This window comes from Amycolatopsis sp. NPDC004747 (assembly GCF_053601335.1).
The window spans coordinates 170484-226194 of record NZ_JBSGBQ010000002.1 but is presented as its reverse complement, the minus strand read 5'-3'; the positions used below and the strand labels follow the sequence as shown (position 1 = coordinate 226194).

General features: G+C 70.5%; 55 protein-coding genes and 4 tRNA genes (2 of these 59 only partly in view). 37 read left to right on the top strand and 22 right to left on the bottom strand.

Annotated features, from left to right (window positions below; translation table 11 throughout):
• The 8 genes in view from ACWEGE_RS03415 to ACWEGE_RS03380 are tightly spaced (at most 7 nt apart) and all read right to left on the bottom strand, a layout consistent with a single transcriptional unit that may run on beyond the window.
• Positions 1 to 929, bottom strand: the 5' portion of a protein-coding gene (locus ACWEGE_RS03415; protein ID WP_449658824.1) for a polysaccharide pyruvyl transferase family protein. Its footprint begins 256 nt before the window's first position; only the first 929 of its 1185 coding nucleotides appear in the window; the start codon lies at positions 927 to 929; its stop codon lies beyond the left edge, outside the window.
• Entirely contained in the window at positions 926 to 1870 is a 945-nt protein-coding gene (locus ACWEGE_RS03410) for a glycosyltransferase family 2 protein (RefSeq protein WP_449658823.1), read from the bottom strand. Before ACWEGE_RS03410 ends, ACWEGE_RS03415 begins: the two co-directional genes overlap by 4 nt.
• Positions 1871 to 1877: 7 nt before the next feature.
• Positions 1878 to 3203 (bottom strand): hypothetical protein, encoded by a 1326-nt coding sequence (locus ACWEGE_RS03405; RefSeq protein ID WP_449658822.1) that lies wholly within the window; start codon positions 3201 to 3203, stop codon positions 1878 to 1880.
• 5 nt (positions 3204 to 3208) lie between these two features.
• Entirely contained in the window at positions 3209 to 4489 is a 1281-nt protein-coding gene (locus tag ACWEGE_RS03400; RefSeq protein WP_449658821.1) for a DUF4910 domain-containing protein, read from the bottom strand.
• Positions 4489 to 5508: an NAD-dependent epimerase/dehydratase family protein gene (locus tag ACWEGE_RS03395; RefSeq protein ID WP_449658820.1), complete on the bottom strand. Its 1020-nt coding sequence runs from the start codon at positions 5506 to 5508 to the stop codon at positions 4489 to 4491. Before ACWEGE_RS03395 ends, ACWEGE_RS03400 begins: the two co-directional genes overlap by 1 nt.
• A 5-nt stretch (positions 5509 to 5513) precedes the next feature.
• Positions 5514 to 6161: a PIG-L deacetylase family protein gene (locus tag ACWEGE_RS03390; RefSeq protein WP_449658819.1), complete on the bottom strand. Its 648-nt coding sequence runs from the start codon at positions 6159 to 6161 to the stop codon at positions 5514 to 5516.
• Positions 6158 to 6949 (bottom strand): glucose-1-phosphate cytidylyltransferase, encoded by a 792-nt coding sequence (locus ACWEGE_RS03385; RefSeq protein ID WP_449658818.1) that lies wholly within the window; start codon positions 6947 to 6949, stop codon positions 6158 to 6160. The genes ACWEGE_RS03390 and ACWEGE_RS03385 overlap by 4 nt, the downstream gene beginning before the upstream one ends.
• A gap of 1 nt (position 6950) precedes the next feature.
• Positions 6951 to 8183, bottom strand: coding sequence for a class I SAM-dependent methyltransferase (locus tag ACWEGE_RS03380; RefSeq protein ID WP_449658817.1), 1233 nt, complete (start codon positions 8181 to 8183; stop codon positions 6951 to 6953).
• A gap of 198 nt (positions 8184 to 8381) precedes the next feature.
• Here ACWEGE_RS03380 and ACWEGE_RS03375 point away from each other — a divergent pair, with 198 nt between their 5' ends.
• The gene (locus ACWEGE_RS03375; protein WP_449658816.1) at positions 8382 to 8750 is read left to right on the top strand and encodes a YrdB family protein; all 369 of its coding nucleotides are present in this window, start codon (positions 8382 to 8384) and stop codon (positions 8748 to 8750) included.
• Position 8751: 1 nt separating this feature from the next.
• On the opposite strand, the gene ACWEGE_RS03370 is transcribed toward ACWEGE_RS03375, so the two are convergent.
• The gene (locus ACWEGE_RS03370; protein WP_449658815.1) at positions 8752 to 9720 is read right to left on the bottom strand and encodes a YncE family protein; all 969 of its coding nucleotides are present in this window, start codon (positions 9718 to 9720) and stop codon (positions 8752 to 8754) included.
• Positions 9721 to 9856: 136 nt separating this feature from the next.
• Between ACWEGE_RS03370 and htpX the strand changes: the two genes are divergently transcribed.
• The 3 genes from htpX to ACWEGE_RS03355 are packed head-to-tail and all read left to right on the top strand — an operon-like array spanning position 9857 to position 13158.
• Positions 9857 to 10708 (top strand): zinc metalloprotease HtpX, encoded by an 852-nt coding sequence (gene htpX / locus ACWEGE_RS03365; protein ID WP_449658814.1) that lies wholly within the window; start codon positions 9857 to 9859, stop codon positions 10706 to 10708.
• A gap of 52 nt (positions 10709 to 10760) precedes the next feature.
• Complete coding sequence (locus tag ACWEGE_RS03360; RefSeq protein WP_449658813.1) at positions 10761 to 11846, top strand: LLM class flavin-dependent oxidoreductase; 1086 nt, start codon at positions 10761 to 10763, stop codon at positions 11844 to 11846.
• Between the two features lies 1 nt (position 11847).
• A complete protein-coding gene (locus tag ACWEGE_RS03355) occupies positions 11848 to 13158 on the top strand; it encodes an NtaA/DmoA family FMN-dependent monooxygenase (RefSeq protein ID WP_449658812.1) in 1311 nt (436 codons plus the stop codon).
• On the opposite strand, the gene rfbA is transcribed toward ACWEGE_RS03355, so the two are convergent.
• Complete coding sequence (gene rfbA / locus ACWEGE_RS03350) at positions 13155 to 14036, bottom strand: glucose-1-phosphate thymidylyltransferase RfbA (protein ID WP_449658811.1); 882 nt, start codon at positions 14034 to 14036, stop codon at positions 13155 to 13157. The two genes, ACWEGE_RS03355 and rfbA, sit on opposite strands and share 4 nt — an antisense overlap.
• 34 nt (positions 14037 to 14070) lie before the next feature.
• On the bottom strand, positions 14071 to 15225 hold the full coding sequence (locus tag ACWEGE_RS03345) for a sialidase family protein (RefSeq protein WP_449658810.1): 1155 nt from the start codon (positions 15223 to 15225) through the stop codon (positions 14071 to 14073).
• Between the two features lie 141 nt (positions 15226 to 15366).
• On the opposite strand from ACWEGE_RS03345, the gene ACWEGE_RS03340 reads away from it, so the two are divergent.
• Entirely contained in the window at positions 15367 to 16041 is a 675-nt protein-coding gene (locus ACWEGE_RS03340; RefSeq protein ID WP_449658809.1) for a hypothetical protein, read from the top strand.
• A 34-nt stretch (positions 16042 to 16075) separates the two neighbouring features.
• Here ACWEGE_RS03340 and ACWEGE_RS03335 read toward each other — a convergent pair whose 3' ends face one another.
• Positions 16076 to 16567, bottom strand: a complete 492-nt coding sequence (locus tag ACWEGE_RS03335) for a YajQ family cyclic di-GMP-binding protein (RefSeq protein WP_043783765.1) — start codon at positions 16565 to 16567, stop codon at positions 16076 to 16078.
• A gap of 129 nt (positions 16568 to 16696) precedes the next feature.
• Between ACWEGE_RS03335 and ACWEGE_RS03330 the strand changes: the two genes are divergently transcribed.
• Together ACWEGE_RS03330 and ACWEGE_RS03325 are read left to right on the top strand one after the other, a co-directional pair.
• A tRNA-Tyr gene (locus ACWEGE_RS03330) sits at positions 16697 to 16778 on the top strand.
• Between the two features lie 384 nt (positions 16779 to 17162).
• On the top strand, positions 17163 to 17993 hold the full coding sequence (locus ACWEGE_RS03325) for a class I SAM-dependent methyltransferase (RefSeq protein ID WP_449658808.1): 831 nt from the start codon (positions 17163 to 17165) through the stop codon (positions 17991 to 17993).
• Between the two features lie 62 nt (positions 17994 to 18055).
• Here the strand turns inward: ACWEGE_RS03325 and lon are convergent, their stop codons facing one another.
• The 4 genes from lon to ACWEGE_RS03305 form a co-directional block, all read right to left on the bottom strand.
• Positions 18056 to 20458, bottom strand: a complete 2403-nt coding sequence (lon, locus tag ACWEGE_RS03320) for an endopeptidase La (RefSeq protein ID WP_449658807.1) — start codon at positions 20456 to 20458, stop codon at positions 18056 to 18058.
• A gap of 100 nt (positions 20459 to 20558) precedes the next feature.
• Positions 20559 to 21404, bottom strand: a complete 846-nt coding sequence (locus tag ACWEGE_RS03315) for an SAM-dependent methyltransferase (protein ID WP_449658806.1) — start codon at positions 21402 to 21404, stop codon at positions 20559 to 20561.
• A 53-nt stretch (positions 21405 to 21457) separates the two neighbouring features.
• Entirely contained in the window at positions 21458 to 22312 is an 855-nt protein-coding gene (locus ACWEGE_RS03310; protein WP_449658805.1) for an SAM-dependent methyltransferase, read from the bottom strand.
• Positions 22313 to 22383: 71 nt separating this feature from the next.
• Positions 22384 to 23322: a GNAT family N-acetyltransferase gene (locus ACWEGE_RS03305; RefSeq protein ID WP_449658804.1), complete on the bottom strand. Its 939-nt coding sequence runs from the start codon at positions 23320 to 23322 to the stop codon at positions 22384 to 22386.
• A gap of 236 nt (positions 23323 to 23558) precedes the next feature.
• On the opposite strand from ACWEGE_RS03305, the gene ACWEGE_RS03300 reads away from it, so the two are divergent.
• From ACWEGE_RS03300 to ACWEGE_RS03275, 6 genes are all read left to right on the top strand, one after another.
• Positions 23559 to 26198, top strand: a complete 2640-nt coding sequence (locus ACWEGE_RS03300) for a putative bifunctional diguanylate cyclase/phosphodiesterase (RefSeq protein ID WP_449658803.1) — start codon at positions 23559 to 23561, stop codon at positions 26196 to 26198.
• 80 nt (positions 26199 to 26278) lie between these two features.
• Positions 26279 to 26351: transfer RNA gene (locus ACWEGE_RS03295), tRNA-Thr, on the top strand.
• 50 nt (positions 26352 to 26401) lie between these two features.
• A tRNA-Met gene (locus ACWEGE_RS03290) sits at positions 26402 to 26474 on the top strand.
• A 49-nt stretch (positions 26475 to 26523) separates the two neighbouring features.
• A complete protein-coding gene (gene rpmG / locus ACWEGE_RS03285; RefSeq protein ID WP_005152047.1) occupies positions 26524 to 26688 on the top strand; it encodes a 50S ribosomal protein L33 in 165 nt (54 codons plus the stop codon).
• 77 nt (positions 26689 to 26765) lie between these two features.
• Positions 26766 to 27215, top strand: a complete 450-nt coding sequence (locus tag ACWEGE_RS03280; protein ID WP_449658802.1) for a MaoC family dehydratase N-terminal domain-containing protein — start codon at positions 26766 to 26768, stop codon at positions 27213 to 27215.
• Positions 27212 to 27610 carry a MaoC family dehydratase gene (locus ACWEGE_RS03275; RefSeq protein ID WP_449658801.1) on the top strand — a complete coding sequence of 133 codons (399 nt, stop codon included), beginning with the start codon at positions 27212 to 27214 and terminating at the stop codon, positions 27608 to 27610. The genes ACWEGE_RS03280 and ACWEGE_RS03275 overlap by 4 nt, the downstream gene beginning before the upstream one ends.
• 11 nt (positions 27611 to 27621) lie before the next feature.
• Here ACWEGE_RS03275 and ACWEGE_RS03270 read toward each other — a convergent pair whose 3' ends face one another.
• The 4 genes from ACWEGE_RS03270 to ACWEGE_RS03255 all read right to left on the bottom strand — a co-directional run bounded on the left by ACWEGE_RS03270 (position 27622) and on the right by ACWEGE_RS03255 (position 30847).
• Positions 27622 to 28494 (bottom strand): SGNH/GDSL hydrolase family protein, encoded by an 873-nt coding sequence (locus ACWEGE_RS03270; RefSeq protein WP_449658800.1) that lies wholly within the window; start codon positions 28492 to 28494, stop codon positions 27622 to 27624.
• A gap of 67 nt (positions 28495 to 28561) precedes the next feature.
• Positions 28562 to 29518, bottom strand: coding sequence for a hypothetical protein (locus ACWEGE_RS03265; RefSeq protein WP_449658799.1), 957 nt, complete (start codon positions 29516 to 29518; stop codon positions 28562 to 28564).
• Positions 29515 to 29865 carry a GntR family transcriptional regulator gene (locus tag ACWEGE_RS03260; protein ID WP_103342377.1) on the bottom strand — a complete coding sequence of 117 codons (351 nt, stop codon included), beginning with the start codon at positions 29863 to 29865 and terminating at the stop codon, positions 29515 to 29517. Before ACWEGE_RS03260 ends, ACWEGE_RS03265 begins: the two co-directional genes overlap by 4 nt.
• 61 nt (positions 29866 to 29926) lie before the next feature.
• Positions 29927 to 30847 carry a TIGR03619 family F420-dependent LLM class oxidoreductase gene (locus ACWEGE_RS03255; RefSeq protein ID WP_449658798.1) on the bottom strand — a complete coding sequence of 307 codons (921 nt, stop codon included), beginning with the start codon at positions 30845 to 30847 and terminating at the stop codon, positions 29927 to 29929.
• Positions 30848 to 31053: 206 nt separating this feature from the next.
• On the opposite strand from ACWEGE_RS03255, the gene ACWEGE_RS03250 reads away from it, so the two are divergent.
• The 6 genes from ACWEGE_RS03250 to ACWEGE_RS03225 all read left to right on the top strand — a co-directional run bounded on the left by ACWEGE_RS03250 (position 31054) and on the right by ACWEGE_RS03225 (position 34642).
• Positions 31054 to 31126 (top strand) — tRNA-Trp (locus ACWEGE_RS03250).
• 26 nt (positions 31127 to 31152) lie between these two features.
• A complete protein-coding gene (gene secE, locus ACWEGE_RS03245; RefSeq protein ID WP_449658797.1) occupies positions 31153 to 31593 on the top strand; it encodes a preprotein translocase subunit SecE in 441 nt (146 codons plus the stop codon).
• A 71-nt stretch (positions 31594 to 31664) separates the two neighbouring features.
• Positions 31665 to 32492 (top strand): transcription termination/antitermination protein NusG, encoded by an 828-nt coding sequence (gene nusG, locus ACWEGE_RS03240; RefSeq protein ID WP_449658796.1) that lies wholly within the window; start codon positions 31665 to 31667, stop codon positions 32490 to 32492.
• A 74-nt stretch (positions 32493 to 32566) separates the two neighbouring features.
• The gene (gene rplK, locus ACWEGE_RS03235; RefSeq protein WP_043781763.1) at positions 32567 to 33004 is read left to right on the top strand and encodes a 50S ribosomal protein L11; all 438 of its coding nucleotides are present in this window, start codon (positions 32567 to 32569) and stop codon (positions 33002 to 33004) included.
• A gap of 74 nt (positions 33005 to 33078) precedes the next feature.
• Complete coding sequence (gene rplA, locus ACWEGE_RS03230; protein WP_003079259.1) at positions 33079 to 33798, top strand: 50S ribosomal protein L1; 720 nt, start codon at positions 33079 to 33081, stop codon at positions 33796 to 33798.
• Positions 33799 to 33868: 70 nt separating this feature from the next.
• Positions 33869 to 34642, top strand: a complete 774-nt coding sequence (locus ACWEGE_RS03225; RefSeq protein ID WP_449658795.1) for an alpha/beta fold hydrolase — start codon at positions 33869 to 33871, stop codon at positions 34640 to 34642.
• Here the strand turns inward: ACWEGE_RS03225 and ACWEGE_RS03220 are convergent.
• A complete protein-coding gene (locus ACWEGE_RS03220; protein ID WP_449658794.1) occupies positions 34639 to 35571 on the bottom strand; it encodes a hypothetical protein in 933 nt (310 codons plus the stop codon). The two genes, ACWEGE_RS03225 and ACWEGE_RS03220, sit on opposite strands and share 4 nt — an antisense overlap.
• Before the next feature lie 303 nt (positions 35572 to 35874).
• Here ACWEGE_RS03220 and rplJ point away from each other — a divergent pair, with 303 nt between their 5' ends.
• The 13 genes from rplJ to ACWEGE_RS03155 all read left to right on the top strand — a co-directional run bounded on the left by rplJ (position 35875) and on the right by ACWEGE_RS03155 (position 48674).
• Positions 35875 to 36429, top strand: coding sequence for a 50S ribosomal protein L10 (rplJ, locus tag ACWEGE_RS03215; protein WP_176173328.1), 555 nt, complete (start codon positions 35875 to 35877; stop codon positions 36427 to 36429).
• A gap of 49 nt (positions 36430 to 36478) precedes the next feature.
• Entirely contained in the window at positions 36479 to 36865 is a 387-nt protein-coding gene (rplL, locus tag ACWEGE_RS03210) for a 50S ribosomal protein L7/L12 (RefSeq protein ID WP_043781774.1), read from the top strand.
• Between the two features lie 405 nt (positions 36866 to 37270).
• Positions 37271 to 38449 (top strand): ABC transporter ATP-binding protein, encoded by a 1179-nt coding sequence (locus ACWEGE_RS03205; protein ID WP_449658793.1) that lies wholly within the window; start codon positions 37271 to 37273, stop codon positions 38447 to 38449.
• Positions 38450 to 38487: 38 nt separating this feature from the next.
• A complete protein-coding gene (locus ACWEGE_RS03200) occupies positions 38488 to 39240 on the top strand; it encodes an MlaE family ABC transporter permease (RefSeq protein ID WP_003060268.1) in 753 nt (250 codons plus the stop codon).
• Positions 39241 to 39244: 4 nt separating this feature from the next.
• The gene (locus ACWEGE_RS03195) at positions 39245 to 40081 is read left to right on the top strand and encodes an MlaE family ABC transporter permease (protein WP_091303985.1); all 837 of its coding nucleotides are present in this window, start codon (positions 39245 to 39247) and stop codon (positions 40079 to 40081) included.
• Positions 40078 to 41415: an MCE family protein gene (locus ACWEGE_RS03190; protein WP_449658792.1), complete on the top strand. Its 1338-nt coding sequence runs from the start codon at positions 40078 to 40080 to the stop codon at positions 41413 to 41415. Before ACWEGE_RS03195 ends, ACWEGE_RS03190 begins: the two co-directional genes overlap by 4 nt.
• Positions 41412 to 42440 carry an MCE family protein gene (locus ACWEGE_RS03185; RefSeq protein ID WP_449658791.1) on the top strand — a complete coding sequence of 343 codons (1029 nt, stop codon included), beginning with the start codon at positions 41412 to 41414 and terminating at the stop codon, positions 42438 to 42440. Before ACWEGE_RS03190 ends, ACWEGE_RS03185 begins: the two co-directional genes overlap by 4 nt.
• Complete coding sequence (locus ACWEGE_RS03180; protein ID WP_449658790.1) at positions 42437 to 43423, top strand: MCE family protein; 987 nt, start codon at positions 42437 to 42439, stop codon at positions 43421 to 43423. The genes ACWEGE_RS03185 and ACWEGE_RS03180 overlap by 4 nt, the downstream gene beginning before the upstream one ends.
• Positions 43420 to 44604: an MCE family protein gene (locus ACWEGE_RS03175; RefSeq protein ID WP_449658789.1), complete on the top strand. Its 1185-nt coding sequence runs from the start codon at positions 43420 to 43422 to the stop codon at positions 44602 to 44604. The genes ACWEGE_RS03180 and ACWEGE_RS03175 overlap by 4 nt, the downstream gene beginning before the upstream one ends.
• Positions 44601 to 45773 carry an MCE family protein gene (locus ACWEGE_RS03170; protein ID WP_449658788.1) on the top strand — a complete coding sequence of 391 codons (1173 nt, stop codon included), beginning with the start codon at positions 44601 to 44603 and terminating at the stop codon, positions 45771 to 45773. The genes ACWEGE_RS03175 and ACWEGE_RS03170 overlap by 4 nt, the downstream gene beginning before the upstream one ends.
• The gene (locus tag ACWEGE_RS03165; protein WP_449658787.1) at positions 45773 to 47038 is read left to right on the top strand and encodes an MCE family protein; all 1266 of its coding nucleotides are present in this window, start codon (positions 45773 to 45775) and stop codon (positions 47036 to 47038) included. The genes ACWEGE_RS03170 and ACWEGE_RS03165 overlap by 1 nt, the downstream gene beginning before the upstream one ends.
• Before the next feature lie 36 nt (positions 47039 to 47074).
• Positions 47075 to 47650 carry a hypothetical protein gene (locus ACWEGE_RS03160; RefSeq protein ID WP_449658786.1) on the top strand — a complete coding sequence of 192 codons (576 nt, stop codon included), beginning with the start codon at positions 47075 to 47077 and terminating at the stop codon, positions 47648 to 47650.
• Between the two features lie 82 nt (positions 47651 to 47732).
• Complete coding sequence (locus tag ACWEGE_RS03155) at positions 47733 to 48674, top strand: hypothetical protein (protein WP_449659074.1); 942 nt, start codon at positions 47733 to 47735, stop codon at positions 48672 to 48674.
• A 43-nt stretch (positions 48675 to 48717) separates the two neighbouring features.
• On the opposite strand, the gene ACWEGE_RS03150 is transcribed toward ACWEGE_RS03155, so the two are convergent.
• A complete protein-coding gene (locus tag ACWEGE_RS03150) occupies positions 48718 to 49167 on the bottom strand; it encodes a hypothetical protein (protein WP_449658785.1) in 450 nt (149 codons plus the stop codon).
• Positions 49168 to 49241: 74 nt separating this feature from the next.
• Here ACWEGE_RS03150 and ACWEGE_RS03145 point away from each other — a divergent pair, with 74 nt between their 5' ends.
• The 5 genes from ACWEGE_RS03145 to ACWEGE_RS03125 form a co-directional block, all read left to right on the top strand.
• Positions 49242 to 50234 carry a Gfo/Idh/MocA family protein gene (locus tag ACWEGE_RS03145; RefSeq protein WP_449658784.1) on the top strand — a complete coding sequence of 331 codons (993 nt, stop codon included), beginning with the start codon at positions 49242 to 49244 and terminating at the stop codon, positions 50232 to 50234.
• Positions 50231 to 51007 carry a Gfo/Idh/MocA family protein gene (locus ACWEGE_RS03140; protein ID WP_449658783.1) on the top strand — a complete coding sequence of 259 codons (777 nt, stop codon included), beginning with the start codon at positions 50231 to 50233 and terminating at the stop codon, positions 51005 to 51007. Before ACWEGE_RS03145 ends, ACWEGE_RS03140 begins: the two co-directional genes overlap by 4 nt.
• A gap of 188 nt (positions 51008 to 51195) precedes the next feature.
• Positions 51196 to 51402, top strand: coding sequence for a DUF5988 family protein (locus ACWEGE_RS03135; RefSeq protein WP_449658782.1), 207 nt, complete (start codon positions 51196 to 51198; stop codon positions 51400 to 51402).
• Between the two features lie 32 nt (positions 51403 to 51434).
• Positions 51435 to 52625, top strand: a complete 1191-nt coding sequence (locus tag ACWEGE_RS03130; protein WP_449658781.1) for a cytochrome P450 — start codon at positions 51435 to 51437, stop codon at positions 52623 to 52625.
• A gap of 39 nt (positions 52626 to 52664) precedes the next feature.
• A protein-coding gene (locus tag ACWEGE_RS03125; RefSeq protein ID WP_449658780.1) for a type I polyketide synthase crosses the window boundary here: on the top strand, positions 52665 to 55711 show its start. It continues 11128 nt past the right edge of the window; only the first 3047 of its 14175 coding nucleotides appear in the window; its start codon is at positions 52665 to 52667; the stop codon falls past the right edge of the window.

Sequence of the window (55711 nt, the reverse complement as noted above, 5' to 3'; positions counted from 1 at the left end):
AGGGCGCAGAGCACGTTGTGGTAGCGCGTGGCCACCACGCTGTCCACCGCGGCCATCTCGTGCATCAGCTCGTCCAGTGTCTCCGCCGAAGCCGCCGTCACCAGCGGCGAAGCGGTCTTTTCGATGATCTCGTCGACGACCTGCCGGTCGATCTGGTCACCGATGAACAGCCGGACGGGTCTGCCCTGGTCAACGAGCCACGCGACGAAACGGTTCATCGTGTCCACGTAGTGGCGGTAGATGCGGTCGGCCTCGGCGCGGTCGTCGTTGCCGCCGTAGTACGCCATCACACCGACACCGACGGTGCCCGGCTTGCCGCCGGCCGCCGGGGTGGGGAGGGAGAACGCGAGGTCGGGGTAGACCTGGTCGGCGCTGGTGTCGACGCCCATGGCGCGCATGGCGTCGCGGGAGATGTCGTCGCGGTAGGAGCGGTAGGCGGCCAGCCGGCCGGACCAGCGGACCAGCGTCCGGGTCGCCCGCGCGCTGATGTGGTTCGCGCCCACGCACACGAGGGCCACCTTGGTGCCGAACAGGCGCCCGGTGGCGGACAGGAGGAAGAGCGAATACGGGAAACCCCACGGACGCAGCGGAAGCGTCGCTTCGAGGACACCCATGCCGGGCACGATCACGACGTCCTGCTTGCGGACCCAGGCGGCCGTGCGGCCGATGTCGACCAGCTTGCCGAGTCCCTTCAGGACGATCGAACGGAAGCCGGACGCCGTCTCGTACTCGGCCTGGTTCCAGTGCAGCGGCGTGGTGTCGACGCCGTACCGCGCGCGGACGATGTCCGGGCCGCCCACCAGGCCGGTCAGGACCGCGTCCGGGTACTCGGCGCGCAGGTAGCCGAGCACGGCTTCGAGGGAACCGTCGTTGCCCAGGTTCCCCGAGCCGAGCAGGCCGAACACGCCGACGCGTGGCGGACGCTTCACGCGAGCCTGCCTTCCCGGCCGGCCACGATCTCGTTGACCGTGGCGACGTCCGAGGCGGTCGGCGCGCGGTCCTCGACGCGCTCGCCGTGGCCGGAGCGGGCCCGGTTGGTCAGCCAGGCGCCGAGGTGGCCGAAGCACTCGCGCTTGTCGGCGGCCGAGATCGGCGCGCGGCGGATCAGGTCCGCGAACCCGTACACGTACTCGCCGAGCAGGCGGACGGTGGGGTTCCGGAGCCGGTTCGCGCGCCGCGGGTCCAGATTCGCGCACCGGCTCCGGATGGTCGGGTTGGCCCGCTCCGCGCGGCCCGGGTGGTCGCGGCGGAAGTAGAGCAGCTCGGGCACCTGGTGGAACGGGCCGTGCAGGGCCATCTCGGCCGAGTACGTCCGGTCGGCGTGGTGGTAGCTGTCGAGCGGCTTGACGCGGCGGAGGACGTCGGCGCGGATGACGCCGTAGAAGTCGTCGCCGCCGGGCTCGAACAGGATGCTGCGGAAGCGGTCCGGCGCGTGGCGGGACGCGGTGTTCAGCGTGTACTGCAGCGGCTGGACGATGCGGCCGTCGCCGTCGATGATCGCCTGGTCGCAGTGGGCGAGAATGATGTCCGGCTGCTCGTCGAGGGCTTCGACACAGCGCTTGAGCAGGTCGCGGGCGTACAGGTCGTCGTGGGAGACCCACTTGAACAGCTCGGTGCGGGAGACGTCGAACACGAAGTTGTGGTTCGGCGTCGCGCCGATGTTCTTCGGCTGGCGGACGTAGCGGATCCGCGAGTCCTTCTCGGCGTAGCGGCGGCAGATCTCGTCGGTGCCGTCGGTGGAGGCGTTGTCCGAGATGATCAGCTCGAAGTCTTCGTAGGTCTGGCCGAGCAGGGCGTCCAGCGACTCGGCGAGGTACTCCTCGCCGTTGTACACCGGGAGGCCGAGGCTCAGCCGCGGGACGGTGGTCATGGAGTCCTCATTCCTTGATCGGCTCTTTGATCGGCTCGAACACCACGGTGGGCTCGTCGGCTCCCGGGGGCACGTACTCGCGCAGTCCGGCCCGCAGCTGGAACCACCAGACGACCGACCCGCTGAGGGTGGCCGTCGCGACGCCCCACGCGGACCCGGCCGCGCCGCCGAGGAACGCGCCGGTGATGCCGAAGGTGACGTAGAACAGGGACGCGACCAGCTGCGAGCGCAGGCTCCGCTTGGCCGCGCCGAGCGCGCGCAGGCCGGCCGCCGCGCCCGTGGCGAAGCTCGCGCCGACCACGGCGAGGGTGACCGGGAGGATCAGCGGGGACGACGAGTCCCACACCGAGCCCATCACCCAGCGGCCGGCGCGGTCGGGCACCAGCAGCAGCAGGCCGAGGCCCCAGCACAGCGCCGCGCCGGCCTGCCCGCCGCCGAGGAGCATGCAGAAGTGCTTCAGCCGGTGCGGTGCCCGCTGGAGCACCCGCGCGCCTTCGGCGACGGTCACCAGGGACAGCCCCATGAGTAGGGCCAGGAACGGGCCGAGGAGCTGCTCGGCCCCGCGGACCGCGCCGACCGCGGTGATCCCGGCGATGGCGCCGAGGCCGTACGCGCGCAGCTGCGACGCGCCGCTGTTGCTGACGTTCTCGACGAGGTACCGGACGCTGAGGTCGCGTTGCGTCCGGAGCCAGCCGAGCATCTCGCGCGGGTGCGGGAGGATCCGCGTCTGGAACCCGCCGTAGAGGGCCGCGACCGCCCCCGACAGGCCCCAGGCCAGCACGAACGCGACCACCGTGTGGATCTGCGCGGCGATGTACAGCGCCGGGATCAGGGCCACGCCCCACACGCAGTCGTTGACGAACGCCTTCTTGCCCGCGCCGCGCGCGAAGAACGCGAAGCGCCAGGCGTCCTGCAGGAGCAGGCCCGGCAACACCACGGCGAGCGCGACGAACGCGTTGCCGAGCGGGCCGCCCGCGGCCAGGCCGGCCACCAGGCTGACCAGCCCGGTTGCGCAGCCGACGCCGATCGCGGTGCCGGACGCGCTCGCCACGCCCACCCGCCACCGGTCCTCCGGGACGGCACTGAAGCGCACCATCAGCGGGTCGGTGGCGAGGCCGCGGGAGACGTTGAGCACCACGCCGTAGGTGACCCAGGCGAGGCTGAAGATGCCGAAGGCGAACGTGCCGAGCGAGCGAGCCACGTACAGCCCGACGGCGAAGTTGGTCAGGCTGGACACGGCCTGGTCGCCGAGGCCCCAGCTCAACCGTCCGGCCATCGCGCGAACCGCGCCCGACCGGAAGATCGAGCGCGGTGCACGGCGATGGTTGGCCACGTCGCTCACTCCTTGACCAGGCCGGCGTCGTGGAGCGCACGCGCCGCGACGTCGACGATCTCGAACGGCAGCCCGGCGCGCTCGGCGATGTCGAGCAGGCTGTGCGAACCGTCGGAGAGGTTGAGCACCCACAGCATCGCCATCTGGGCCTGCTTGGCGTCGCTGCGGCCGCCGAGCGAGTCGTACAGCCCGCGCTTGCCGAGCTGCGGCTCGCCGTACGGGCTGAGGTTGACGTACCGGCGGTTGCGGTCCAGGACGCCGAAGGCATCCTTCAACGCCCCGAGGGTGTCCTCCATGGCGGCGGGGGACACGAAGCCCGGGTTGTCGGCCGAGGTGTGGTACTCCGGGTAGCCCGCGTACGGCGTGCGCGTCAGCGAGCCGACGCCCAGGTTGAAGCCCGGCGAGCAGAACTGGCGCTCGTCGTAGCCGTACGGCGAGAAGTCGACGACGCGGTGCTCGCGCGACTTCAACACGTGCTGCATGACGCGGTCGATCTCGGCGTCGTCGCGGCGGGACTTCTTGTACGTCAACGGACCCGGGTCGCCCGCACAAGCGAGCACGAGTCCATGACGAACCTTCTCGATCCGAGAGGCGTTGCGGGCCAGCCAGGTGATCGAACCGATCGTGCCCGGCATGAACAGGAACCGGTACGTGTAGTGCGGCTGGGCGAGAGCCAGCTGCTGGGCCAGCGAGATCGCCACCGCGATGCCGGCGAGGTTGTCGTTCGCCAGCGACGGGTGGCACACGTGGCAGGACACGATGACCTCGTCGGTGACGCGCCCCGGGACGACGTGCTCGGCGTAGGTCAGCGAGCCGTCGGCCAGGGTCGAGTCGATGACGACGTCGTACTCGCCGTCGGGCAGCGCGTCGAGCTTCTCCTGCGCGAGGCAGAAGCCCCAGGCCGGAGCGTAGTAGCTGGTCCGGTAGGGCACCCACGACGGCTGGTCCGGCAGCGTGTGCAGGTGCTCCCGCAGCTCGCTCAGCGGCATCCGCCGCCGCACCGGGACGCTGTACCCGACGACGTGCAGGTTCAGCTCCTGGAAGTCGATCACGCGTTCCCCGGAAGGAGAAGCGACGTAGGCGTCCCGGATGTTCCACTCCTGCGGGATCGTCCAGTCCAGCACCGCGGTGCCGGTCGGGACCTCGTGCCGCTCCAGGGCGATGTGCTCGCCGATGATGTCCAGGGTCTGCCGCACACCGTCGCCGGTGATGCTGCGGCAGATCGGGTACAGCCGCTCGACCAGGGCGTGCAGTTCCGCCCCGGTCCGCAGCTGCGGGGCCGCCACTACTTCCGCCGCAGGGTGGTGTCGACGTGGCCGGCTTCGCCCTCGCTCTTCAGCCAGGCCAGCCGGGTGAACAGCTGCTCGAACGACTCCCGGGTGAGGCCGAACTTGCGGTAGGCCTCGATGAGCTCGACGGCGCCGTCCTTGACCGACCAGTCGCAGGCGAAGCCGGGGATCGCCGCGCGGAAGCGCGAGAAGTCGACCCGGTACGAGCGCGGGTCGGAGCCTGCCTCGCCGGTGATGTTCAGCGTCGAGCCCGGCACGGCCTCGACGACCTCCTGGGCGATCTCGGCGACCGTGACGTTGTTCTCCTCGGTGCCGATGTTGAACGCCTTGTTGTGCACGGCCTCCTTGGGCGCGGTCAGGGCCGCGGTGAACGCGCGCGCGATGTCCTGGGCGTGCACCAGCGGCCGCCACGGCGTGCCGTCCGACAGCACCAGCACCTCGCCGGACAGGTGGGCGTGCGCGGTCAGGTTGTTCAGCACGATGTCGCCACGCAGGCGCGGCGAGTAGCCGAACGCCGTCGCGTTGCGCATGTACACCGGCGTGAAGTCGTCGTCGGCGAGCTCGTGGACGTCGGCCTCGACACGCACCTTCGACTCCGCGTACGGCGTCACCGGCCGCAGCGGCGCGTCCTCGTCGACCAGGTTGTCGCCGCCCGCGCCGTACACCGAGCACGTCGACGCGTAGAGGTACCGCTGGACGCCGGCTTCCTTCGCCAGCTTCGCGAGCTTCACCGACGCGTGGTGGTTGATGTCGTAGGTCAGCTCCGGGGCGAGCGAGCCCAGCGGGTCGTTCGACAGCGCGGCCAGGTGGATCACCGCGTCGAACCCGGTGACGTGCTCGAGCGTGACGTCCCGCAGGTCGACGACGTGCCCGGCCGGGTCGGCGGGGGCGGGCCCGAGCAGGCAGTCCTCGAACAGCCCGGAGTCCAGGCCGGTGACTTCGTGGCCGGCGGCGGCGAGCACCGGGGCCATCACCGTCCCCAGGTAGCCCTTGTGCCCCGTCAGCAACACCCGCATCGGATTCAGCCCTTCAGATCGAGAGTGAGTTTCTTGACGAAAAACGCTTCGGCGTACTTCGCGGCGGCTTCGATCCCGCGGATGCGGGCCAGCCCGAGGAAGGCTTCACGGTCGTACCAGGGCCGGTGCCGCTGCGACGCGTAGTGCTCCTGCAGCAGCCGGACCTTCTCCTCCGCGAGCTCGTCGGAGAGCGGCTGGTACACCGACGGGCTGCCGAGGTCGCCGTCCCACTTGACGATCTCGTAGCCGAGCGCCAGGTGGTCGCGGAACGTCGTGGGCACCAGCTTGGCCAGCCCGCGGTGGTCCTGGTGCGCGTCGTCGGTGCGCGGGGCCAGCACGACGTCCGGGTCGGTCCGCCGCCGCAGCTCTTCCAGGGCGTTCTTGGCCTCTTCCCAGTGGGCCGGGAAGCGCCCGTCCGGCAGCTTGAGCACCGTGACGTCGACGTCCGCGCCCGGGCAGAACGCCGCCAGGGCCGCCCGCTCCTCGTCCTCGCGGGGCGTGCCGCCGCCGGAGAGGACGAGGGCGTCGACCCGCAGGCCCGGCCGGGACGCGCACATCGTCAGCAGCGTGCCGCCGGCGCCGATCGCGATGTCGTCGCAGTGGGCGCCGAGGGCGACGACCCGGCCGAGCCGTTCCGGTCGGAGCCCGATCACGCGGTGCTCACGGCCGCGCGCTCCCACAGCGCCCAGGGGCGGTCGCCGTGGCTGTAGGCGTAGTCCAGCGCCGCCCGCTCCTTGACCGTGTCGGTCGGCTTCCAGAAGCCGCGGTACGGGTAGGCGAGCAGGCGGCCCTGCTTGGCCAGCTCGGCGCAGCCGTCGGCGACCAGGTCGCCGTTCTCCGGGATGTGGTCGAACACGTCCTGGCGCAGCACGAAGTAGCCGCCGTTCTCCCACAGCGGCATTTCGCTCACCGCGGTGATCGAGCCGACCATGCCGCCTTCGTCCATTTCGACGCAGTGGAACGACGACTGCGGCGGCACGACCATCATCGACGCGCCCGCGTCCGACTTCTCGAACCGCTCGATCATTTCGGGCAGCGGGACGTCGGACAGGACGTCGGCGTAGTTCGCGAGGAACATCTCGTCGCCGTCGAGGTGCTCGCGGACGCGGCGGAGGCGCTCGCCGATCGGCGACTCGATCCCGGTCTGCACGAACGTGATCGTCCAGTCCGCGATGTCGGTCGAGAGCAGCTCGGCCTTGCCGCCCCGGAGGACGAAGTCGTTCGAAATGGTTTCTTCGTACGACAGGAAGAAGTTCTTGATGTGCGCCGCGCCGTAGCCGAGGCACAGGATGAATTCGGTGTGGCCGAAATGCGCGTAGTAGCGCATCACGTGCCAGATGAGCGGTCTCGGACCGACCATCGCCATCGGCTTGGGGACGTCGTCGGCCGCGCCGTTGCGCATCCGCATCCCGTAGCCACCGCAGAAGAGGACGACCTTCACTTCACTGCACCTCGACGATTTCCAGGTGGGGGATCGGGAACACGAGCTTTCCGCCCCAGTTCCCGATGTGGGAGAGCTGTTCGGTGAGTTCCTCCCGGAGGTTCCACGGGAGGACGAGCACGTAGTCGGGCCGGTCCGCGTCGATCCGCTCCGGGGGCAGCACCGGGATGCGCGTGCCCGGGGTGAACCGGCCGTGTTTGTACGGGTTGCGGTCGACCGTGTACTGCAGCAGGTCCGTCCGGATGCCGCAGTGGTTCAGCAGGGTGTTGCCCTTGCCCGGGGCGCCGTAGCCGACGACGGTCTTGCCGTCGTTGCGCGCCTCGATCAGGAACTTCAGCAGGTCCAGCCGCACGCGGGTGACACGCTCGGCGAACTCGGTGTACCCGGACAGCTCGTGCAGCCCGGCGGCCTTTTCGCGCTCCAGCACGTCGGTCATCCGCTCGCTGGGCTCGCCCGCCACCTCGGCCGGGCGCGCCCACAGCCGGATCGACCCGCCGTGCGTCGGCACCAGCTCGACGTCGACGACGGTCAGGCCGCCGGTCGCGAGGGCGCGGCGGGCGGATTCGACCGTGTAGTACTGGAAGTGCTCGTGGTAGATCGTGTCGTACTGGTTCTTTTCGATCAGCGTGAGCAGGTGCTGGACCTCGATGGAGACCCAGCCGTCGTCGGCGACCAGGGCGCGCAGGCCCTTCGTGAAGCCGAGGACGTCGGGGATGTGCGCGTAGACGTTGTTCGCGGCGACGAGGTCGGCCGGCCCGTGCTCCTCGCGCACTTTCCGGCCCGTTTCCTCGGAGAGGAAGGCCGTCAGGGTGGGCACGCCGGCGTCGCGCGCCGCCTGCCCGACGTTCACCGAAGGTTCCACACCCAGACACCGGATCCCGTGCCCGACGACGTGCTTGAGCAGGTACCCGTCGTTGCTCGCCACCTCGACGACGAACGACTTCTCGCCCAGCCCGAGCCGCTCGACCGCGCCGTCGACGAACCGCTTCGCGTGCTCGACCCACGACGTCGAGAAGGACGAAAAGTACGCGTACTCGGTGAAAGTTTCGCCGGGATCGATCAGCGGCGGGATCTGGGCGAGCCAGCAGTCGGTGCAGACCTTCAGGTGGAGCGGGAAGGTGGCTTCCGGTTCGTCGAGCTGCTCCGCCGCCAAAAATCGCTCACACGGGGGAGTCGCGCCGAGGTCGACGACACTGGCTGTGTTTGTCGAACCGCAGAGTCGACATGTGGTCATCTACCAGGCTCCTTGGCTCGCGGTCGCGATGTGCATCCAACACGTCGACCGGCGCCGGGAGGTCGTTACAGCGACGCGGGAGCCGCTGGTGGACCGATTCGGAACCGCAACCTGAATGGCCTAACTGTGGCGGGAATCACCAACGGTACTCATCCGGACCCGTAACGTCCACAGTGGACCTGCTCCTAGGCTGGCCGGATGACTTCGGAGCCGACTCCGCGCTTGAGCGGGTTCACGGGCGTGGTGCTGACGGTCCGCTTCCTCACCGAGCTGGCGCTCCTGGGCGGCCTCGCACTGGCCGGCACCCAGCTCGGCAGCGGCGTGGCACTGGCGGTCGTCGACGCGGTCCTGCTGCCGGTGGCGGCCGCCGCGCTCTGGGGCCTGTTCGTCGCGCCGCGGGCGCGCCGCCGGCTCCCGGAACCGGCTCGCTTCCTGCTGGAATTCGCCCTCTTCGCGGTCACCGGCGTGGTGCTCGCGCTGGTGGGCTGGTTGGTCGCGGGCATCGCGGTGGCCGTCGTGGGAATCGGCGTAGCGGCACTGACCCGGGTGGTGGCCAAGGACGGCTGAGTCAGAAATCGCGGACCAGGAAGACCCGCCCGTGCAGGGGGTCGGTGACCCACACCGTGCGCGTCCGCTGGTCGACGGCGACGTCGCCGGGGTTCACGCCCAGCGACAGCTCGCCGCTCAGCGTGCCCGCCGTGCCGTCGACGCGGCTGAGCCCGTTCTGCCCGCCGTTGGTGTACACCGTGTTGGTGCCCTGGTGCACGGCCAGCGCGGAGGCTTCGCTGCGCAGCAACACGGTCTTGCGCTCGGTGCGGGTCACGGCGTCCACAATGGACATGTGGTGGATGCCGGAGTTGGCGACGTAGACCGTGCCGCTCGCCTGGTGCACCGCGACGCCGGTGGGGTTGCGCCCGACCTTCACCGAGGCGACGAACTTCCCGCTGTCGATCGAGAAGACCTCGATCGAATCGGTGGCGGTGCTCGCGCAGTAGGCCAGCTTGCGGCCGGGGTCGACGCCGATCCCGGCGAGCCCCGGCTTCGGGCCCGGCACGAGCGCCGCCAGCGTGCAGCTCACGCCGTCGAGCACCGCGAGCGTCCCGGTGCTGCCGCTCACCGCGTAGACGCGGTTGGCCGCCTCGTCGACCGCCAGCGCCGAGGCCCCGGCGCCCGCGCCGACGACGCTCACCAGGTCGTGGGTGCGGCCGTCCAGCACCACCACGGTGCCCCCCGGCGGGTTCGCGACGTAGATCCGGCCGGCCTTCGGGTCGACCGCCACGTCGCCGGGCGCGCCGCCGACGTCGACCACGTCGACGACCGACGCGCCGCGCGGATCGACCGCGCAGACCGTCCCGGCCTGGGCGTCGACGACGTACCCGAGGCCGGTGACCGGGTTCACCGCGACCGCGGCCGGTGCCCCGCCGAGCTCCAGCGACCGGACGTCCTCCGCGCGCGCCGCCCCGGGCAGGACGAGGGCACCCGCACCCGCGGTGACCAGGGCGAACAGGGTCCGCCGTGGTAGCCGGCCACCGCGCATGGGCGCCTCCGCTCCTGATCATCTCGCGGTCCGAGGGTAACCCGCGCCATCTTCACGTGAAGGAACTTCGCGTCCCCCGATCGCGTTGTTTTCACTGGGTAAACCCACTCGGGACAGCGGACGGAGGCGAGCGCGCGTGCACGGGCACCAGAACGGACTCAAGACGGCATTGCTGCTCGGCCTGCTGTCGGCGATCATCGTCGCGCTCAGCGGGCTCTTCGGCCGGGGCGCACTGGTCATCGGGCTGGTCGTCGCCCTCGGGATGAACGCCTTCGCCTACTTCAGCTCCGACAAGCTGGCGCTGCGCGCGATGCGGGCGCGGCCGGTGTCGGAGGTCGAGCAGCCCGCGATGTACCGGATCGTGCGCGAGCTCGCGCAGGTCGCCCGGCAGCCGATGCCGCAGCTCTACATCAGCCCGACGGCCGCGCCGAACGCGTTCGCGACCGGCCGCAACCCGCGGCACGCGGCGGTCTGCTGCACCACCGGCATCCTCGCCCTGCTCGACGAGCGCGAGCTGCGCGCCGTGCTCGGCCACGAGCTGTCGCACGTCTACAACCGCGACATCCTGATCTCTTGCGTGGCCGGCGCGCTGGCCAGCGTGATCAGCGTGCTGGCGAACATCGCGCTGTTCTTCGGCGGCAACAACCGCGACGGCAACCCCCTGCTCAGCCTGCTGCTGATCTTCGTCGGGCCGATCGCGGCGGCCGTCATCCGGATGGCCGTGAGCCGCTCGCGGGAGTACCAGGCCGACGCGTCCGGGGCCGAGCTGACCGGCGACCCGCTGGGCCTGGCCTCCGCCCTGCGGAAGCTGGACGCCGGGACCCGGGCGAAGCCGCTGGTCGCCGAGCCGCAGCTGGTGTCGCAGTCGCACCTGATGATCGCGAACCCGTTCCGCCCCGGCGAGGGCCTGAGCAAGCTGTTCTCGACCCACCCGCCGATCTCCGACCGCATCGCCCGGCTCGAAGAGATGGCGCGCCGCCCGTTCTGATCCCAGCAGGTGGGAGCGGGAATCCCGGGCCCGCGGCCGGAGTTGCGCAGGCATGGTTTCCGCACAGCTGCACCTGGGCGTCGCCATCGACGGGGCCGGGTACCACCCGGCCGCGTGGCGGATCTCCGCGGTCGAGCCCGCCGCCCTGTTCACCGCCGGCCACTACCTGAAGTACGCGAAGCTCGCCGAGGCCGCTTCGCTCGACTTCGTCACCCTCGACGACTCGCTGGCGCTGCAGCCGGGCGGCGAAGGGGTCGTTCGCGGACGGCTCGACGCGCTGCTCACGCTGTCCGCGATCGCGCCGGTGACCAGCCGGATCGGGCTCGTCCCGACGGTCACCACCACGCACACCGAGCCGTTCCACGTCTCGACCTCGGTCGCGACGCTGGACTACGCGAGCCGGGGCCGCGCCGGCGTCCTCGCGGTACCGTCGCTGACGGCCGCCGAGGCCGCGCACTTCGGCCGCCGCCCGGCGCCTTCGCCGGAGGACGGCGACGCCGAGACGGCCGAGGTCCTCGACGTCAGCGCCCGGCTGTGGGACAGCTGGGAGGACGACGCGATCGTCCGCGACGCGGCGACCGGCCGGTTCATCGACCGCGAGAAGCTGCACTACGTCGACTTTCAAGGCCGGTTCTTCAGCGTGAAGGGCCCGTCGATCACGCCGCGGCCGCCGCAGGGCCACCCGGTGACCGCGGTCTACGGCGATTCGCCGCACGCGAGCACCGCCGACGTGGTCGTGACCAGGGCGGACCACCTCGACGCGGTGCGTGCCGCGGCTGCCCGGCAGCCGGGCGCGAAGGTGCTCGCGACGGTGTCGATCGTGCTCGCCGAGACCGAGCAGGGCGCCCGCGACCGGCAGCGCGAGCTGGACGCCCTGGTCCCGTTCGAGCCCGCGGGCCTGTCGTTCGCCGGCACCCCCGCGCAGCTGGCCGCCGAGCTGCCGCGCTGGGCGGCCGAGACCGGGGTCGCCGGGTTCCACCTGCGGCCCGCCGTCCTGCCCGACGACCTCGACCTGCTCGCCGGCGAGGTGGTGCCCGCCCTGCGCGCCGCGGGCGCGTTCCGGAGCGGGTACACCGGGACCACCCTGCGTGCGCACCTCGGCCTCGGTGTCGCCGTCAACCAATATCAGGGGGCCTGAGATGACCAAGCAGATCAAGCTGGCCGCGCACTTCCCCGGCGTCAACAACACCACGGTGTGGAGCGACCCGGCGTCGGGCAGCCAGATCGACTTCGCCTCGTTCGAGCACCTGGCCCGCACGGCCGAGCGCGGCAAGTTCGACTTCCTCTTCCTCGCCGAAGGCCTGCGGCTGCGCGAGCACGCGGGCAAGATCCTCGACTCCGACGTCGTCGGACGGCCCAACACGACCACCGTGCTGGCCGCGCTGTCCGCCGTCACGACCCACCTCGGCCTGGCCGGGACGCTGTCGTCGACGTTCAACGAGCCCTACGAGGTGGCCCGGCAAGTCGCGACCATCGACCACCTGTCCGGCGGGCGCGCGGCGTGGAACGTCGTGACGTCGCCGGACGCCTTCACCGGGCAGAACTTCCGGCGCGGCGGCTTCCTCAAGCGGGAGGACCGGTACGCGCGCGCCGAAGAGTTCCTGGCCACCGTGCGCGAGCTGTGGGACAGCTGGCAGCCCGGAACCCTGTTGGGGGACAAGGAGAACGGCGTCTTCGCGCGCGACCCCGGCAAGTTCGTCCACAATGGACCGCAGTTCGACATCGCCGGCGAGTTCACCCTGCCGCGGACGCCGCAGGGCCGTCCGATCGTCATCCAGGCCGGCGACTCCGACGAGGGCCGCGAGTTCGCCGCGAAGGCCGCGGACGTCATCTTCAGCAGGCACGGCACGCTCGAGGACGGCCAGGCGTTCTACCACGACGTCAAGCGCCGGCTGGCCGCGTACGGCCGCGAGCGCGGCGAGCTGCTGATCATGCCGGCCGCGACGTTCGTCCTCGGCGACACCGACGCCGAAGCCGAGGAGAACGCCCGCGAAATCCGGCTCCAGCAGGTGCGCCCGGCCACCGCGATCCAGTTCCTGGAGCAGGTGTGGAGCCGCGACCTGTCGGCCTACGACGTCGACGGGCCGCTGCCGGAGGTCGACCCCGACCCGGACGCCGAGCCGCTCACCTGGGGCCGCGTCCGCCACGAGAAGGACCTGCTCGAGACGGCCCGCCGGTGGCGGGCGATCGCGGAGGAGAAGAAGCTCTCGATCCGCGAGCTGGTGATCGAGGTCACCGCGCGCCAGCAGTTCGTCGGCACGCCCTCGACCGTGGCCGCGACGATCGACGACTACGTCCAGTCGGACGCGGCCGACGGGTTCGTGCTCGTGCCGCACCTGACCCCGGGCGGGCTCGACGAGTTCGTCGACAAAGTCGTCCCCCACCTGCAGGAACGCGGGGTGTTCCGTACCGAGTACGCCGGTCCGACGCTGCGCGAGCAGCTCTTCTAGGTCGACGCTCCCGCCGCTACGGCGACTGCCTTCACGTAGTCGCCGTAGCCCGACTTCGCCAGCTTCTCGCCCAGCGCGTAGCACTCGTAGGCGGTGATGAACCCCATGCGCAGCGCGATCTCCTCGAGGCAGGCGATGCGCACGCCGGTGCGGTGCTCCAGCACCTGGACGAACTGGCCGGCTTCGAGCAGCGAGTCGTGCGTGCCGGTGTCGAGCCAGGCGAACCCGCGGCTGAGCTCGACCAGCGTGGCGCGGTCCTGGCGCAGGTAGGTCAGGTTGACGTCGGTGATCTCGAGCTCGCCGCGCGCCGACGGCTTCAGCGCGCGGGCGATGTCGACGACCTCGTTGTCGTAGAAGTACAGGCCGGTGATCGCCTTGTTCGAGCGCGGCTTCAGCGGCTTCTCTTCGATGGTGAGCAGCTTGCCCGCTTCGTCCACCTCGCCGACGCCGTAGCGCTCGGGGTCCTTGACCGGGTAGCCGAACAGGACGCAGCCGTCGAGCTCGCGCACGGCCTGCTGCAGGCGGCTGGAGAAGCCCTGGCCGTAGAAGATGTTGTCGCCGAGCACCAGCGCCACGTCGTCGTCGCCGATGAAGTCCGCGCCGATCACGAAGGCTTCGGCCAGCCCGTTCGGGCTCGCCTGCTCGGCGTAGGAGAACGCCAGGCCGAACTGGTCGCCGTTGCCCAGCAGCCTGCGGAACATCGGCAGGTCGGTGGGGGTGGAGATGACGAGGATCTCGCGGATCCCGGCCAGCATCAGCACCGAGATCGGGTAGTAGACCATCGGCTTGTCGTAGACCGGCAGCAGCTGCTTGGACACCGCCTGGGTGATCGGGTGCAGACGGGTCCCGCTGCCTCCGGCCAGCACGATGCCCTTCATGGACGGCCTCCCTTTCGGCGTGGCTGAGACCTCCTCACCCTACGGGCCGCTCCTCGAGGACGGATCCCTTACCGAAGTAGGCCTTGCAGCCGCCGTTGTCCTCGGTGGCGATCTCGAGCACGTTCCGGCCGTCGTCGACCGGCAGCAGCGTCGAGGAGTAGTTGGGGCAGAAGTTGTTCCGGATGCCGGTGATGTGCACGGGGGCGGGCAGCTCGTACCAGTGGCCGCTGCCGAAGTCGTCGTTCGCGAGCAGGACCTGGCCGTTCCCCGGCTGCGGGACGCCCTTCGCGTCGGTGTAGATCTGCCCGACCATGACGATCCGCACCCCGTTCGGGCCGCCGGGGAACAGCGTGATCGTCTGCGCGTGCTGGAAGTAGTTGCCGGTGGCGGTGTCGACGCGGGTGCCCGGGTCGGCGGGGTCGCCCCAGTTGGCGCCGTCGGCGGAGATCTTGAAGTACGGGTCGCAGTAGCGGTCGCCGAAGTTGCAGATCTCGTAGGCGAAGTAGTACCGGCCGTCGGGCAGCCGCCGGATGATCGGCATGCCGGGCCGGACGCGGTCCGGCGGGATCGCCATGGTCAGCTGCTTGGTGCCCCAGTTCACCCCGTCGGTCGAGGCGACCCGGTTGAGCACCTGCGCGTACTTCGGCGCCTGCGTCTCGTCGGCGAAGTGCAGCCAGAGCGTGCCGCCGGCGTCGACGGTGAACTCGGGCTCCCAGAGGCCGTCGATGTTGTGCGACCGCGCGGCCTCGGACAGGAAGCTCCACGAGCGGCCGCCGTCCTTGCTGGCCCAGACGCGGATCCCGATGCGGCGCTGCGGCCCGGCGTCCTGCCGGTAGGACGCGGCCCACAGCAGCGTGCCGGCCCGGAGCTTGCCGACCCGCTCCGGCAGCTCGTAGACGGTGCCGCAGCACATGCCGGACCGGCCGTCGGGGTCGCGGATCGCGCCGATCTCGTGGAACGACTCGCCCTCGTCGGTGCTCTCCAGCACGGGCGTGAACTTGCCCTCGGCGTCTTGGCTGGTCAGGGTGGCGATGATGGACCCGCGGCCGACGGTGGAGTGCTCGAGGCGGATCAGGCGCGCGTAGGCGCCGAAGCCGGGGACGAGCTGCTTGCGCTCGGCCGCGCCGGCCGGCGTCAGCAGCGAGGCGACGGCCGCGAGCGTCAGCAGGAAGACCAGCGAACGGCGCACTCGACCCCCTTCACGCGGTGACCGCGCGATTACAGCACGGGTGAGCGGCGGCCACGGGGCGCATTCACGCGTTCGGGTAACGCTCCCGCTCCCAGGGCCGAAAGATCACGGGAGGGGTCGCGGTGACCCCGAGGGGGAATGATGAAGATCCGGCCGGCCGGAGCGCTGTTGGTCGTGGTCCTGGCGTCGGCGTGCGCGCCGTCGACCGGCTACGGCGAGATCGTCGCGGACCCGGCGTATCCGACCGCCGTGCCGACGCCCACGTCGACCGCGCCGCCGGCGCCACGCGACGTGCCGACCGAGACCCACACGGGCACGCAAAGCGGCGAGTTCCAGACGACGTGGCCTGCCGACCAGGTGGGCTTCTTCACGTTCGAGTGCCCGAAGTGCACGTCGAACGTGATCATCGACACCGACGGCGGCGAGCACGGCCTGGTCAACGCGATCGGCGCGTACCAGGGCACGAAGTGGACGAACACGGAACCGGACCACCCGGTCAAGCGGGTGACGGTCCACGCGAACGCTCCCTGGACGGCGACGATCGCGGACTACCGGAGCGTGGCGACGGCGGAGAGCGGCAAGGAGACGTCCGGCAAGGGCGAGGCGGTGCTGAAGCTGCCGGCGGGGGTGACCCGCATCCGCTTCACGGCCAAGACGCGCGGGCACGTCGCGTTGTGGGTGATGACCCTCTCCGCGGAGGACCAGGACCTGATCCTCAACCAGATCGGCGACCTGCAGGTGGAGCGGGACGTGCGGGGGCCGGGGTACCTGCAGGTGGAGGGGTACGACGCGAGCTGGACGGTGACGCCGTCCTGAGCGGGCACCCGGCGGCCGGGTGCCCGCGGCGGCGTCACCGGTAGTTGGTGAACTGCAGCGCGATCTCGAAGTCCTTGCCCTTGAGCAAGGCGATCACGTCCTGCAGCTGGTCCTTCTTCTTGCCCGACACCCGCAGCTGGTCGCCCTGGATCTGGGCCTGGACGCCCTTGGGGCCTTCGTCGCGGATGAACTTGGCGATCTGCTTCGCCTTGTCGGAGGCGATGCCCTGCAGGATCTTGCCGGAGATCTTGTAGATCTTGCCCGACAGCGCCGGCTCGCCCGCCTCGAAGGCCTTCAGGGAGATGTTGCGCTTGATCAGCTTCTCCTTGAACACCTCGACCGCGGCCAGCGCGCGCTCCTCGGTCTCGGACTCGATCGTGAGCGCCTCCTCGCCGGCCCAGTTGATCGTCGTGCCGGTGCCGCGGAAGTCGAACCGGGTGCCCAGCTCCTTGCTCGCCTGGTTGAGCGCGTTGTCCACCTCCTGGCGGTCGACCTTGCTCACGACGTCGAAAGAGGGATCCGCCACGTGTCCTCACACCTCGTACTCGCTTGTCAGGGGCCACCCAGCCTAGCCCCTGTCACCCGACGGGTATCCCGGTTGACCCCTGCTCGAGGGCGTTGGGTAAGCTTCTCCCCGGCCGGTGCGACCGGCCTGGGCGGGTTACCCGAGTGGCCAAAGGGGACTGGCTGTAAACCAGTTGGCATTGCCTACGGGGGTTCGAATCCCTCACCCGCCACCCCAGAGCGAACAGCCCCATGGCGAAAGTCATGGGGCTGTTTTGCGTAGATCGGTACCGCGCGGACGGGCTAAACCCTTCCCCGATTCGGTGTGGGCAATTCCGAAATCGGTAGCGCTGGGTATTTCTGGCGCCGGAAAATTACCTGACCAGCGGTGAGTGTCGAAATCCGACCTGCTGGTCGGCTATGTGTCGGATGGGCGAAATCGGCGTGTTATCCCGGCAAATCCGCACGTCGGGGGACTTGGCTCGCCGATTCGGGGGAATCGGGACTGCTTCCTTCGTCCGGTTTCTCGAAATACCGGTAACGCATTTCTTGAGCGACTCGACGCCAGCCTGGGGCACAGGGGCTGCCGGGGTTCCACCGAGTCGTTGGAGGAGCACATGGCCATTTCCGCAACGTTGCGACCCGTCCGTGAGGAGCTGGTCCGGGTGCAGTACGCCGAACCCGCGCTCGTGGCCGGCTACGCGAACGACCACGCCGGATGGGGACCCACCGCTCGGTACCACCATTCGCGGCGCTACGCCATCGACCAGGTCCTGGCCGGCTGCTCCGGCGGCGACCTGCTCGACGTCGGCTGCGGGCCGGGGATGATGGTGCGGCACCTGCTCGACACGCGGTCCGGTGACTTCCGGATCACCGCCTGCGACCAGTCGCCCGCGATGGTCGATGCCGTTGCGGCGCGGGCCGAGGGCAAAGTGCGGCTGGCCGTCGGGGACATCCAGGAGATGCCGTTCGCCGACCGTGAGTTCGACGTCGTCCTCGCGATGGGTGTCCTCGAATACACCGACGCGGCGCCGGCCCTGCACGAAGTCGCCCGGGTCACCCGGCCCGGCGGGCTCGTCGTGACGACCATGCTGAACCCGCGGAGCCCGTACCGGCTCTTCGAATGGGGCGTCTTCTGGCCCGCCCGCCGCACGCTCGGCGCGCTGGAACGCGTCGTCGGCGTCCCGCCGTCGAGACGGCACGGTGCCCGCCGCACCGGGATCGTCGCGCTGACCCCGCGGCGCCTGCGGGAGCTGCTGTGGCGGGCCGGCCTGCAGCCGGGCGAGAGCATCGCCTACGACGTGACCGCGTCGGTCCCGCCGATCGACCGGCTGGTGCGCCGCCGGGACCGCTCGTGGCGGGAGCGGCCGGAAACGACCATCGCACGCGGGGCGAAGCGCTGGCTGGGCACCGGCTACCTCGTCGCCGCCCGGAAGCTCGCGGCGTAGGAGAACGGCCGGTTTCCCTTGGGGGAGAGGGAAACCGGCCGTCCGGGTGGCGGCGCTCGGGGTTACGCCGCCTGGGAAACCGGCGTCGAGGCCGGGGTCAGGGCGAGGTCCAGGACCTCGCGGACGTTCGCCACCGCGTGGACGTCCAGCTGGCTCAGCACCTCGGCCGGGACGTCGTCCAGGTCCGGCTCGTTGCGCTGCGGGATGATCACCGTCTTCATCCCCGCCCGGTGGGCCGCCAGCAGCTTCTGCTTCACGCCGCCGATCGGGAGGACGCGTCCGGTCAAGGACACCTCGCCCGTCATCGCGACGTCCGCGCGGACCACGCGGCCGGAAAGCAGCGACGCCAGCGCCGTGGTCATCGTGACGCCCGCCGACGGCCCGTCCTTCGGGACCGCGCCGGCCGGCACGTGGACGTGGATGCCGCGCTTGCGCAGGTCACCGACCGGCAGCTCCAGCTCCGCGCCGTGCGAGCGGAGGTAGGACAGCGCGATCTGCACCGACTCCTTCATCACGTCGCCGAGCTGGCCGGTCAGCTGCAGCCCGGACGCGCCGGACTCCTCGTCGGCCAGCGACGCCTCGATGTACAGGACGTCACCGCCCGCGCCGGTCACCGCCAGGCCGGTCGCCACGCCCGGGGTCGCCGTGCGCTGCGTCGACGCCGGCAGCGACGACTCCGGGATGTGCCGCGGGCGCCCGAGGTAGGTCTCCAGGTCGGAGGCGTCGATCGAAAGCGGCAGCGAGACCTCGTCCAGCGCCACCTTGGTCGCGACCTTGCGCAGCACCTTGGCGATCGTCCGGTTCGCGTCGCGCACGCCCGCCTCGCGGGTGTACTCGGCGGCGATCCGGCTGAACGCCGCGTCCGTCAGCGTGACGTCCGCGGTGCCCAGGCCGGCGCGCTCCAGCTCGCGGGGGAGCAGGTGGTCGCGGGCGATGGTGACCTTCTCGTGCTCGGTGTAGCCGTCCAGCGTGACGAGCTCCATGCGGTCCAGCAGCGGGCCGGGGATGGTCTCCAGCGCGTTGGCCGTGGCCAGGAACACGACGTCGGACAGGTCCAGCTCGACCTCGAGGTAGTGGTCGCGGAACGTGTGGTTCTGCTCCGGGTCCAGCACTTCGAGCAGCGCCGCCGTCGGGTCGCCGCGGTAGTCGGCGCCGACCTTGTCGATCTCGTCGAGCAGCACGACCGGGTTCATCGAGCCGGCTTCCTTGATGGCGCGAACGATCCGGCCCGGCAGCGCGCCGACGTAGGTGCGGCGGTGACCGCGGATCTCCGCCTCGTCGCGGATGCCGCCCAGCGCCACCCGGACGAACTTGCGGCCCATGGCCTTCGCGACGGACTCACCCAGCGACGTCTTGCCGACCCCGGGAGGACCCGCGAGGGCGAGCACCGCGCCGGAACGACGGCCGCCGACCGGGCCGAGACCCGATTCCGCGCGGCGCTTGCGCACGGCCAAGTACTCGATGATGCGTTCCTTGACGTCGTCCAGACCCGCGTGGTCGGCGTCCAAAACGGCCCGCGCGGCCGCGATGTCGTAGACGTCCTCGGTGCGCTCGTTCCAGGGCAGCTCCAGGACGGTGTCCAGCCAGGTGCGGATCCAGCCGCCTTCGGGGGACTGCTCGGAAGTGCGGTCCAGCTTGTCCACTTCGGCCAGTGCGGCCTTCTTGACGGCGTCGGGCAGCTCGGCACCCTCGACGCGGGCGCGGTAGTCCGTCTCGTCGGTGGTGCCGTCGAGCTCGCCGAGCTCCTTGCGGATCGCTTCGAGCTGGCGGCGCAGCAGGAACTCCTTCTGCTGCTTCTCCATGCCCTCGGCGACGTCCTTGCGGATCGTGTCGGTCACCTCGAGCTCGGCCAGGTGCTCCTTGCTCCACTCGAGGGCCTTCTCCAGGCGCGCGCTGACGTCCAAGGCGGACAGCAGCTCGAGCTTCTGCTCGGTGGACAGGTACGGCGCGTTGCCGGACAGGTCGGCGACCGCGGAGGCGTCCTCGACCTGCTGGACGGCGTCGATCAGCTGCCAGCCGCCGCGCTGCTGGAGGATCGAAATGACGACGGCCTTGTACTCGGCCGCGAGCTTCGCGGTCTGGTCGTCCGTGGTCTCGGGGGCGTCCTCGGCGTGCACCCAGCGGGCGGCGCCGGGACCGTCGGCGATCCGGCCGACGCCCGCGCGGGCGGTGCCGCGCAGCAGGACGGCGGCCTTGCCGCCCGGCACGCGGCCGATGCGCTCGACCGTGGCGACGGTGCCGAACTCGGCGTACTCGCCGTGGACGCGCGGGACGATGAGGACCTCGGCCTTGGTCGAGCCGGTCGACCGGATGCCGGGGAAGGACGCCTGGCTCGGCGTCTTGGCCTGGGCGGACTCCACCGCGGCCCGCGTCTCGGTGTCGGTCAGGTCGAGCGGGACGACCATGCCCGGCAGCACGACGTCGTCATCGAGCGGGAGCACGGGCAGGAGGCGGGTGTCGGACATGTGCACTCCTCGGTTAGTTGAGTCTGCCTAGCTCAACTCTCCGATGGGTGTGTTTGTTTCCGATGGTGCGTTCGCCCACAGCGATCGGGGAAAGCGCAGGTCAGCGCGCCGGCCGACGGGCGACGGCGCACCAGGCGAAGGGGCGCGTCTCGGTGTCGATGGCGTTCGGCGGGGCCTCCGGGCGCCAATCCGGCAACGATGTCATCCCCGGCGGGAGCAGCGGCCAGCCGCCGAACCAGGGCAGCAGCTCCTCCGCCGAACGCAGCCACGCGGGGTTCGACGTCGCCTGGTAGGCCTCGATGAACCGGCGCACTTCGGCGGCGCGGTCCGGCGGGGCGTCGTCGCGGCACGTGCCGTGTGTCAGGGCCAGCCAGCTCCCGGGCGCGAGCTTCGCCCGGTACGCCGCCATCAGCCCCTCCGGGTCGTCCGTGGGGCCGATGAAGTGCATCACGGTGATCATCAGCAGGCAGACCGGCCGCGACCAGTCGATCAGCTCCCGGGTCACCGGATGGCCGAAGACGTCTTCCGGACGGCGGATGTCCCGCTCGACGAGCCCGGCCCAGCCGGACGCGCCTTCGCGCTCGAGGATCAGCCGCGAATGCGCCGCCGCCACCGGCTCGTAGTCGACGTAGACCACGGAAGCGCTTTCTCCGGCGGGCAGCCGGTCGCGGACGATCTCGTGCACGTTGCCCGCCGTCGGCACACCGGAGCCGAGGTCGACGAACTGGCGGATGCCGGCGTCGACCGCGGCGGAGACGACCCGGTTCATGAACGCCCGGTTCTGCCGCGAGATCGGCCGGATCAGCGGCCACACCTTCTCGACGCGCTTGCCGAACTCGCGGTCGACCGCCCAGTGGTGCGTGCCGCCGAGGTACCAGTCGTAGACGCGGGCCGCGGACGGCTTTTCGATGTCCACCCCGGCCGGCGCGATCGGCGCTCCATCCATGCCCCCGCCGCCGCCCTCAACGGAGGCACTTCGCGCCGCTGTGTTCCTCGGGCTCATCGGCCGGGCTTCTCCGCGACGGCGCACCAGGCGAACGGCCTTGCCTCCGCCTCCAGCGCGTTGATCTTCCGGTCCGGTCGCCAGTCCGGCAGGTGCACGATGCCCGGCTCGAGGATCGGCCAGTCGCCGAACAGCGGCTCGATCTCCTCCCGGTTGCGCAGCCACACCGGGTTGCTCGTCTTCCGGTACTGCTCGACGAACCACCGCAGCCCGTCCAGGTGCGGGCCGGAACCGTCGCCTTCGCTCATCTGCGAGATCGCCAGCCAGCTGCCCGGCGCCAGTGCGTCGCGGTAGGTCGCGAGCAGGCCGTCCGGGTCGTCGTCGGGGCCGACGAAGTGCAGCACCGCCGCCATGATCAGGCAGACCGGCTGCGAGAAGTCGATCAGCCGGCGCGTCTCTTCCGAGCGCAGCACGGACTTCGCGTTCCGCATGTCGGCCTGGACGATGCCGGCCCAGTCGGTCGCCATGCCCTCTTCGAGGATCAGCGTCGCGTGGGCGACGGCGACCGGCTCGTAGTCGACGTACACGACCTTCGCGTCGTGCTCCTCCGGCAGCTCCGCCTCGACGACCTCGTGGACGTTGCCCGCCGTCGGCACGCCCGAGCCGAGGTCGATGAACTGGCGGATCCCGGCCCGCAGCGCCGCCCGGACCACGCGGTTCATGAACTCGCGGTTCTGCTTGGACCCCGGGCGCACCAGCGGCCACTGCTGCTCCATGCGCCTGCCGAACTCGCGGTCCACGGCCCAGTTCTGGGTACCGCCCAGGTACCAGTCGTAGATCCGGGCCGCGGACGGCTTCTCGGTGTCGACTCCTTCGGGCGCTCTCGGCGCGGAATCCCGCTGGTCGGTCACTTCAGGCTCCCCTCGCTGGCGGCGAGGACAAGCCTATAAGCCCCGGGGAACCCGGGTAATCCTCCAGTAGTTCACCGAACAGCCGGTCGACGCTGCCAGTACGTCCACAGCGGCCGGTAGCCCTGCGCGTACCAGAACGGCGTCGACAGCGGGTTCGCCGCCGCGTGGTGCAGCAGCACGACGTCGGCGCCTTCCTCGTCGAGGACGTGGTGGGCGTGCGTCGCCAGCGCGGTGCCGACGCCGGAGGACCGCGCCGCCTCCGCCACGGCCAGTGACGACAGGTAACCCACGCGGGAAGCGGCGACGCGGCCGCTGATCCAGCCCGTCTCGCCGGGGTGCTGGACGCTCACCATGCCGAGCGGACGGCCGTACAGCTCGGCGATCCACAACGGCGGCTCCGGCCGCTTCAGCTGCTCGGCGAGGTCCTTGGCCAGGATCTCCTCGACGCCGGTGCGCCAGTTCACCGTGCCGTACTGGGCGTCGTAGGAGTGCAGCTCCATGCCGAGCGCCACCGCGGTTTCGAGGTCGCCGGGCTCGGCGCGGCGGATCTTGACGCCGGGTGTCCCGAGCGGGGTGGCCGGCACCAGCCGCTGCGCGGGCCGGACCGCGATCACCCGCAGCGGGGCGAAGCCGTGGTGCAGCATTTCCCGCGCGCCGGCGGCGTCGCGGCTCGCGCGCGGGACGATCGCCGCCGTCTCCGTGTCGCCACGCTCGGCGACCGCGCGCAGATGTTCATCCCATCGGGTGAGGAGGGCGTCGAGGACGGCCGCCGGCTGCGGGCCGGCCAGCTGGAGGTCGAGGCGGTGCTCGGTGAGCGCGCGCCACGGGGCGTTCGGGGCGTCGCGGTCGACCTGGACGCGGGAGGCCAGCCCGGACGCGGCGGAGTCGCCCGTCGCCACTTCCAGCACCACCGCGTTTTCCGCCGCTTCGAAGGGAGTCGAGCCGGGGAGGAGGGGATCCACCGCCGCGAGCCGCGTCGCGTGCTCGGTGGCAATCACATCGCTGTGCATGCAGCCATTGAAGCGCTACGCGGCTGCGGATGCGCGAAGAACTGCCCCGATTACGACACCTGCCCTTTCACCCCTTGGTCCACGCAGGTCAGCGCGTTCGAGGCATTGTTAACCCTGGGGTGATCTCTTACTGTCTCGAAAGGGACACGGGTACGCCCTACGGGGTACGGTATGGCCCTTGTCCACACCCGAAGTCACGGATCAGCACCGGTGGACAAGCCGGGAGGGAAGGTCGGATGCCGGACACCAACGCCCACGGCGACGCCGTCGCGCAGGCGCAGCCCGGGCCGGGAGCCGCTTCCGGGACACCGCCCGTCTCCGCCGAAGCCCGCACCGACGAACGCCGCTTCCGCGTCTACACCTTCGCCGTGCTGAGCCTCGGGCTCGTCGCCGCGTTCGCGGTCGGCTCGTGGCTGCCGTTCGAGTGGAACGACCGGCTGCTGTGGATCGGGCCGGTGCTCGCGATCGCCTTCCTGCTCGCCGAGCAGCTCGGCATCAACGTCGACGTCCGCAGCGGCATCTCCTGGACCATCTCGTTCACCGAGATCCCGCTCGTCATCGGGTTCTTCATCGCGCCGTTCGAGGTCGTGCTGGCCGCGCACCTGGTCGCCGGCATCGGCACGCTGCTCGCGCGCAAGGTCGCCGGCCGCGTGCTCTACAACGCCGGCGCGTTCCTGCTCGAGATCACCGGCGCCTTCGCGGTCGCCGGGCTGGTCAAGCACCTGGCCGGGACCGGCGACAAGATCCCGTGGGTCGCGGCGCTGGCCGGCACCCTGACCGCGCCGCTCGTGAGCACCCTGCTCGCGCTGGCCGCGGTCCGCGTGCTGCGCCGCCGGATGCGGGTCAGCACCGCCGTCCGGCTCACCGGCCGGATCCTGGTCGTCGGCTTCGTCAACGCCTCGGTCGGCCTCTCCGGCTACCTCGTCATTTCCAGCACGCCGCAGGCGTGGCCGCTGGTGCTCGCCGTCTTCCTCGGCCTCACCGCGCTCTACTGGGCGTACTCCGACCTGCTGCGCGAGCAACGGGACATGGAGGCGCTCTCCGACGTCAGCCTGATGGTGGCCCGCTCGGGCCAGCAGGCCGCGGCCCGCCCGGCCAGCCGCGCCGACGAGCTCGTCGGCGGCGTCGACGTCCGCGAATGGGCGACGATCGCCGAGCGCATCAAGGACCAGCTCGCCGCCGGCCGCGTCGTGCTGCGGCTCCGGCTGGAACCGAAGGACACCATGCGGGTCGTGGTCGCGGGCGACGACCTGCCGGTCGCCGACCCCGCCGTCGACGATCCGCTGCTGCGGCTGCCCGGCGCGCACGTCCGGCACTTCCGGATCACCGAGGCCAACCCCGACGTCCGCGCGGCGCTGCTCGACCGCGGCGCGCAGGAGGCGCTGGTCGTGCCGCTGCGCAGCGCGAACCGGCTGCTCGGCGTGGTCGAGGCGCACGACCGGCTGTCCCGCTGGCGCGGCTTCGGCAAGTACGACGTCCAGCTGCTCGGCACGATGGCCAGCCACCTCGCGACGTCGCTGGACAACCGGCGCCTGCTGGCGACGCTGCGCCACGACGCCTACCACGACCCGCTGACCGGGCACCTCAACCGGCCGGGCTTCCGGCAGGTGGCCAAGGAACCGCTGCGGGACTTCGCCAACGCCGTGGTGCTGCGGATCGACCTCGACGTCTTCTCCACGGTCAGCGACGCGCTCGGCTACGCCTGGGCCGACCGGATGGTCGTCGCGGCCGGCCGCCGCATCCGCGACGCGCTGGGCCCCGACGTCCCGCTCGCCCGGCTCGAAGGCGCGTCCTTCGCGGCGCTGCTCGTCGGGTGCCCGCCGGAGGACGCCCACCAGGCGGCGGAGCGGCTCCGCCAAGAGCTGTCGGCGCCGTACCCGGTCGACCGGCTGTCGGTCGAGGCCAACGCGATGATCGGGTACGCGACGACGTCCGCGGAGGAACCCGGCGACGTCGTCGACATCGAAGGCCTGCTGCAGCGCGCGGACGTCGCGGTGCGGGCCACGAAGGGCGGCGAAGAGGTCCGCGGCTACGTGCCGAGCATGGGCCAGATCTTCCTGCGCCGCTTCCAGATGGTCACCCAGTTCCGGCAGTCCCTCGAGGACGGCCAGGTCAGCGTCCACTACCAGCCGAAGATCACCCTGCCGAACCGGCAGGTGCAGGGCGTCGAGGCGCTGGTCCGCTGGGTGCACCCGGAGTTCGGCAGGCTCGGCCCGGACGAGTTCGTCCCGGCGATCGAGGCGGCCGGCCTGATCGGCGTCCTGACGGGGTTCGTGCTCGGCGAGGCGCTCAAGCGCTGCCGCAAGTGGCTCGACGAGGGCCTGCGGATCTCGGTCGCGGTCAACCTGTCGGTGCGGAACCTGGCCGACGAGGACTTCCCGAACAAGGTGGCCCGCGAGCTGGAGCACTACGGCATCCCGCCGGAGCTGCTGACGTTCGAGCTGACCGAGTCCGGCGTGATGTCCGACCCGCAGAAGGCGCTGCCGATCCTGCGCGAGCTGCACTCGCTGGGCATCACCCTCGCCGTGGACGACTTCGGGACGGGCTACTCGTCGCTGGCCTACCTGCGGCAGCTGCCGGTCGACCAGGTGAAGATCGACAAGAGCTTCGTCCTCGGCATGGGGACCGACCTCGGCGACCTCGCGGTGGTGCGGTCGATCGTCGAGCTGGGGCACTCCCTCGGGCTGACGGTGGTGGCCGAGGGCGTCGAGGAGGACGTGGCGCGCGACCAGCTCGAGGCGATGGGCTGTGACGTCGCCCAGGGCTACCTGATCTCGCGGCCGCTGCCGGAGGACCGGCTGGAGGCGTGGCTGCAGGCCCGGACCGCGCGCTCGCCGGGGCGGCACTCGGAGACCGTGCTGACCCTCCTGACCTGAGGTTTTGGGGTAAACCGACCCCGGTTGCACGGCCGGGTGAAGCCCCTTGCTAATCTTTCCAAGTCCTCGCGAGAGGCCAGGCCCCTTTAGCTCAGTCGGCAGAGCGTCTCCATGGTAAGGAGAAGGTCTACGGTTCGATTCCGTAAAGGGGCTCTCGACCTCAGCCGCGTCACGCCTGCGTGTCGCGGCTTGGGTCATGTAAGGGCGGTGTAGCTCAGTTGGCAGAGCAAGCGGCTCATAATCGCTGTGTCGCCGGTTCAAGTCCGGCCACCGCTACGCGGTAACGACGGGGCTGGCCCCCGGACCTGAGAGAGAAGGAAACGCTGTGGCTGCCACCGACGTGCGACCCAAGATCACGCTGGCGTGCGAAGAGTGCAAGCACCGCAACTACATCACCAAGAAGAACCGGCGCAACAACCCGGATCGCCTGGAGATGAAGAAGTTCTGCCCGAACTGCGGTACGCACCGGACTCACAAAGAGACCCGCTGAGTAGCGCGTTCTCACCAGCTTCGAAGGGCCGCCCCGGAATCACCGGGGCGGCCCTTCGCTGTTGGTAGCCTCTCCGGGTGCCCTTGGACCAGTCGTTCACCGGGCGGAGCTATCCGCCGCAGACCAGCTACGAAGTGAGCCGGGAGAAGATCCGGGAGTTCGCCGACGCGATCGGCGACGCGAACCCGGTCTACCGCGACCCGGAGGCGGCCCGCGAGGCCGGCCACCCGGACGTGATCGCCCCGCCGACCTTCCTCACGATCATCAACCTCGCCTCGATCAACGCGATCGTCACCGACCCCGAACTGGGGCTCGACTACGCGCGGATGGTGCACGGCGACCAGGGCTTCACCTACACGCGCCCGGTGTTCGCCGGTGACGTGCTCGAGGTGACCACCCACATCGACGCCATCATGGCCCGCGCCGGCAACGACTTCATCAACCTGCGTGCCGAGATCCACGATGCCGCCGGTCAGAAGGTCTGCACCACGCGCGCGCAGCTCGTGGTCCGAGGGGGGAACGCGTGAACACCGGCGACGAGCTGCCTGCCCTCGAAGTGCGGATCACCCGCGAGCAGCTGGTCCGGTACGCCGGGGCGGCGCTGGACTTCAACCCGATCCACTGGAACGAGGCGTTCGCGAAGGACGTCGGCCTGCCGGACGTGATCGCGCACGGGATGCTGACCATGGCGGTCGCGGGCCGGGTGGTCACGGACTGGCTCGGCGACCCGGCCCGGCTGGTCGACTTCAGCGCCCGGTTCACCCGGCCGGTCGTGGTGCCGAACACGCCCGAGGGCGCGCTGGTGGAGATCACCGGGAAGGTCGCGGACGTCAAGGAAGACGGCATCGCGCGGATCGACCTCGTGGTGAAGTTCGACGGGAAGACCGTGCTCGGGAAGCCGCAGGCCCTGGTCCGCACCTGAGCGGGCCGCCGCTACGGCAGCTTCAGGATCCCCAGCACCGCGTCGGCCATGCCCTGCTCACCCCGCGCATTGGGGTGCAGCGGCATGGCCGGCGAGGCGGGCAGCAGGCCTTCCACCCAGCGCGTGTCCGACGCCGAACACACGTCGTGGCCCTTGCCGGGCGTCGCCGTGTCGGCGTAGCCCGCCCGGTGGGCGTCCGCCTGGTCCTCCAACATCTTGTTCAGCTTGCCCAGCGCGCCGCGGAAGTAGTCGATGTCGCCGGCGCCGAACGGCAGCACCGGCCAGCACCCGGCGCCGTCGGGGAGCACCGTCGGGTAGCCGACCACCACCACCTTGGCCTTCGGGGCTCGCTCGTGGATCCGGTCGAGCAGCGCGCCGACCTCGGGGGCCGTGGCGTCGATGCGCTCGGCCAGCTGGTCGTGGCCGCCCGCGGTGAGGCGGTCCCGGCACGGTGAGCCGTTCTGGTGTGTCGTCGCGCAGCTCGAGGCGTACCCGATCAGGCCGACGTCGTTGCCGCCGATGCCGAGCGTCACCAGCGTCGTTTCCGCTGTCACCGCGTCCAGCTGCGGTGGGTTCGTGCCGTTGCCCGTCTTCTGCGCCTGGCTCAGGTGCGCCGTCGTCGCGCCGCTGCAGCTGACGTCGGCGAACTGGGCCGGCTTCAGCTTCGCCGAGACGAGGTGCGGGTAGTTGTCGTCCGACCGTTCGCAGCCGGCCGGGGTGCCCGCCTGGCGCCCGGTGCGCGGCGAGGACGTGTACGAATCCCCGAGTGCGACGTAGCGGCCGGAGCCGCCGCCGGTGTCCACGCCCTCGGGGGGCGCCGACGACGAGCCGTGCTGCCACTTGTAGTACCCGAAGGCCAGCAGCCCGACCACGAGCACGACCACCAGGCAGCCCCGCCACCGCTTTTTTTCGCCACTTCTTCGGTTTTACCGAACCCGCCGCGCCGCCGACCTAGTCAATCCGGGTGATCCGCTGCGCGAGCAGGTCGTTGACCAGCCCGGCGCCGGTCTCCGGGTCGTCCACGCTCACCAGCACGGTCCGGCCGGTCGCCAGCTCGAGCACCAGCGCCGGGCCGCCGCGCACCTTGTACGCCGTCGTGCCGGTGACCGGGTTGAAGCGGAGGCCGAGGCCGCCGTCGCCGAACGTCGTCAGCTCGCGCGTGGTCGCTTCGCGGATGTCCGCGAGCGCCAGGTGCCGCCAGGGGACGCCGAGGAGGCCGAAGCGGATCGTCACACCCCTGGCGTCCACGGACGCCGACAGCCGGTAGGTCAACGCGGTCACCGAGAAGCCGACGAAGGCGATCCAGACGGCCACCTGCCAGGACAGCCCGGCGGGCAGGAGGGCGATCGCCAGCGGGATCAGCGCCAGCGCCCAGAGCATCGCCGGGTTGACCGCCCGGCCCGACCAGAACGCGCGCTCCCCGGGCCGGAGCCCGACGCTCGGGCGGTCCGCGGTCTCCGGGGCCGGCGGCGACGGCAGCCCGCCCACCCACGCCGCGATGATGCCGAGGATCGCCGTACCCAGCAGGAAGGGCACGACCACGAGGCCGCTGCGCGCCGCCTGCCAGTCCGGGACGTCGAGGTTCGCCACGAGCACCGAGAGCAGGACGGCGGCCGGCAGCGCGGCGAAGCCGGCGCCGACCCCGACGGTCGGGCGGGGCAGCGGCCGCCCGCGGCGCAGCGCGGTGACCGCCGAAGTGGCCAGGATCAGCGCGGTGACGGCGCCGAGCCCCAGGGTCACCGCGGTGAACGCCCCGAGTTCGTTGTGGCCGTTCGGCGTGCTGCTCCAATGCGTGGCGACGGGGTCGGGCAGCCGGTCCGCCCACGCGTTCTCGAGCGCACCCGCGACGGCGAGCGCGGCGCCCGGCAGCACGGCCGTGGCGATCAGGATCCGGATCAGCTTGGTCATGAGTACTTCTCCTTCAGCACCCCGGTGAGCTCGTCGAGGCCGACGCCCGCGCGCTTCGCCTCGCGGACCAGGTCCTCGGCCAGTTCGGCCAGCCGCGCCCGGGAGGACGCGCCGCCGATGACCACGGCGCCCCGGCGTCGTCGCAGGTCGATGAGGCCTTCGTCGCGAAGCAGCGCGTACGCCCGCAGCACGGTGTGGACGTTGATCTCCAGCGCCGCGGCCAGTTCCCGGGCCGGTGGCAGCTGCTGCCCGGGAGCCGGGCGACCGTCGGCCAGTGACCGGCGGAGCGACGCCGCCACCTGCTCGAAGAGCGGGACGGTGGAGCTCGGATCGATTTGAACGAGCATAGTTCTAACTATAATAGAACAATGAGCCGCTGCGTGAGACCTGTGTCACATCGAGGGTGGCTCAGTTCGCGATCAGGTCGGCGGCCAGGTCCAGGGCGTGGTCGACGTCCTTGGCGACGTAGTGCAGGTCGACGAGCACCTCGGTGATGCCCAGCTCGCGGGCCACGTCGAGGCAGGGGAGGACGTCGGCGGCCGTCTCGACGGCGGTGCCCGGCCGCGGGTTGATCCGCAGCACGCGGCGCAGGGCGTCCGGGTCGCGCCCGGCGTTCGCCGCCGCTTCGCGCGCCACCGACCAGAGCCCGGTCAGGTACTGCTCCGGCATCCAGCCGGCGAGCCAGCCGTCCGCGCGGCGTCCCACCCGGGCCAGCGCGGGCGGCGAGAAGCCGCCGAGCAGCACCGGCGGACGCGGGGTCTGCGCCGGGCGCAGACCGACCGTCGAGGGCGCGATCCGCCAGTGCGGGCCCTCGTGCGCCACCGGGTCGGCGGTCCACAACGCGTCGAGCGCGTCGAGCAGTTCTTCGAGCCGCTCGCCCCGGCCCGCCCACGGCACCCCGGTGGCGAAGTACTCCTCGCGCAGCCAGCCGAGCCCGAATCCGACGTCGAGACGTCCCGCGCTGGCCAGGTCGAGCGAGGTCAGCGCCCTGGCGAGCAGCACCGGGGAATAGACCGGGCCGGTCAGCGCGCTCATCCCCAAGCGGGCCGTGCGGGTCACCGCCGCCGCGGCCGCCAGCGTGGTGAACGGGTCGGCGAAGGTCTCGAACTCCTTCGGGTACGGGTGCTCCGGCGTCCCGCCGCCCGGGTAGAGGTCCGAGGGCGCCAGCGGCGTCAGGATCCGGTCGCCCACCCAGAGCGAGGCGAAGCCGAGGTCCTCCGCGGCGGTCGCGAAGCGCGTCACGGCCGCGGGGTCGGCGAGGGCGCCGTACTGGGGGAGCGCGAGGCCGAGCCGCGTCGGGTCCCCCGCCGGACGGGGGGTGGTCGTCATGGCGGACATCCTGGCATGATCAGGAGGTCGGCGGGGAGTTTTCCGCAGGCCGGCCGGGGTGCGGCGGTCGATCGGGGGGCGCGGTTGCGGGCTCCCGCGAGGCTTGCCGTAGACTTCGGGACTTGGAACGCACTACGGTCATCCCCGCCTGGATGGTGGGGACGATGGAATGCGTCCACCGGGGCTCCGAGCGATCGGGGCTCCACAGGGGTGTAGCTCAATTGGCAGAGCAGCGGTCTCCAAAACCGCAGGTTGCAGGTTCAAGTCCTGTCACCCCTGCGTAACGGAACTGGTGGAGCGGAGGAGTGGTCGTGAGCGACAGCGACGCCAGCGGCGGCGAGCAGGAGCAGGACGGCACCGGGCGGAAGCCCGAGAGCCCGTCCCGTCCCGTCACAGCCGCTGCCCGGCGTGAGCGCCGTGCGACCGCTCGTCCGGCCGGGAAGTCCGCGGCACGTGCGGACGACAAGACCCGCCCGGCCGGGAAGTCGGGGGAGAAGACCGCCCCCGACGCGAAGGGCGCTCCGACTCCGAAGCGGGACCAGAAGCCGAAGAAGGCCTCCGTGTTCGCGCGGCTGGTGCGCTTCATCCGCGAGGTCTGGGCGGAGCTGCGCAAGGTCATCTGGCCCAACCGCAAGCAGATGGTCACCTACACCGTGGTCGTGCTGGCCTTCGTGGTGTTCATGGTGGGCCTGGTGAGCGTGCTCGACCTGGCATTCAAGTGGGGCATCGGCAAGATCTTCGGCTGACGCGCTCCGGTGCGCGCCGATGGGGCCCAGGTCCCGGCCTGGCCCGCAATGATCAACTGAGAGGACGGAACGTGACCTCCGACAACGGCACAGCAGCCGGTCACGACCTGACCGAGCTTTCCGACGAGCAGGTGCACGCGGCACTCGGTGACGAGGAGTCCGCGCACCTCGAGCCCGTCGACGTGTCGGACTCCGAGGTCGACGACGACGCTTCCGCCGAGGACGCTGACGAAGCCTCCGTCGACATCGACGAGACCGAGGCCGAGCCGGCCGCGGACGACGAGGACCCGGTCGCCAAGCTGCGTTCCGAGCTCCTCGCCGCGCCCGGCGAGTGGTACGTCGTGCACTCCTACGCCGGGTACGAGAACAAGGTGAAGACCAACCTCGAGACCCGGACCCAGACCCTGGACGTCGAGGACTACATCTTCCAGATCGAGGTCCCGACCGAAGAGGTCACCGAGATCAAGAACGGCCAGCGCAAGCAGGTGCAGCGCAAGGTGCTGCCCGGCTACATCCTGGTCCGGATGGACCTGAACGACGCCTCGTGGAGCGCGGTGCGCAACACGCCGGGCGTCACCGGGTTCGTCGGCGCCACCTCGCGGCCGTCGCCGCTGACCGTGGACGAGGTGCTCAAGTTCCTCGCGCCGCAGGTCGAGAAGGAAGCCCCGGCCAAGGCCAGCAAGGGCGAGGCCGCCGCGACCGCGCCGCTCGGCGGCCCGGCCGTCGAGGTCGACTTCGAGGTCGGCGAGTCGGTCACGGTCATGGACGGCCCGTTCGCGACCCTGCCGGCGACGATCTCCGAGGTCAACGTCGACGGGCAGAAGCTGAAGGTCCTGGTGTCGATCTTCGGCCGGGAGACCCCGGTCGAGCTGTCGTTCAACCAGGTCTCCAAGATCTGAGGCCGGCCTTTCCGGCCGCAGTCCCCGCGTCCACGGCAGGTACGCGGGGAACGTAGTACAGGACAGGAAAAGAAATGCCACCCAAGAAGAAGAAGCTTGCGGCGATCATCAAGCTGCAGATCAAGGCGGGTGCGGCCAACCCCGCGCCGCCGGTCGGCCCCGCGCTGGGTCAGCACGGCGTCAACATCATGGAGTTCTGCAAGGCCTACAACGCCGCGACCGAGTCGCAGCGCGGGGACGTCGTCCCGGTCGAGATCTCCGTGTACGAGGACCGGTCGTTCGACTTCAAGCTGAAGACGCCGCCGGCCGCGAAGCTGCTGCTGAAGGCCGCGGGCGTGGAGAAGGGCTCCGGCGAGCCGCACAAGACCAAGGTCGCCAAGGTCACCTGGGACCAGGTCCGCGAGATCGCCAAGACCAAGGAGACCGACCTCAACGCGCACGACATCGACCAGGCCGCGAAGATCATCGCCGGCACTGCTCGGTCGATGGGCATCACGGTCGTCGACGCCTGATTTTCTGAAGTACCCGTGGGAGAGCCAGGGCTGGCTCGCACCACACTGATCCGTTGAATTGAGGAACAGCAGACATGCCCAAGCACAGCAAGGCTTACCGCCAGGCTGCGGAGCAGATCGACAAGACGCGTCTGTACGCGCCGCTCGAGGCCGCGAAGCTGGCGAAGGAGACCTCCAAGACCAAGATGGACGCGACCGTCGAGGTCGCGATGCGTCTCGGTGTGGACCCCCGCAAGGCCGACCAGATGGTCCGCGGCACCGTGAACCTGCCGCACGGCACCGGTAAGACCGCCCGCGTCATCGTCTTCGCCGTCGGCGACAAGGCCGCCGAGGCCGAAGCCGCCGGCGCGGACGCGGTCGGCACCGACGAACTGATCGAGCGCATCCAGGGTGGCTGGCTCGACTTCGACGCCGCGATCGCGACGCCGGACCAGATGGCCAAGGTGGGCCGCATCGCCCGCATCCTCGGCCCGCGCGGCCTGATGCCGAACCCGAAGACCGGCACGGTGACCCCCGCGGTCGCGAAGGCCGTGCAGGACATCAAGGGCGGCAAGATCAACTTCCGCGTCGACAAGCAGGCCAACCTGCACCTGGTGATCGGCAAGGCTTCCTTCGACACGGAGAAGCTGGTCGAGAACTACGCGGCCGCGCTGGACGAGATCCTCCGCGCCAAGCCGTCGTCGGCGAAGGGCCGCTACCTGAAGAAGGTCACCTTCACCACCACGATGGGCCCGGGCATCCCGGTCGACCCGCTGCGGACCCGCAATCTCCTCTCGGAGGAAGCTGCGGTCTGAGGCTGAGATCACGAAGAAGGGCGTCCCCGCTTGCTGCGGGGGCGCCCTTTCTTCGTGTCTCATTGATGGCATGCCGACTTTCGCGTCGTTCGACGGGCTCCGGTTGAACTACACGGTGTGGGAGGGCGACGACGCCCACCGCCCGGTGCTGCTGCAGCACGGTTTCGCCGCGGACACGAACGCGAACTGGCTCTCCACGGGTGTCGTCGCGGCGCTGCGGTCGGCGGGTTTCACGGTGATCTCCCTGGACGCGCGAGGCCACGGCCGGTCCGAGAAGCCACACGACGAGTCCCGCTACGCCGACGACGCGATGGCCCGGGACGTCTCGGCGTTGCTGGACGAGCTGGGCCTCGACGAGGTCTCGATGGTGGGCTACTCGATGGGCGCGATCATCGCCCTGACGGCGACGGCGGCGGACAAGCGCATCCGCTGCCTGGCCACGGGCGGCGTGGGCTCGGGCATCGTCGACTTCGGTGGCGTGGACCTGCGCGTGGTGAAGCCGGCGGACATCGCTTCGGCGTTGCTGGCCGAGGACCCTGCCACGGTGCCGCCGTCCGGAGTTCCGTTCCGGTTGCTGGCCGACGCGGTGGGCGGGGACCGCCGGGCGCTGGCGGCGGTGGCGCTGGCTTCGCGGGAGGGGCACCTGGAGCTGTCGTCGATCGGGGTGCCGACGCTGGTGCTGGCGGGCGAGCAGGACCAGCTGGCGGCAGAGCCAGAGCGACTCGCGGCGGCGATCGCAGGGGCGCGGCTGGTGCGCATCCCGGGCGACCACATGACGGCGGTGATGTCACCGGCGTTCGCGGAGGCTCTCGTTTCGTTCTTGTCTGCGCCGCACCCGCGTTAGCGGCTGGTCGGTGTCGGTGCCGGGCAGGGCGTGGGCTCGTTGGTGTGCTCGACGATCAGCCACTGGCCCTTCGGCACCTTCGCCACGGTGAACGCGCCGAGCGCCGGGCCGCCTTCGATGCCGAACTGGCACGAGCTGATCGTGAACCGGTCGCCCGGGATCGGCTCCGAGACGTACGACGGCATCGATTCGGCGTACTTGTTCTTGTTGGTGACCTTGCGGTTCAGCTCGTGCACCGCGACCTGGCAGTCCGCGTAGCCCAGGTCCTGGGCGAACTTCTGCTGGATCGGCTCGTCCATCCGTCCGCACGCCTGCGGGACGAGGTTCTGCGCGATGGCGTCGTAGACCTCTCGGACGGCTTCGTACGGGCTGGTGGAGAGGATGTGGTTCGTCTGGTACTTCCCGCCGCCCTCCTGGGCGAGCTGGGCGGAGGTCTTGCCCGAGTCGTTCGGGAAGAAGTGGTTGTACAGCCACGTGCCCGCGACCACGAGGAGGATCAAGGCCAGCACCCAGGCGATGACCTTCTTGCCGAGCCACGTCACCCACTTCGGCGCGCGACGCCGCTCGACCGGGACGAGCTGGTAGCCATCCGGGATCATCGGTGGCTGAGCGCCCTGCTGCGGTACCGGCTGGGACGGCGGCGCCTGGACCAGGCCGGCGTCGGGTGCCGGGGCCGGCTCGTTGCCCTGCTGGGCCTGGGTGAAGCGCAGGTAGTCCTGGAACTGCTGGAACTGGCGGAACTGCTCCAGCTCCGCGGGGTCCACCGGAGGCCGGCCGGACGGTTGCGGGAGCGCCGGAGCGCCCTGCGCCGGGACAGGGGCGTTGCTCGGTGGGGGAAGCGCCGGGGCACCGTTCCCGGCCGCGGGCGTGCTCGGGCCCGCCGGTTCGATCTCCGCGCCCGGCTTTCCGTCATCGCGCTGCTCCGCCACGTCACCATGATGCCCTCCGTGGCCGTCCGGGGAACCCCCAGGCGCCCTAAGCAGGGCCACCGGTACATCCCGGTGTACCGGTGGCGTACACTTGACGACGGTTCTACCGAAGACCGCTGGTTTTCCCCGCCCAAACGGGGAACGAAGGTCCCGCAGCACGCCGGGCGGCCCGCGCAGGAGGAACGAGGCCGGGCACTCCGTGTGCCCTACAACGCCCCGCGCCTGCTTGCGCGAGGGCGTTTTGTCGTTCAGTGGGGCTCCTCGCACAGCCAGTGGAAACACTAGCCAAGAGAGGAGGCGACCATGGCGAAGCCCGACAAGGTGGCGGCCGTCGCCGAGATCGCGGAGAGCTTCCGCACCAGCTCGGCCACCGTCGTTACCCAGTACACCGGCCTCTCCGTGTCACAGCTGTCCCAGCTGCGCCGCGCTCTCGGCACCAGTGCCAAGTACCGGGTCGCGAAGAACACCCTGGTCAAGCGGGCGGCCGAGGACGCCGGCATCCAGGGTCTCGAGGACCTGTTCGTCGGCGCGACCGCCATCGCCTTCGTCGAGGGTGAAGCTGTCGACGCCGCCAAGGCGCTTCGCGACTTCGCGAAGGACAACAACGCGCTTGTGATCAAGGGCGGCTACATGGACGGCAAAGCGCTGTCCGTGGACGAGATCAACCGGATCGCCGATCTCGACAGCCGTGAGGTCCTGCTCGCCAAGGCGGCGGGCGCGTTCAAGGCGAAGCTGTCCCAGGCCGCCGCGCTGTTCCAGGCGCCGGCGTCCCAGGTCGCCCGCCTGGCTGCGGCGCTGGAGGAAAAGCAGCGCGAAGCCGCCGGTACCGAAGCAGCCGAAGCACCCGCCGAGAGCTGAACCACCCCCACCCCGAACGTCTAGTTCGTTTTTCTGAGAGGAAGCCATCATGGCGAAGCTGAGCACCGCCGAGCTGATCGACGCCTTCAAGGAGCTGACCCTCCTCGAGCTGTCCGAGTTCGTCAAGGAGTTCGAAGAGGTCTTCGACGTGACCGCCGCCGCGCCGGTCGCCGTCGCCGCTGCCGCCCCGGGTGCCGCCCCGGCCGCCGCCGCCGAGGAGCAGGACGAGTTCGACGTCGTCCTCGAGGGCGCCGGCGACAAGAAGATCCAGGTCATCAAGGTCGTCCGCGAGGTCGTCTCGGGCCTGGGCCTGAAGGAGGCCAAGGAGCTGGTCGAGGCCGCTCCCAAGGCCCTCCTGGAGAAGGTCGACAAGGAGGCCGCCGAGGCCGCCAAGGAGAAGCTCGAGGCCGCGGGCGCCAAGATCACCATCAAGTGATCCCGGGCGCGCCAGCGCCTGAAGCACCACCTCGAAAAGGGGCGGGCATCCACTTCGGATGCCCGCCCCTTTTTTCGCGGCTACGACTTCCTGAGCTGCGGAACCTCCGAACCCCTAGGAGCGATGTCCGATTGCCCCCGCACCCCCGAATCGTGGGTTCGGGGGCCTGATGAACTGCGTAGTTGGCCCGAATGGGCTACCGTCCTGCGCGTTGGCGATCACGGCGGGGTGACGATGAGCCCGGAGCTGGCCAGAAAAGAAAACTGGTGAGTAACCTGTTCGCACTCAGCTCGTTGCACCTGGTTGACGCGGGTTCGTGGGCGCCACCGGCCCACATCCGCCGCCGGCGTGGGTGGCAGGGTGTGGCAGCGGGCGCAATGACGCGGAACAGCTCCTGGAGGTGCGATGGGTGCCGAGGTGGTCATCGAAGGTCTGACGAAGTCCTTCGGTAAGCAGACCATCTGGCGGGACGTCACGTTGACGCTCCCCCCGGGCGAAGTGTCGGCGATGCTCGGCCCGTCAGGGACCGGCAAGTCGGTCTTCCTCAAGTCGATGATCGGGCTGCTGAAGCCCGACCGCGGCCGCTGCGTGATCAACGGTGTCGACATCGTCACCTGCTCCGAGCACAAGCTCTACGAGATCCGGAAGCTCTTCGGCGTCCTCTTCCAGGACGGCGCCCTGTTCGGCTCGATGAACCTCTACGACAACGTCGCCTTCCCGCTGCGCGAGCACACGAAGAAGTCCGAGACGGAGATCCGCCGGATCGTGCTCGAGAAGCTCGACATGACCGGTCTGAACGGCGCCGACAAGAAGCTGCCGGGCGAGATCTCCGGCGGGATGCGCAAGCGCGCCGGCCTGGCCCGCGCGCTCGTGCTGGACCCCGAGATCATCCTGGTCGACGAGCCGGACTCCGGCCTCGACCCGGTCCGCACCACCTACATCTCGCAGCTGTTCCTCGACGTCAACGCGCAGATCGACGCGACGTTCCTGATCGTCACCCACAACATCAACCTGGCCCGCACGGTGCCGGACAACCTGGGCATGCTCTTCCGCAAGGAACTGGTCATGTTCGGCCCGCGCGAGGTGCTGCTGACCAGCGAAGAGCCGGTCGTCAAGCAGTTCCTCAACGGCAAGATGCAGGGCCCGATCGGCATGTCCGAGGAGAAGGACTCCGCCCAGATGGCCGCCGAGCAGGCGATGTTCGACGCCGGCCACCACGCGGGCGGGGTCGAGGACATCAGCGGGGTGCCGCCGCAGATGCAGACGACGCCGGGTGTGGCCACCCGGATGGGTGCCGTCCGCCGCAAGGACCGGGTCATGGAGATCATGCACCGGCTGCCGCCGGCCGCGCAGGAAAGCATCATCGAGTCGCTGAGCCCCGAGGAGCAGCGCCACTACGGCGTGCGGCCGCACCGCGGCCAGCCGCAGCAGGTCGGGGCGCGCCCGCAGGGTGACGGCGTCCCGAACCAGCACCACGGGCAGCTGCCCGCCGACCAGGTGGCCCGGATCCCGGGCGGCGGCCAGCCGCCGAGACCCAGCACGCACCGGATGCCACCACGCGACAACGGGCCAGGTGGCAGGTGAGCTCTCCCGCAACACAGGCGAAGATCCCCGGGATCGGCATGCTCCGCGAGACCGGGAACCTGTTCGCTCTCGGCCTGGACATCGTCCGCGGCCTGTTCCAGAGGCCCTTCCAGCTGCGGGAGTTCATCCAGCAGTCCTGGTTCATCGCGAGCGTGACCATCCTGCCGACGGCCCTGGTGGCCATCCCCTTCGGCGCGGTCATCTCGCTGCAGTTCGGTTCGCTCGCCCGCCAGCTGGGCGCGCAGTCCTACACCGGCGCGGGCTCCGTGCTCGCCACCGTGCAGCAGGCCAGCCCGCTGGTCACCGCGCTGCTGGTGGCGGGCGCGGGCGGAAGCGCCGTCTGCGCCGACATCGGCGCCCGGACCATCCGCGAAGAGATCGCCGCGATGGAGGTGCTCGGCGTCTCCGCGGTCCAGCGGCTGATCGTCCCGCGCACCCTGGCGATGATGCTGGTCGCGCTGCTGCTCAACGGCATGGTCAGCGTGATCGGCGTGCTCGGCGGCTACTTCTTCAACGTCGTTCTCCAGGGCGGGACGCCGGGGGCGTACCTGGCCAGCTTCTCCGCCCTCGCGCAGCTTCCCGACCTGTGGGTCGGCGAGATCAAGGCGCTGATCTTCGGGTTCATCGCCGCCGTCGTCGCGTCCTACCGGGGCCTGAACCCCTCCGGCGGCCCGAAGGGCGTCGGGGACGCGGTGAACCAGTCGGTGGTCATCACGTTCCTGCTGCTGTTCGTCGTGAACTTCGTGATCACCCTGATCTACCTGCAGATCGTGCCCGGAAAGCTGGACTAGCGCCATGACGTTCCTCCAGGGCGCGAAACGCGTCGTCAACCGTCCCTTGCAGACGCTGGACACCCTCGGTGACCAGATGTCGTTCTACGGCCGCGCGCTGCTGTGGACGCCGCGGACCATCCGCCGCTACACCAAAGAGGTGCTGCGGCTGCTGGCCGAGGTGAGCTTCGGCTCCGGCTCGCTGGCGGTCATCGGCGGCACGGTCGGCGTCATGGTCGGCCTGACGTTGTTCACCGGTGTCCTCGTCGGCCTCCAGGGCTACTCGGCGCTGAACTCGATCGGCACGTCGGCCTTCACCGGCTTCCTGACCGCGTTCTTCAACACCCGTGAGATCGCGCCGCTGGTCGCCGGGCTCGCGCTGTCCGCCACGGTCGGCGCCGGGTTCACCGCCCAGCTGGGCGCGATGCGGATCTCCGAGGAGATCGACGCCCTCGAGGTCATGGGCGTGCCGAGCCTGCCGTACCTGGTGACGACGCGGATCATCGCCGGGTTCGTCGCGGTCATCCCGCTCTACATCATCGGCCTGCTGAGCTCGTACCTCGCGTCACGACTGGTCGTCATCTACATCTACAACCAGTCGGCCGGTACCTACGACCACTACTTCGACCTTTTCCTGCCACCGCAGGACGTGCTCTATTCGTTCATCAAGGTGCTGCTGTTCAGCGTCCTGATCATCCTGTCGCACTGCTACTTCGGGTACCGGGCGACCGGCGGGCCGGCCGGGGTCGGCGTCGCGGTCGGCAAGGCCGTGCGGCTGTCCATCGTCACGGTGTCGATCATGAACTTCTTCATCGGGTTCGCCATCTGGGGAACCGACGTCACGGTAAGGATCGCGGGATGAGGACGCTCCGACGCAGGCTGCTCGGCCTGCTGCTCATCGCCGTGATGGTCGGCGGGGTGGCGCTGTCCATCGCGCTCTACGACAAGGCGTTCACGCCGGTCGTCACGGTCAAGCTGCAGGCCGACAAGATCGGCAACCAGCTGATCAGGCAGTCCGACGTCAAGGTGCGCGGGCTGATCGTCGGCTCGGTGCAGGACATCGTCGCCACCGACAAGGGGGCCGAGCTCACGCTCGCGCTCAAGCCCGAGTCGGCGAAGCTCATCCCGGAGAACGTCTCGGCGCGGTTCCTGCCCAAGACGCTCTTCGGCGAGCGGTTCGTCTCGCTGGAGATCCCGAAGGACCCGTCGGCGAAGACGCTGAGCAACGGGGACGTCATCCCGCAGGACCGCACGTCGAACGCGGTCGAGCTGGAGCAGGCGTTCTCCCACCTGATGCCGGTGCTGCAGGCGGTGCAGCCGCAGAAGCTCTCGGCCACGCTCACCGCGATCTCGACGGCGCTGTCCGGCCGCGGCGACCAGCTCGGCGACACGCTCTCGCAGCTGGGCACCTACATCGGCGAGCTGAACCCGCACGAGCCGGAGCTGCAGCACAACCTCAAGGCGCTCGCGGAGTTCTCCGACCACCTCAAGGACGCGGCCCCGGACCTGGTGCAGAGCCTGGACAACCTGAGCACGACGACCCGGACCGTGGTCGACGAGCGGCAGAACCTGTCGAACCTCTACGGCAGCCTGACCCAGGCTTCGGTGGACCTGCAGACGTTCCTGCAGAACAACAAGGACAACATCATCTCCCTCGTCGACACCGCCCGGCCGACGGCCGAGCTGCTGGCGAAGTACGCGCCGGAGTACCCCTGCGTGATCTCCCAGATGGCCAAGAACGTGCCGCTGATCGACCAGGCGCTGGGCAAGGGCACCAACCAGCCCGGCCTGCACGCGACCATCGAGATCATCGTGCCGCGCGCGCCCTACCAGGCCGGCAAGGAAGAGCCGCGGTTCGAGGACAAGCGCGGCCCGCGCTGCTACGACATCAAGGACATCCCGAAGCCGTTCCCGTCCGAGCCGCCGGACGGCGCGTTCAAGGACGGCACGCTGCACCAGGCCGCGCCGAAGAGCGTCGGCGAGGGCCTCAACCCGGCCAAGTTCAAGGCCGACGCGGCCGGTGGAGGCAGCGGAGGCGGTGACAGCGCTGATCAACTTGCGTACTCGACGGCGGAGCAGGGCTTCCTGGCCGACCTGCTCGGCCCGCAGCTGGGCATGAACGCCGCCGACGTCCCGGGCTGGAGCGCGCTGCTCGTCGGCCCGCTGTACCGGGGTGCGGAGGTGACGGTCAAGTGAGGGGCCTGCTCGCGCCGCTGATCAAGCTCGGCATCTTCGTGGTGGTCACCGTGCTGTTCACGACGATCCTCGGGATCAGCATCGCCAACATCAACACCACCAGCACCAACGCCTACAAGGCCCGCTTCACCGACGCGACGCTGCTGCTGCCCAACGACGACGTCCGCATCGCCGGCGTCCGGGTCGGGCAGGTCAAGGACGTGCACATCGTCGACAAGCGCCAGGCGGAGGTCGAGTTCGAAGTGGACGCCGGGCGGACGCTGCCCGCCGGGGTGACCGCGCAGATCAAGTTCCGGAACCTGGTCGGCCAGCGGTACGTCTCGCTCGGCGAGGGCGAAAACGCCGAAGGCAGGACGCTGCAGCCCGGCGGGACCATCCCGCTGGAGCGGACCACGCCGGCGCTGGACCTGACCGAGCTGTTCAACGGCTTCAAGCCGCTGTTCACCGCGCTCAACCCGGACGACGTCAACAAGCTGTCCTACGAGGTCATCCAGGTCCTGCAGGGCGAGGGCGGCACCGTGGAGAGCCTGCTGTCGCACACGGCGTCGCTGGCCACCACGATCGCCGACAAGGACCAGGTGATCGGCGAGGTCATCGACAACCTCAACTCGGTGCTCGACACGGTCAACGCGCACACCCCGCAGCTCAACGACCTGATCGTGAAGCTGCAGCAGCTGGTGTCCGGGCTGGCCGCCGACCGCAAGCCGATCGGCGACGCGATCGAGAGCCTCGGCAACCTGGCCGAGACGACGTCCGGGCTGCTGGGCCAGGTCCGCGAGCCGCTGAAGAACGACATCAGCGCGCTGGGGAACCTGACGCAGCAGCTGAACAAGAACGAGCCGGAGCTGGAGCACTTCATCCAGTTCCTGCCGACCAAGGTGAGCACGCTGACCCGCACCGCGGACTACGGCTCCTGGTTCAACTTCTACGCCTGTGAGTTCTCCGGGAGCGTGAGCTTGCCGCCACTGATCAACGACGTCGCCCTGCCCCTGCTGCCGGCGAACCGGGCGAGGTGCTCCGGATGAAGTCGTTCCAGAAGCGCAACCCCGTGCCGATCGCGCTGGTCGGGATCGTCGTGCTGGCGCTCGGTTTCATCGCCGCGCTCAACTCCGACGACCTGCCGGTGATCGGCGGCGGCACCACCTACAGCGCCGAGTTCAGCGAGGCCTCCGGGCTGCAGAAGGACAACGACGTCCGGATCGCCGGCGTCAAGGTCGGCAAGGTCAGCGACATCGAGCTCGACGGCACGTCGGTGAAGGTGTCGTTCAAGGTCAAGGACGCCTGGCTGGGCGACCGGACCAGCGCCGCGATCAAGATCAAGACGCTGCTCGGGCAGAAGTACCTGTCGCTGGACCCGCAGGGCGAAGGCGCGCTGAACCCGGGCACCGGCATCCCGCGCGACCGCACGATGGCGCCGTACGACGTGCTCGACGCCTTCCGCGGGCTGTCCCAGACGGTCGACAACATCGACACCAAGCAGCTGGCGCAGAGCTTCGACACGATCTCGCAGACCTTCGCCAACACACCGCAGGACGTGAAGGGCGCGCTGTCGGGGCTGTCGAAGCTGTCGGACACGATCGCCTCGCGCGACCAGCAGCTGTCGAACCTGCTGGCCAACACCCGCGAGGTGTCGCAGACGCTGGTCGACCGCGACGCCGAGGTGCAGAAGCTGCTGACCGACGGCAACGACCTGCTCGCCGAGCTGGCCAAGCGCGAGGACGCGATCACCGCGCTGCTCACCGGCTCCCGCGAGCTGGCCACCCAGCTGCAGGGCCTGATCGACGACAACGACAAGCAGCTCGACCCGGTGCTGACCCAGCTCGACCAGCTGACGTCGATGCTGCAGCGCAACCAGGACTCCCTGGCCGAGGGCCTCAAGAAGTTCGCGCCGTTCATCCGCGTCTTCACCAACACCATCGGCAACGGCCGCTGGTTCGACAACTACATCTGCGGCCTGCTGCTGCCGTCGATGGGCCCGATCAACGAAGAGGGGTGCTACACGAAATGAGTGACACCCGCTTCGGCCAAGCCCTGACCCGGGGCTTCACCATCGCGATCGTGCTCGCGCTCGTCGTCGCCGGCGGGATCTGGTGGACCCTGAAGGACGCCGGCCGCAACCACCTGACCGCGTACTTCGCCGGCGCCGTCGGCCTGTACGAAGGCAACAGCGTGCGGATGCTCGGCGTCGACATGGGCACGGTCACCAAGATCACCCCGATGGGCAACCAGGTGAAGGTCGACTTCGAGTACGACCGCTCGGTGCCCGTCCCGGCGGACGCGAAGGCGCTCATCGTGGCGCCCTCGCTGGTGTCCGATCGGTACGTCCAGCTGGCTCCGGCCTACACCGGCGGCCCGCGCATCTCCGACGGCGCGGTCATCGGCCTCGACCGCACCGAGGTGCCGCTGGAGGTCGACCAGCTGGCCGCCAGCCTGGCCCGGGTCAGCGAGACCCTCGGCCCGAACGGCGCCAACAAGTCCGGGTCGCTGTCGAACCTGCTGAACACCGCGGCGGCCAACGTCGACGGCAACGGCCAGGCCCTGCACGACACGATCACCAAGCTCGGCCAGGCGGCCGGCACGCTGTCGGGCAACAAGGACGACCTGTTCGCCACGGTGGAGAACCTCGGCAAGTTCTCGCAGACGCTGGCCGACTCCGACAAGCAGGTCCGCACCTTCGAGGGCAGGCTCGCCGACGTCAGCGGCTACCTGGCGTCCGAAAAGGACAACCTGGCCGCGACCGTGCAGCAGCTGGGCACCACGCTCACCGCGGTGCAGTCGTTCATCGACGCCAACCACGACCGGCTGAAGTCCAATGTGGACAAACTGGCCGGCATCACCAAGGTGCTCGTCGACCAGCGCAGCTCGCTCGCCGAGATCCTGGACGTCGCCCCGGTCGGCCTGAGCAACCTGGTCAACACCTACAACGGCTCGGCAGGCACGCTGGACGCCCGGCCGAACCTCAACGAGCTGACCCAGCCGCCGCTGGTGATGATCTGCCGTCTACTCAAGCAGGTCGGCACCAACAGCATCCCGGACGTGCTCGGCAACGCCTGCGAGAGCATCGCCGGCGTGGTCGACAAGGTGATCCCGCTGCCGTCCGTGGCGCAGACCGTGCAGGCCCTGCAGTCCGGCCAGCTGCCGCCACTGCCGCTGCCCGTCGCCGGGCAGCTCTACGGAGGTGGCCAGTGAAGAAGCTCCTGACCGTCGGGGCACTCGCCACGGCGTCCGCCCTGGTCCTCTCCGGGTGCGCCTTCAAGGGCATCTACGACCTGCCGCTGCCCGGCGGCGCCGACCTCGGCGACCACCCGTACACGGTGAACGTCGAGTTCCGGGACGTGCTCGACCTGACCCCGCAGGCCGGGGTCAAGGTCGACGAGGTGCCGGTCGGCCGGGTCGAGAACGTCGGGCTCACCAAGGACGGCTGGCACGCGCTGGTGACCCTGCGGGTCAACGGCGACATCAAGCTGCCGGCCAACGCGATCGCCAACGTCAAGCAGTCCAGCCTGCTCGGCGAAAAGTACGTCGAGCTGGCCTCGCCGGGCGCCGACCAGGCCCAGGGCAAGCTGGCGAACAACGCGACCATCCCGCTGGCCCGCACGAACCGCAGCGTCGAGGTCGAAGAACTGCTCGGCGCGCTCTCGCTGCTGCTCAACGGCGGCGGGGTCGACCAGCTCAACACCATCACCAAGGAGCTCAACAACGCCACGTCCGGCCGCGAGCCGGACATCAAGGCGCTGCTGGACAACGCGAACCAGCTGGTGACGAACCTCGACAAGCAGTCGAAGAACATCACCCGGGCCATCGACGGGCTGAACCGGCTCTCCTCGACCCTGAACGACCAGAAGGACAAGCTGGTCGGCGCGGTCGACAACCTCGGGCCCGGCCTCGGCGTGCTCGAGCAGCAGCGCGGCCAGCTGGTCACCATGCTGCAGGCGCTGGACAACCTCTCCGGCGTCGCCACCGACACGGTGAACAAGTCGCAGAAGGACCTGGTGGCCGACCTCAAGGCGCTGACGCCGACGCTGCAGAAGCTCGGCGAGGCGGGCAACGACCTGCCGAAGGCGCTGGAGATCCTGCTGACCTTCCCGTTCAGCGACCAGGCCGTCAACGGCGTCAAGGGCGACTACTTCAACCTGTTCGCGAAGGTGGACCTGAACCTGAAGACCATCGTCGAGAACCTGGGCAACAGCAGGCAGAACGCGCTGGCCGGGCAGCTGCCGCTGGCCGGCCTGACCGGCGGGGTCCAGGGCACGCCCGCCAACCAGCCGCCGCCGCTGCCGATCCCCGGCGCCGGGGCGCAGCAGGCCAAGCCGGGCCTGGGCAACCTCTTCGGGCTCCTGTCGGGAGGTGCGGGCTGATGCTGGTGCGCCGGACGAAGATCCAGCTGATCGCCTTCGTGGTGATCTCCGTCGTCGCGATCGTGTACGCGCTGATCCGGTTCGCCGGGCTCGGCAGCGTCTTCGGCAACGACGGCTACACGGTGAAGCTCCAGCTCAACGAGTCGGGCGGCATCTTCACCAACGCCGAAGTCACCTACCGCGGCTACAACATCGGCCGGGTCGGCGAGATGCGGCTGACGCCGACCGGGCTCGAGGCCGACCTGAACATCGACCCGTCGGCGCCGAAGGTGCCCGCGGACCTCGACGCCGTCGTCGCCAACCGGTCGGCGGTCGGCGAGCAGTACGTCGACCTGCGGCCCAAGGCCGACCAGGGCCCGTACCTGGCGGGCGGCTCGGTGATCCCGGCGGCCAAGACGACCACCCCGGTCAGCACCGACCGGCTGATCGGCGACCTCGACTCGCTCGCCGCGTCGGTCCCGGTCGACTCGCTGCGCACGGTCGTCGACGAGTCCTACGACGCCTTCCGCGGCACCGGCGGCGATCTGCAGAAGCTGCTGGACACCGCGCGCAGCTTCACCACTACCGCGCAGCAGTACCTGCCGCAGACGATCCAGCTGCTGGACGCCGGCGGCCAGGTGCTCGACACGCAGAACGCCGAAGCCGCGAACTTCGCGTCGTTCAGCAAGAGCCTCAACGAGCTCACCGGCACGCTGAAGAACTCCGACGGCGACCTGCGCAAGCTCATCGGCATCACGCCGCAGGTGGCCGCGCAGGTCAGCCAGGTGCTGCAGGAGTCCGGCCCGGGCCTCGGCGCGCTGACGGCGAACCTGCTGACCACGGCCAACCTGACCGTGACCCGCCTCGACGGCATCGAGCAGGGGCTCGTCACGTACCCGGCGCTGGCCGGCGCGGCGAGCAGTGTCGCGCCCGGCGACGGCACCGCCCACCTCGGCCTGGTGCTCAACCTGTTCAACCCGCCGTCGTGCACCAAGGGGTACCTGCCGTACTCGCAGTACCGGACCGGGAACGACCTCTCGGCGAAGCCGGCGAAGGAAGACGCGTACTGTGCCGAACCGAAGGGCAGCCCGATCAACGTCCGCGGCTCGCAGAACGCGCCGTACGGCGGAGTGCCGGTCGCGCCGTCGGACAGCGACGTCTCGGCCAACGCGAACCGGCCCGCCCAAGAGCTGGCCGAGGAGCGGAACACCCGGGGTGTGCCGGGCATCGTCGGCAGCCCCGGCGTCAGCCTGAACAGCCTGGGCTCGCTGCTGGGCCTGTCCTGACCGGGATTTGATGACCGTTATCTACTCTGGAGTGTCATGAGCACGGACGAGCCGGCCGCCACGTCGGTGGAGGAGGAGTCCTCCCCGGCACCGCCGAAGGACCCCGCGCGGATCCTGGTCCTCGGCGCCGGGGCGCTGGCGCTGGCCGCGCTGATCGCGGCGGCGATCTTCGGCGTCCAGTGGTGGGTGGCGGCGAACGACGACAACGCCGGCCTGGCCGCCTCGCGCGAGGCGGTGGTCAAGGCGGGCACGAACGCACTGAAGGCCTACACCGAGGTCGACTACAACGATCTCGACGGCTTCTTCGCCCGGCAGAAGGCCGTGTCGGACGACAAGATGTCGCAGCAGATCGACCAGTCGGCGCCGACCTTCCGCAAGGCGCTCTCCGACGCCAAGACCAAGGTCACCACGGACGTCCAGGACATCGCCGTCGAGGAGCTGGACGACCACGAAGGCAAGGCCAGCTTCCTCGCCGCCATCGCCACCACCGTCACCCAGGGGGACAAGAGCAGCGCGAAGCCGCTGCGCCTCGAAGTGTCGATGACCCGGGTGGGCGATGAGTGGAAGCTGTCCGGCATCGACAGCGTCCCGCTCGTCGCGGCCGGCCAATAGCGTCACCCGTAAGGAGCCTGTAGTGCCCCCCTCCCGCCGCCAGCCGCCGCGCAGCACCCCGACGCCGTCGCGGCGTCCCCGCGTGGCCGGGCTGCGCAAGCCCTCGGTGGACGAGTCCGCCGCCGAGCGGACCGGCCAGCTGCCCGCCGTCCCGGCCAAGCCGCGGCCGCGCCCGCGGCCGGTGCCCCGCCCGGAGCCCCGGCCCGCCGAGTCGACCAGCGGGGAGCTCGACACGTCGCCGGCCGAGGACACGCAGGTGTTCGCGGCGGTCGAGGCGGAGGAGCCGCAGGTCGACGCGCTCACCGGCGAGCCGCAGGCCGACGAGGAGGAGGTGCCGGCGCGGCCGGCACCGCGGCGGAAGCAACGGGACACCGGGATCGCGAAGCCGACCGAGCAAGCCGAAGTCCCGGTCACCGAGGACGAGCCGGCGGAGCCCGGGCGGTCGCCGCTGGAGCGCTCGTACCTCGTGGCGGGCGCGCTGGTGCTCGTCGCGCTGGCGCTGGGCTCGCTGGCGTTCTGGTTCAAGTACGAGGAGTCGAAGGTCTCGTCGGCGACCAGCAACACGGCGCTGCTGGACGTCGCGAAGACCGCGCAGGTCAAGGACGCGGTTTCGAAGGCGGCCGAGGCGCTGTTCTCCTACGACTTCAACAACATCAAGAAGACCGAGGACGCGGCGAACGACCTGCTGGCCAACGACGACGTCAAGAACAAGTACAACTCGCTGATGGGCGAGGTGAAGCGGCTGGCGCCGCAGCAGAAGATGATCGTGACGTGCAAGGTGACGCGCGCGGCGGTGATCATGCTGAACGGTGATCTGGCGAAGGTGATGGTCTTCGTCGACCAGACCTCGACCCGCACGGACACGAAGAAGACGACCGCGGGCACCGCCCAGCTCCACCTGAACGCCCAGCTCCAGGGCGACAAGTGGAAGATCACCGACATGGACACCTACAACGCCCCGAAGGTCCCGGCGGCGTCGACGGCCCCCTCCTCGGCACCGGCTTCCCCCTCGCCGACGAAGTAACCCCAGACGGCACCTTCACGTGAAGGTGCCGCTCCGGGGTGGGTCAGCTCCGGCGCAGCACGAGCCGGGCCTTGCGGGCCTGTCCGGCGAGCTTGCGATCCGGGTGCTGAGCGATCACGTCCAGCAGGCGAGGCCGGGCCGGATGATCCGCCGCGGCGATCACCTCGACGCCGCTGTGCCGGTCCCTCCCTGGCCCGGAGGAAAAGCTGCCGCTTCCGCGGCGGCGCCGGCCGGGGACCGATGGGCCACCCAGGCGGCCACTTCGGCTTCGGCGATCTCCGGCGGCGCCTCGGCGACCTGCCCGCAGAGCTTCGGCCCAGCGAGGGAGCAGCGTGAGTTTCGGCTTCGACGCGCCGTCCAGCTCGGCCACGTAGCGCCGTAGGTCGGCGAGGGTGGCGCTGCGCTCGGCGGCGGCCGGCGCTTCGGCTGCCGATGGCAGGCGCACGGGCGGCAGGGCGGGAAGGCCGGCTTCGAATTCACCTGCCTCGCACATGCCGGCCAGTGTGGCGGCCCGAACTACCCACGTTGGTTATGGCTCCTGCCCACGGTGTGGGCGAGTCTCGGTACGTGAAGACGTTGCGGCCGCTCGAAGTGGCTTTGCTCGGTGCGGGGCTGATCGCCCGGCTGCACCTGGAAGCGTGGCTCGGCGCCGGCGCCGCCGTGCGGGTGTACTCCGCCGACGGCCGGGGCGCCGAACTGGCGCGGGAGTTCGGGGCGAAGGCCGTCGGCTCCCTGGACGAGGCGCTCGACGGCGCCGACGCCGTCGACATCTGCACGCCGACCGCGAGCCACCACGAGATCGCCATGACCGCCATCGCCGCCGGCGTCGGTGTGGTGTGCGAGAAGCCGTTGGCGGCCAGTGCGGAAGAGGCCGAAGAGATCGTCGCCGCCGCCGAAACGGCGGGCGTGCGGCTCTACGCCGCCCACGACGTCCGGTTCGCCGCGCCCTACGCGCGGCTGCACGAACTGGTCGCGAGCGGGAAGCTGGGCGAGGGCGCGATCGGCCGGTTCTCCTTCTCCGCCTACCACCCGCGGCCCTGGACCGGGACCGCCTCCGCGCGGTCGGGTGGCATCCTCACCGACCAGCTGCTGCACGGCGCCGACCTCGCCCACTGGGTCTTCGGGGACGTCGTCCGCGTGCACGCCTGCTACCAGGGCGACATCGCCACCCCGGCCCCCGAAGGCGCCGTCGCCACCGGGACCGTCGTGCTCACCCACGCCGGCGGCGCCATCAGCCAGGTCGTGAGCCGGTGGACGGCCACGCCGCGACCGCCCGTGCGGGTGGCCTTCCACGTGTCGGGGACCGGCGGGACGGTGAGCTACGACTCCGAGTGGCCGCAGGAGGTCCGGGTCGTCGACGGGGGCGCCGAGAACTTCGCCTACGGCGGGCCGTCCGTCTTCGCCACCGAAGTGCGCGAGTTCGCCACGGCGTTCGCCGGCGGGCCCGAGCCGCGCATCGGGGCGAAGGACGCGCTGGCCGCCGTGCGGATCATCCACGCCGCCGCCGAGTCCGCGTGGACCGGGCGGGCCGTCGAACTGCCGGTGAGGGGAGCAGCGTGAAGGTCGCCATCCTGTCGTCCGCACCCGAGGGGTACGCCCGGGCGCTGCGCGGCCTGCCGGACGTCGAAGTCGTCGCCGTGGCGGGCTGGGACGCGTACGAGCCGGTCCGGCAGGCGGCCGAGGCCGGGGCGCGCGTGCTGTGCGAATACCCGCCCGCGGCCAAGGAAACCGACCTGGAAGCCATGGTGGAAGCCGGGGGAGACCGGCTCGCCTTCGCGTCCCCGGCCTGCCACGGCGAGGCGTTCGCCGTGGTGCGCAAGGGAATCGCCGATGGTGGCATCGGGGAGCTGACGACCGTCCTCGGCTCGTTGACCACGACTGCGGACGCGGTGCTGGGCTCCGCCGCGCCGTACCTGCTGGACCTGGCGGACGCCGTCCTCGGGGGCGAGCCGGCGCAGCAGGTCTACGCACAGGCCAACACCGTCCTCAGTGGACGAATCGCGGAAAGCGCGGCGGTGCTCACCGTCCGGTACCGCAGTGGGAAAGCCGCCTCGTTCGACTGCCGCCGCAGCCCGTCGGGGACGGGGCGGCCGAACGTCACCTTCGTCGGGGACAAGGCGAGCGTGCAGTACGACGCCGGTCCGCGGCTGCTCGGCGGCGAACGCGGCGAACTGGGCGGCGAAGACCTGGATGCGTTGCTGCTCAAAGATTTTCTCGGCGATGGCTACCGGCCCGGGCCGGACGGCCAGGCCGCCCTGCGGACGTTCCGGATCGTCCAGGCGGCTTACGAATCCGCGCACACCGGGCAGCCCGTCGACCTGCCGACCGGCTGAACCGGCCTTGGTCCGGAGGGGCTTTCTCCTGCGCTGCAGGGGAAAGCCCCTTTTTCGTGTTGCCCGCGTGAGGCGTCCCGGGGCTCTACCAGAGTGAGGGATGTCCCTTTGCGACGGCTCGCCTAGCCTGAATCGAGTATGAAAGACCGTTCTGTGCTGGGAGATCCCCGAAACCGGTGGAGGTCGCGATGAGTGTTACGCAGGTGAAAATCGCGTTGGACGGCGGACCTGCCGAACTGGCACTGGCGAACCGGAGCGTCGACGCCGCCGCGTTGGAGAACACGCTCAAGATCCGCCACGGAGCCGGTTACGAGCACTTCGTGCACGGCGGGGAGTTCCAGCCCGGCGACATCGCGGTCTTCCGCTGGTCGCACCGCACGAAGATCGCCGAATAGGAACAACCGGCTCGCCCACGGGAAAGGTTTCCATGACCGACGCAATTTCGTTCGAGGTGCCGTGGGATCGGACCGACAAGTTCGACCCGCCCGCGGTGTTCGACTCTCTGCGCGAAGAACGTCCGCTCGCGAAGATGGTTTACCCGGACGGGCACGTCGGCTGGATCGTTTCCAGCCACGACCTGGTCCGTGAGGTGCTCAGCGACCCGCGGTTCAGCCACAGCTGCGAAATCGGCCACTTCCCGGTGACCCACCAGGGTCAGGTGATCCCGACCCACCCGCTGATCCCCGGCATGTTCATCCACATGGACCCGCCGGAGCACACCCGCTACCGCAAGCTGCTGACCGGCGAGTTCACCGTCCGCCGCACCGGCAGGCTGATCCCGCGCGTCGAGGCCGTGGCCGCCGAGCAGATCGAGGTCATGCGGGCCAAGGGTGGCACCGCCGACGTCGTCGGGGACTTCGCCAAGCCGCTCGTGCTGCGGATGCTGGGCGAGCTCGTCGGCCTGCCCTACTCCGAACGGGACCGGTACGTGCCGGCGGTGACGCTCCTGCACGACGCGGAAGCGGACCCGGTCGAGGCCGCGGCCGCCTACGAGCTGGCCGGGAAGTTCTTCGACGAGGTCATCGAGCGGCGGCGGCAGCACCCCCAGGACGACCTGATCAGCTCGCTGGTCACCGAGGACCTGACCCAGGAGGAGCTGCGCAACATCGTCACCCTGCTGCTGTTCGCGGGGTACGAGACCACCGAGGGCGCGCTCGCCACCGGCGTCTTCGCGCTGCTGCACCACACCGACCAGCTGGCGAAGCTGCGGGCGGAGCCGGGAAAGCTCGACGCCGCGATCGAGGAGCTGCTGCGCTACCTGACCGTCAACCAGTACCACACCTACCGCACCGCGCTGGAGGACGTGAAGCTGGAGGGCGAGCTGATCAAGCAGGGTGACACGGTGACGGTGTCGCTGCCCGCGGCCAACCGCGACCCGGCCAAGTTCGGCTGTCCCGCCGAGCTGGACATCGACCGCGACACCTCCGGGCACGTCGCCTTCGGCTTCGGCATCCACCAGTGCCTCGGCCAGAACCTGGCGCGCATCGAGCTGCGGGCCGGCTTCGCCGCGCTCCTGCGGGCGTTCCCCGGCCTGCGGCTGGCCGTTCCCGCCGACGAGGTTCCGTTGCGGCTGAAGGGTTCCGTCTTCTCGGTGAAGGAGCTCCCCGTCTCCTGGTGAGCGGTCTTCCCCTCGAACACCGAAAGGATCTGCGGCACAGTGCGCACCGATCTCGTCAAGCCACTTCACGTCGCACTCCTGGAGAACGCGACCCGTTTCGCCGCCAAGCCGGCCTTCGCCGACGACCACCGGGCGGTCACCTACGGCGACCTCGAGGCGCGGACGCGCCGGCTGGCCGGGCACCTGGCCGGTCTCGGCGTCCGGCACGGGGACCGGGTGGCGATCTGCCTCGGCAACCGGGTGTCCACTGTGGAGAGTTACTTCGCGGTCCTGCGCGCGGGCGCGGTCGGCGTGCCGCTGAACCCCGGCTCGGCGACGGCGGAGCTGCAGCACCCCCTCGAAGACAGCGGCGCGGTGGCCGTGCTCACCGACGCCACGCAGGCGGCACGGCTCCGGTTCCCGCCGGAGGTCCGGGTGCTGGTGACCGGCGACGAGGTCCCGGCGGGCGCCCACTCGTACGATGAGCTCGCCGTCACCGAACCGGCCGAGCCGGCCGCGGACGACCTCGGCCTCGACGAACCGGCGTGGATGTTCTACACGTCCGGCACGACCGGACGGCCCAAGGGCGTGGTGTCCACGCAGCGCAACTGCCTGTGGTCCGTCGCCTCCTGCTACGTGCCGTTCCCCGGGCTGTCGGACGCCGACCGGGTGCTCTGGCCGCTGCCGCTGTTCCACAGCCTGTCGCACATCGCCTGCGTGCTCTCGGCGACCGTGGTCGGCGCGACCGTCCGGATCGTGGACGGCGGTTCGGCCGACGACGTCATGCGGCTGCTCCAGGCCGAGGAGACCACGTTCCTGGCCGGCGTGCCGACCACCTACCACCACCTGGTGCGGGCCGCCCGGCAGACCGGGTTCGCCGTCCCGAGCCTGCGGATCGGCCTGGCCGGGGGCGCGGTCCTCGGTGCCGGGCTGCGGAGTGCGTTCGAAGAGACCTTCGGCGTGCCGCTGATCGACGCCTACGGCAGCACCGAGACCTGCGGCGCCATCACGATGAACCCGCCGGACGGCGCCCGGGTGGACGGCTCGTGCGGGCGGCCCGTGCCGGGCGTCGACGTCCGGGTCGTCGACCCCGAGACCGGGCTCGAGCGGCCCGCCGGCGAGGAGGGCGAGGTCTGGGTCAAGGGGCCGAACGTCATGCTCGGCTACCACAACAGCCCGGAGGCGACCGCCGCGGCGATGCGCGACGGCTGGTTCCGCACCGGCGACCTGGCCCGCCGCGACGAAGACGGCTACTTCACCATCTGCGGCCGGATCAAGGAGCTCGTCATCCGGGGCGGTGCGAACATCCACCCCGGCGAGGTCGAGGCCGTCCTGCGCACGGCCGACGGCGTCGCGGACGCGGCGGTCGGCGGCGCCCCGCACGAAACGCTCGGCGAGGTGCCGGTCGCCTACGTGATCCCCGGGCCGTCCGGGTTCGATCCCGCCGCGCTGATCGCGAAGTGCCGCGAACAGCTGTCCGCCTACAAGGTGCCCGAGCGGATCTTCGAGGTCGGCCACCTCCCGCGGACCGCGTCGGGCAAGATCCGGCGGGGTCTGCTGGCCGGCGAGCCCGGCGAGCTGCGGTACGCCGCGGCCGAGCACGAGGAGGGGTCCCGGCACGCCGACGCGGGCGTCGCCGCGCAGCTGCGCGCGCGACTGTCCGGATTGGACGAACGTGCGCAGGGCGAACTCCTCGAAGACCTCGTCCGCACCCAAGCCGCCGGCGTGCTGGGCGCGCCGGTCCCGGCCGAGCGCGCCTTCCGCGACCTCGGCTTCACTTCGCTCGCCCTCGTCGAGCTGCGGAACCGGCTGATCGGGCACACCGGGTTGTGGCTGCCCGCCAGTGCCGTCTTCGACCACCCGACGCCGGCCGCGCTCGCCGCCCGCGTCCGGGACGAGCTGCTCGGGGTCGAGCAGGGCGTCGCCGAGACCGTGGTGACGGCCGACCCGGACGAGCCGATCGCGATCGTGGGCATGGCGTGCCGGCTGCCCGGCGGGGTCGCTTCCCCGGAAGACCTGTGGCGGCTGGTCGCCGAGCGCGTCGACGCCGTCTCGGACTTCCCGGACGACCGCGGCTGGGACCTGGACGCCCTGCTCGACCCGGACCGGGAACGCGCCGGGACGTCGTACGTCGGCCAGGGCGGGTTCCTGCCCGACGCCGGGCAGTTCGACGCGGGCTTCTTCGGGATCTCGCCGCGCGAGGCCGTCGCCATGGACCCGCAGCAGCGGCTGCTGCTGGAGACCTCGTGGGAGGCACTGGAGAACGCCGGGATCGACCCGATCGCGCTGAAGGGCAGCGACACCGGCGTGTTCTCCGGCCTGATGGGCCAGGGGTACGGGGCCGGCGCGGTTTCGCCGGAACTGGAAGGTTTCGTCACCACCGGGGTCGCGTCGAGCGTGGCGTCGGGCCGCGTCTCGTACGTGCTGGGCCTGGAGGGCCCGGCGGTCACCGTGGACACGGCGTGCTCGTCGTCGCTGGTCGCGATCCACCTCGCCGCGCAGGCCCTGCGGCAGGGCGAGTGCTCGATGGCGCTGGCAGGCGGGGTCACGGTGATGGCGACGCCGGGCTCGTTCGTCGAGTTCTCCCGCCAGCGCGCGCTGGCGCCCGACGGGCGGTGCAAGGCCTTCGCGGCGGCGGCCGACGGAACCGGCTGGTCCGAGGGTGTCGGCGTGGTCGTGCTCGAGCGGCTCTCGGTGGCCCGGGAGCGGGGCCACCGGGTGCTGGCGGTCGTGCGCGGCAGCGCGGTCAACTCCGACGGCGCGTCCAACGGGCTCACCGCCCCGAACGGCCTCTCGCAGCAGCGGGTCATCCGCCGTGCGCTCGCCGCGGCCGGGCTGGCACCGTCCGATGTGGACGTCGTCGAGGCGCACGGGACCGGGACGACCCTGGGTGACCCGATCGAGGCGCAGGCCCTGCTGGCCACCTACGGCCAGGAGCGGGAACAGCCGCTGTGGCTGGGGTCGCTGAAGTCGAACATCGGCCACGCGCAGGCGGCGGCCGGGGTCGCCGGGGTCATCAAGATGGTGCAGGCGCTGCGGCACGAAGTCCTGCCGCCAACGCTGCATGTCGACAAACCGACTCTCGAGGTGGACTGGTCCGCCGGTGC

Coding starts and splice junctions, on each gene's coding strand:
- ACWEGE_RS03410 (WP_449658823.1), bottom strand. CDS start 1,870: ATGACCACCGTCCCGCGGCTGAGCCTCGGCCTCCCGGTGTACAACGGC.
- ACWEGE_RS03395 (WP_449658820.1), bottom strand. CDS start 5,508: ATGCGGGTGTTGCTGACGGGGCACAAGGGCTACCTGGGGACGGTGATG.
- ACWEGE_RS03380 (WP_449658817.1), bottom strand. CDS start 8,183: ATGACCACATGTCGACTCTGCGGTTCGACAAACACAGCCAGTGTCGTC.
- ACWEGE_RS03375 (WP_449658816.1), top strand. CDS start 8,382: ATGACTTCGGAGCCGACTCCGCGCTTGAGCGGGTTCACGGGCGTGGTG.
- ACWEGE_RS03370 (WP_449658815.1), bottom strand. CDS start 9,720: ATGCGCGGTGGCCGGCTACCACGGCGGACCCTGTTCGCCCTGGTCACC.
- ACWEGE_RS03360 (WP_449658813.1), top strand. CDS start 10,761: ATGGTTTCCGCACAGCTGCACCTGGGCGTCGCCATCGACGGGGCCGGG.
- ACWEGE_RS03355 (WP_449658812.1), top strand. CDS start 11,848: ATGACCAAGCAGATCAAGCTGGCCGCGCACTTCCCCGGCGTCAACAAC.
- rfbA (WP_449658811.1), bottom strand. CDS start 14,036: ATGAAGGGCATCGTGCTGGCCGGAGGCAGCGGGACCCGTCTGCACCCG.
- ACWEGE_RS03340 (WP_449658809.1), top strand. CDS start 15,367: ATGAAGATCCGGCCGGCCGGAGCGCTGTTGGTCGTGGTCCTGGCGTCG.
- ACWEGE_RS03325 (WP_449658808.1), top strand. CDS start 17,163: ATGGCCATTTCCGCAACGTTGCGACCCGTCCGTGAGGAGCTGGTCCGG.
- lon (WP_449658807.1), bottom strand. CDS start 20,458: ATGTCCGACACCCGCCTCCTGCCCGTGCTCCCGCTCGATGACGACGTC.
- ACWEGE_RS03315 (WP_449658806.1), bottom strand. CDS start 21,404: ATGGATGGAGCGCCGATCGCGCCGGCCGGGGTGGACATCGAAAAGCCG.
- ACWEGE_RS03305 (WP_449658804.1), bottom strand. CDS start 23,322: ATGCACAGCGATGTGATTGCCACCGAGCACGCGACGCGGCTCGCGGCG.
- ACWEGE_RS03300 (WP_449658803.1), top strand. CDS start 23,559: ATGCCGGACACCAACGCCCACGGCGACGCCGTCGCGCAGGCGCAGCCC.
- ACWEGE_RS03265 (WP_449658799.1), bottom strand. CDS start 29,518: ATGACCAAGCTGATCCGGATCCTGATCGCCACGGCCGTGCTGCCGGGC.
- ACWEGE_RS03260 (WP_103342377.1), bottom strand. CDS start 29,865: ATGCTCGTTCAAATCGATCCGAGCTCCACCGTCCCGCTCTTCGAGCAG.
- ACWEGE_RS03255 (WP_449658798.1), bottom strand. CDS start 30,847: ATGACGACCACCCCCCGTCCGGCGGGGGACCCGACGCGGCTCGGCCTC.
- rplK (WP_043781763.1), top strand. CDS start 32,567: ATGCCACCCAAGAAGAAGAAGCTTGCGGCGATCATCAAGCTGCAGATC.
- rplA (WP_003079259.1), top strand. CDS start 33,079: ATGCCCAAGCACAGCAAGGCTTACCGCCAGGCTGCGGAGCAGATCGAC.
- ACWEGE_RS03225 (WP_449658795.1), top strand. CDS start 33,869: ATGCCGACTTTCGCGTCGTTCGACGGGCTCCGGTTGAACTACACGGTG.
- rplJ (WP_176173328.1), top strand. CDS start 35,875: ATGGCGAAGCCCGACAAGGTGGCGGCCGTCGCCGAGATCGCGGAGAGC.
- rplL (WP_043781774.1), top strand. CDS start 36,479: ATGGCGAAGCTGAGCACCGCCGAGCTGATCGACGCCTTCAAGGAGCTG.
- ACWEGE_RS03205 (WP_449658793.1), top strand. CDS start 37,271: ATGGGTGCCGAGGTGGTCATCGAAGGTCTGACGAAGTCCTTCGGTAAG.
- ACWEGE_RS03200 (WP_003060268.1), top strand. CDS start 38,488: ATGCTCCGCGAGACCGGGAACCTGTTCGCTCTCGGCCTGGACATCGTC.
- ACWEGE_RS03195 (WP_091303985.1), top strand. CDS start 39,245: ATGACGTTCCTCCAGGGCGCGAAACGCGTCGTCAACCGTCCCTTGCAG.
- ACWEGE_RS03190 (WP_449658792.1), top strand. CDS start 40,078: ATGAGGACGCTCCGACGCAGGCTGCTCGGCCTGCTGCTCATCGCCGTG.
- ACWEGE_RS03180 (WP_449658790.1), top strand. CDS start 42,437: ATGAAGTCGTTCCAGAAGCGCAACCCCGTGCCGATCGCGCTGGTCGGG.
- ACWEGE_RS03175 (WP_449658789.1), top strand. CDS start 43,420: ATGAGTGACACCCGCTTCGGCCAAGCCCTGACCCGGGGCTTCACCATC.
- ACWEGE_RS03165 (WP_449658787.1), top strand. CDS start 45,773: ATGCTGGTGCGCCGGACGAAGATCCAGCTGATCGCCTTCGTGGTGATC.
- ACWEGE_RS03160 (WP_449658786.1), top strand. CDS start 47,075: ATGAGCACGGACGAGCCGGCCGCCACGTCGGTGGAGGAGGAGTCCTCC.
- ACWEGE_RS03150 (WP_449658785.1), bottom strand. CDS start 49,167: ATGTGCGAGGCAGGTGAATTCGAAGCCGGCCTTCCCGCCCTGCCGCCC.
- ACWEGE_RS03135 (WP_449658782.1), top strand. CDS start 51,196: ATGAGTGTTACGCAGGTGAAAATCGCGTTGGACGGCGGACCTGCCGAA.
- ACWEGE_RS03130 (WP_449658781.1), top strand. CDS start 51,435: ATGACCGACGCAATTTCGTTCGAGGTGCCGTGGGATCGGACCGACAAG.